Here is a 55,680-nt window from a genome sequence, read left to right as displayed (position 1 = left end):
ACGACCAGCTCGGTCAGCGCCTGCCTGACCGTGGTGCGGGAGGTCTCGAAGCGCACCGCGAGAGTCCGCTCGGGGGGCAGCGCGGTGCCCGGCTGGAGCGACTTCGTGAGCTCGAGCAGGCTCCGCTTCACGTCGTAGTACTTCGGTACGCGAGGGCCTTCGTCTGTCACGCTCTCACCTTCACTTCTGCCACGGCGGTGAGGGCGTGTCGGATCACCGCTAGATCATCGGAACCCAGATCTGCCCTCACGGTCAACCGCGCGCGAGGGCAGCGCGCCGGTGCCCCGGCTCTCTGCTCCGCGCAGACCCGCTCACCTGCCCTGCCGCGCGCCCGTACGGGCAGCTCAGGCTGATGGTGAAGGATATCCACAGCCGTGGGCGGCGTGGCAACCGAGGATCGCGTCCTTCCTGTTCGCGCAGGTGCGCAGTCGTACGGGAGACGTGCCTTTCGTCTCCTGCCCCCGCCGGTGATGTGATGGTTATCACTGGCCGTCCTCTGAGCGCGTACGGCCAGGGCGCCGGTTTGGATGTTCGGCGGGAAACCACGCATGATGCAGTCGTGCCGACTCTCAGCGACCTCGTCGTCCGCCACACCGCGCTCGACGGGGCGGACCTCGACTGGCTGCACTCGCTGGTCTCCGACTGGCAGCTGCTGGCGGACCTGTCGTTCGCCGACCTCATCCTGTGGGCGCCGCTGCTGGGGGAGGACGGCTGGATCGCGATCGCCCAGATGCGGCCCACCACCGGCCCCACCGTCTACCACGACGACGTCGTCGGCAGCGTCGTGGCCAGGGGCGAACGCCCGCTGATCGACACCGCCTGGAGCGAGCGGCGCATCTGCCGCGAGGGCGACCCCGACTGGTCGACGGGCGTCCCGGTGCGGGAGGAGACCATCCCGGTGCGACGGGCCGTCCCCGGCGGCGACGCCCGGTTCCTGGCCGTCATCCAGCGCTCCACCAACCTGTCGTCCGCCCGCACCCCGTCGCGGCTGGAGCTGACCTACCTGCAGAGCGCCTCCGACCTGGCGCAGATGGTGGCGGAGGGCCGCTTCCCGTTCTCCGGCGAGGAGCCCATCCTGGTGCGCTCGCCGCGCGTCGGCGACGGCCTGCTGCGGCTCGACCGGGCCGGCCGGGTCACGTACGCGTCCCCGAACGCGCTGTCGGCCTACCGGCGGCTCGGCCTGCACGCCGACCTGGTGGGCGTCGAGCTGGGCCGGGTCACCGCCACCCTGTGCTACTCCGACGAGCCGATCAACGAAGACCTGATGATCGTGGCCAGCGGGCGGGCCGCCAAGGAGACCGAGGTCGAGTCCGGCGGCACGATCGTGCAGCTGCGCGCGATCCCGCTGATCGTCGGCGGCGGCCGCATCGGCGCGCTGGTGCTCATCCGCGACGTGACCGAGCTGCGGCGGCGCGAGCGCGAGCTGATGACCAAGGACGCCACCATCCGCGAGATCCACCACCGGGTCAAGAACAACCTGCAGACCGTCGCCGCCCTGCTCAGGCTGCAGGCCAGGCGGCTGCAGGTGCCGGAGGGCCGGGAGGCGCTGGAGGAGGCGGTGCGGCGGGTCGGGTCGATCGCGATCGTGCACGAGACTCTCTCGCACGCGCCGGAGGAGTTCGTCGACTTCGACGAGATCGCCGACCGCGTGATCGCGATGGCGGGGGAGGTGTCGGCGCCGGAGGCCGGCGTCACGCCGCGCCGGCTGGGGGCGTTCGGCGTGCTGCCCTCGCTCATCGCCACGCCGCTGGCCATGGCCCTGACCGAGCTGATGCAGAACGCGCTCCAGCACGGCCGGCCCGAGCGGCTGCAGGTGGTGGTGGAGTCGGGCCCTGAGCGGCTGCGCGTCGTCGTCTGGGACGACGGCAGGGGCCTGCCCGAGGGGTTCGACCTCGACAGCTCGACCAGCCTCGGGCTGCAGATCGTCCGCACGCTCGTCGAGGGGGAGCTGTCGGGCAAGCTCTCGGTGAGACCGCGCGAAGGCGGCGGCACGGAAGCGACGCTCTCCATCCCGCTGCCCGCCGGAGACCGTCAGAAAGCCTGAACGCCGCGTCCCCTGGCTATCGGGGACGCGGCGCGGTCCTGGCGGACACGGTGTCGTGCCAGGCTGGTCGGCTCGTCGCGGTTTTCAGGCGGGTTCCTGCCTTCTGCGTCGATGTCGGTCAGGCGGTCGCGCGGGCCCGGGCCCGAGCGGTGCGTCGCTTGAGCGCGCGACGCTCGTCCTCACTGAGGCCACCCCACACACCGGCGTCCTGACCGGACTCCAGCGCCCACTTGAGGCAGGCTTCCACGGCCGAACAGGAACGGCAGACCTCTTTGGCTTCCTCGATCTGCATGAGTGCCGGTCCGGTGTTCCCGATCGGGAAGAACAGCTCGGGGTCCACGTCACGGCAGGCGGCTCGGTGTCGCCAGTCCATGCGTCCACTCCTTAGTAGATGGAGCCTGCGGTCGGCTCCGGTGCGGCTACTACTTTGTGAAGAGTTTCACTAAGGCGTGCGAACAATTCCCCGGCACCTTGTGGTGGAGCCGGGGCTGCCCGCATACGGCGGAGGACCAGGGGTTTTGGCTAAAGGTCCTACGTTCCGACGTCACTATGAGCTTTTCAGCCACGGAGAGTGCACGCAAGAGGGCAATACCCAAGTTTTCCCCGTAATGGCTGTCGTATGCGTCACACCATGACCGAATGTAACCAGCTAGACCAGAACTTGTAACGCGTTCGGTGTAGCACGGAAGGTCACGGCCTCACGTTCCCCCAAATAGTCTCCGTCCAGTTGAAAGGCCACGGGACGGTCCGCGGTGAGCGTGAACTCGGCCTCGTCGTGCAGCTGCACGAGGTGTTTGCCCGACGGAAGGCTGTCACGTTGCGTGAGGATGTGGCGGATCACCGGCAGCAGGGCCATGACGCCCATCCGACGCAGCCCGAGCAGGTCGAGCCCGGTCTCGAAGCCCGCCCACGGGGTGGGCTGGACGGGCCTGCTGCCGAGGTACGTCCACGGCGAGGTGTTGGAGACGATCGCCATGAACACGCCCCTGGCCCTGGGGATGCCGGGGCCGGTCAGCGTCATCGCCGGACGCCGCTTGTCGGTGGCGAGGTAGTGGCGCAGCGCGGTGTTCACATAGCGGGCGGGCGTGGCCTTGCGGCCGGTGCCGCGCAGGCCCTCCACGGCCCTGATGACCTCGGCGTCGTAACCCATGCCCGAGCAGAAGGTGAAATAGCGGCTCTCGCCCTCCCACAGCGCCTGCCCCAGCCCCACGGTGCGCCGGCGGCCCTCGCGCAGCGCCTCCAGCACCGCGCCGGTGGCCTCCACCGGGTTGTTGGGCAGCCCGAGGGCGCGGGCGAACACGTTGGCGCTGCCGCCGGGGATGACGGCGAGCGCGGGGCGGCTCATGCTCGGGTCGTCGCCGAGCGGCTCGGGGGCGCCGTTGACCGGGTTGAGCAGGCCGTTCACGGTCTCGTTGATGGTGCCGTCGCCGCCCAGCACGACCACCAGGTCGTAGCCCTTGGCGCGGGCGGTGGCGGCCAGCGTGGCCGCGTGGCCGCGGTAGGCCGTCTCCTCGACGGCCAGCTCGACGGCCGCGCCGAGCGCGCGGAGGAGCACGTTGCGCGTGCGGGCGTTGGTGGTGGTGGCCTTGGGGTTGACCAGGAGCATCGCGCGCATGAGGCCAGGGTAGCCGCTGATGGATGTCCGGCTTGTCGTGAACATCCTTTTTTAAGGTGGTCGCGCAGGGAAAGTAAGGCGGCCGGGGCGGATAGGGTTCGGGTGTGGCGAAGCGTCCGTGGAGTTTGGTGATGGCAGCCGTGATCGTCGCCCTTGAGGGGCTGGTCGCGCTGGGCCTGGGAGTTTACGCCGCGGTCGGGACCGTGCTCGGCGGGGCGTCCGACCTGACGGCCGCGCTGGCCGAGGCCGCGTTCGGGGTGCTGATCGGCGCCGGGCTGCTCTGGGTGGCCTGGGGCGGGCTGCTGGCCGGCCAGCGCTGGGGGAGGGCCCCCGGCGTGGTGGCCCAGATCTTCCTGTTGCCGGTCGCCGTGACGCTCATCCAGTCAGACCAGCCCGCGCTCGGGATCCCGCTGATCGCGGTCGCCCTCGCCGGGCTGGGCATGTTGCTGGCGCCTCCCACCACTCACGCGTTCTTCGGCGACGACGCCTAGTCGTCGGCCGTCAGGCCCTCGCGGAGCTGGGCGAGGGTGCGGGCGAGCAGCCGCGACACGTGCATCTGCGAGATGCCGAGCTCGGTGGCGATCTGCGACTGGGTCATGTTGCCGAAGAACCGCAGCAACAGGATGCGCTTCTCGCGCGGCGGCAGCCGTTCGAGCAGCGGTTTGAGCGACTCGCGGTATTCGACGCCTTCGAGCGACTCGTCCACGATGCCGAGCGAGTCGGACACCGCGGGGGCGTCGTCGTCGCCGGAGTCGGGCGCGTCGAGGGAGACCGTCGAGTAGGCGTTGGCCGACTCGAGACCCTCCAGCACCTCCTCCTCGGTCATCTTCAGGAAGGCGGCCAGCTCCGCGACCGTGGGGGCGCGCCCCTCGCGCTGCGACAGCTCGCTGATGGCCTTCGTGAGCGAGAGCTTCAGCTCCTGCAGGCGGCGCGGCACCCGGACCGCCCAGCCCTTGTCGCGGAAGTGACGCTTGATCTCGCCGACGATGGTGGGCGTCGCGTACGTGGAGAACTCGACGCCGCGGTTGAGGTCGAAGCGGTCGATGGACTTGATCAGCCCGATGGTGGCGACCTGGGTGAGGTCGTCGAGCCACTCGCCTCGGTTGCGGAAGCGGCGGGCCAGGTATTCGACCAGGGGAAGGTGGAGCTCGACCAACTCGTCCCTGATGCGTTGCCGGCGCGGCTCGTCGGGGCCCAGCTCGGACAGCTCGGCGAACAGCATGCGAGCACGGACCCGGTCGGGCACGGCGTGGTCGCTGGCGGCCATGGCTCCAGTCCTTTCCGTCACGCCGGCCTCGCCGCGCCTCGGCGCTTACGCAGGATGATCGCCATGCGATCGGCCGCGTCGGTCACCGCGTCGACGTCGTCGGCGAGGGCCGTCAGCACCATCCAGGCGAAGTCATCGCGTTTCGGTGCGGAGCTCCCGACGGTCGCCACCTCGACGCGGACCTGCATCTCCTGCCCGGTGAGCTCGAACTCGGCGGTCAGGTCGGTGCCCGGCACCGCCTCGTTGAGCAGCATGGCGCACGCCTCGTCGACCGCGATCCGCAGATCCTCGATCTCGTCCAGCGTGAAATCCAGCCGGGCGGCCAGGCCGGCTGTGGCCGTACGCAACACAGACAGGTAGGCGCTGTCGGCGGGGAGCCTGATGCTCACCACGTCGCGGATGGCGGCCTCACCTGTCGCGCGCGTCTCGGTGTCCTCGGTCACGTTCCTCCTCGCGTATACGACGCTGACTGCAACTTACCGCCAGAAGGAGCTGCTTGGCGGATTCAGACTCGCCCTCAACGGAAAAGGCTCTGCGCGGCCTGAAGGCCGCACAGAGCCTTTAGGCCGGTTTAGGCGGCCTTGGTCTCCCAGAAGATCTTGGAGATCTCGTCGATCTTGCCGAGGAGCTCCTCGCCCTTGGCGACGTCGACGGTGCCCTTGGCCCCGGCGGCGCCGGCCAGCTTGGTGGCGTCCCAGAAGAGCTGGTGGAGCTGGGGGTACTGCTCCAGGTGCGGCGGCTTGAAGTAGTCGGTCCAGAGCACCCAGAGGTGGTGCTTGACCAGCTCCGCGCGCTCCTCCTTGATGGTGATGGCACGGGCGCGGAAGACCGGGTCCTCGTTCGCCGCGTACTTTTCCATGATCGCCTTCACCGACTCCGCCTCGATCCGGGCCTGTGCCGGGTCATAGACGCCGCAGGGCAGGTCGCAGTGCGCGGAAGCGACATGCTTGGGTCGTAGCAGTCGTGCGAGCATCAGAAAGTCCTTCCTAGATGCCGAATGAGCTTGGTCCTCGTACCGACCTTACTCGTCTCCGAACCCCCGGGGAGAAAGGGGTGGCGGCCCATGAGAGTGCGTGTCGAGGGCGACTCGATGCGGCCCGCGCTGCTGCCGGGAGACTGGCTGCTGGTGTGCCGCCGGGTGCCGCCCCGGCCGGGCGACATCGTGGTGGCCCGGCTGCCCGGCGAGCCGGAGCGGCTGATCGTCAAGCGGGCCGCCTGGCACGGCGCCGACGGCTGGTGGCTGGAGAGCGACAACCAGCGCGCGAGCGGCCGCCGCGACAGCTGGGACTTCGGCGCGGTCCCCGAGCTCGTGGGCCGCGTCGTGCTGCGCTACTGGCCGCCGCGGCGGCGCGCCCGGTAGGCCGCGACGTTGGCCCTGCTGGCGCAGCGGGGCGAGCAGTAGCGGCGCGACCGGTTGGACGAGGTGTCGAGGAAGGCGCGGTCGCAGCGCGTCTCCAGGCAGCGGCCGAGCCGGTCGGCGCCCAGCTCCGCCACTACCGAGGCGAGCCCCATCACGGCGGCGGCGCCGGTGTGGCCGGCCAGGTGCAGGTGCCAGCCCCGGCCGTCGTGGTCGGTGAGCTGAGGCCGTACGGGGTAGCGCACGAGCAGGTCGTTGAGCAGGGCCACCAGCCGCTCCTCGGCGCCCGCGGCGTCGAACACCGCGGCCAGCTCGGCCCGCAGCTCCCGCAGGCCGGGCGGCGGTTCCGGGTCGTTGACGAGACGGACCGCCCACTCGGCGTAAGAGGTCAAGTCCATGCGGGAGTATTACATGAAAAGTGCTGGACGCCCGGTCGCGCGGGCGTCCAGCGATCACTCCTCGGGGTGCAGCACGCGTTCCAGGAAGGTGCGGGTCCGCTCGTGCTGCGGATCGCCGATCACCTGGGCGGGCGGGCCGTCCTCGACGATGACGCCGCCGTCCATGAACACCACCCGGTCGGCCACCTGGCGGGCGAACCCCATCTCATGGGTGACCACGAGCATGGTCATGCCCTCCTCGGCCAGCTTGCGCATGACCGCGAGCACGTCGCCGACCAGCTCGGGGTCGAGCGCGGAGGTGGGCTCGTCGAACAGCATGAGGCCGGGGTCCATGGCCAGCGCCCTGGCGATGGCCACCCGCTGCTGCTGCCCGCCGGAGAGCTGGATGGGGAAGGAGTCGCACTTCTCGCCGACGCCGACCTTCTCCAGGTTCTCCCTGGCGATCTTCTCGGCGTCCCGCTTGCCGCGCTTCAGCACCCGCTGCTGGGCGATCATCACGTTCTGCAGCGCCGTCATGTGCGGGAACAGGTTGAACTGCTGGAACACCATGCCGATGCGGCGTCGTACCGCGTCGATGTCGGCGTCGGGGTCGTTCACCTCGACGCCGTCGACGAAGACCTTGCCCCGGGTGGGCTCCTCCAGCAGGTTGACGCAGCGCAGCAGCGTCGACTTGCCGGAGCCCGACGGCCCGATGACGCAGACGACCTGGCCGGGCTCGACGGTCATGTCGATGCCGCGCAGCACCTCGTTCTGGCCGAAGTGCTTGTGCAGGTCCCTGATCTCGATCGCGTGCGTCATCGGCTCGTCCCCTTGCGCTTCTCCAGACGTCCCGCCAGGTAGCCCAGCGGTACCGTGACGATCAGGTACGTCAGGCCGGCGACCAGAATGGGCGTGGCGTTGGCGTGGGTGGACGCCATGTCGTTGCCGAACTTGGTCAGATCGACGTACTGGCCCGAAACGCCCAGGAAGAGCACCAGCGAGGAGTCCTTGAGCAGGGCCACGAACTGGTTGGTGGTCGGCGGGATGACGATCCGGATGGCCTGCGGGACCACCACGGTGAACTGGGCCCTGGTCGCCGACATGCCCAGCGACCTGGCGGCCTCCGTCTGCCCCCGGGGCACCGCCTGCAGGCCCGCCCGGAAGATCTCCGCCTGGTAGGCGGTGCCGACCAGGCCGAGGCCGAGAATGGCCTGGCCGTAGGTGCCGAAGGGCACCGCGAAACCTGGCAGCGCCAGCGGCAGGAAGACGATCATCAGGAAGACCAGCAGGGCGGGCACGCCCCGGAAGATCTCGATGTAGAGCGTCGCCAGCCACCGGTACGGGCCCACCGGGGACAGCCGCATCAGCGCCACGATCAGGCCGAACACGAAGGAGAACAGGAACCCGCCGACCGCGTACACCATCGTGTTGAGCAGCGCGACCGTGAACAGGTCGGGCAGCATCAGCTCGGCGATGTCCAGCCGCGCGAAGTTCTGGGCCAGGCTGGCCCAGTCGGCGTAAAGGGCGAGGGCGACCAAGGCGGCGACCAGGATGGCGTACTGGACGCCGCGGAAGATGCGCTGCCTCTTGCGAGGGCTGAGCCGGCGCTTGGCCGGCTCAGCCGCCTTCGGCTGGTCCGCCATGGATCAGCCCAGCTCGCCGGGCTTCTTGTCGAACCACTTCACGAAGATCTCCTCGTACGTCCCGTTGGACTTGGCCGCGGCGAGCTCCTCGTTGACGGTCTTGACCAGGACCGGGTCGGCGTCCTTCTTCATGCCGAGGCCGTACTGCTCGCCGGTGTCGAGGCTGGCGATCAGCTCGAACTTCTCCGCGATCTCCGGCTTCTTCAGCCAGGTGAGCACCACGGGCAGGTCCTGGACGATCACGTCGGCCTGGCCGGCCTGCAGAGCGAGGAGCTCCTTGGGGGAGTCGGCGTACTCGGTCGGGTCGAACCCGTTCTTCTTGACGTAGTCGAGGCCGGTCGTGCTGGCCTGGGCGCCCAGCTTGAGACCCTTGGCCTTGACGTCCTCCAGGGACGTGGCGCCGGTGCCCTTCTTGGCCAGGAGGGCCTGGGTGGCGTCGAAGTACGGGTCGGAGAACGTGATGTTCGCCTTGCGCTCCTCGGTGATGGTCATGCCGGCGGCGGCCAGGTCGCACTTGTTGGTGGCCATGGCGGCGCCGCTCTTGATCACCGCGAAGTCGATGTCGACGATCTCCTGCTCGACGCCGAGCTTCTTGGCGACGAGGTCCACGATGTCGACGTCGAAGCCGACGATCTTGTCGCCTTCCTTGAACTGGAACGGCTCGTAGGGGACGTTGGTGCAGACCGTCAGCTTGCCGGGCTGCACCAGCTTGGCGCCGCCCGCCGCGTCACCGGCGTCCGCGGAGGCGCTGGCGGAGGTCGTACCGGAACCTCCCGAGTCGCTGCCGCACGCGGACAGGGTCAGGGTGGCGGTCAACGCAAGGGCGCCGGCGGCCATGCCTCGGCGCTTCATGGACCAGAGGGCCATGGGGAGGCCTCCTTGAAGTGGTATGCGGAGAAAGGTTGAGCTTTGTGCAGTTTAGAGCGGGTTTAGCTGCAGTCAGTCATCGGGCTTTTAACGATGCGTCAACGAAGCGGCGTCAGGGGGGCTACCTGATCCCGTCTCAGCATGTGTCACTATGGAGCGACGGGTGACCCCCGTACCCCTCCGAGGCATCGACGAGGGGATCCTGGCGAACCGAGGCCAGGCATCTCCGCCCGTCTGCCCAAGGTCTCTTCCGTCACAACCACTACTGGGGTCGCTGTGTCCATCACATCCGCTCACGAATCCGATCCGGCCTTCGCCCTGCACCGCGGGGGGAAGCTTGAGGTCCGCTCGACCGTTCCGGTGCGCAACGCCGACGATCTGGCGCTCGCCTACACGCCCGGCGTTGCACGCGTCTGCAGCGCCATCGCCGAGACGCCCGCGCTGGCCGACACCTATACCTGGATCTCCAACGTGGTCGCCGTCGTCAGCGACGGCACCGCCGTGCTCGGCCTGGGCGACATCGGACCCGTGGCCGCCATGCCGGTCATGGAGGGCAAGGCGCTGCTGTTCAAGGAGTTCGGCGGCGTCGACGCGGTGCCCATCTGCCTCGCCTGCACCGACGTCGACGAGCTGGTGGAGACCGTGGTGCGGCTGGCGCCCTCGTTCGGGGGCATCAACCTCGAGGACATCAGCGCGCCGCGCTGCTTCGAGGTCGAGAAGCAACTGCGCGAGCGGCTCGACATCCCCGTCTTCCACGACGACCAGCACGGCACGGCGATCGTGGTGCTGGCCGCGCTGCGCAACGCCGCCCGCCTGACCGGCCGCTCGCTGGGCGACCTGCGGGCCGTGGTGGCCGGGGCCGGGGCGTCCGGCGTGGCGGTCAGCCGCATCCTGCTGGAGGCGGGCATCGGCGACATCGCCGTCGCCGACTCCAAGGGCATGATCTACTCCGGCCGCGAAGGGCTCAACCCGGTCAAGGAGGCCCTGGCCCGCGACACCAACCGCGCCAAGCACACCGGGTCCACCGAGGACGCGCTGGCAGGGGCGGACGTGTTCGTCGGCCTGTCCGGCTCGACCGTCGCCGAGCGGGCGGTCGCCGCCATGGCCGACGGCGCCATCGTGTTCGCGCTGTCCAACCCGACGCCCGAGGTCGAGCCCGCCGTCGCCGCCCGCCACGCGGCGGTCGTGGCCACCGGCCGCTCCGACTTCCCCAACCAGATCAACAACGTGCTGGCCTTCCCCGGCGTCTTCCGCGGCGCCCTCGACGTGCGGGCCACCACGATCACCGAGAACATGAAGGTGGCCGCCGCCGACGCGCTCGCGGGCGTGGTGGGCGACGACCTCAGCGCCGACTACGTCATCCCGAGCCCGTTCGACGAGCGGGTCGCCCCCGCGGTCACGGCCGCCGTCGCCGCGCAGGCCAGGGCCGACGGAGTCGCCCGCGCCTGATCGGCTTCTCTCCAGGCAGGAGCCCGCCGGGTCGGCAGCGAGTGAAGGATTCCTCAAACATCCTTTACCCAGCGTGCTATAACAAGAGCCCTCTGTAAGGATGCGGGCGCCGGCTCCTGCCTGGAGGAGAGCGATGAAACGCGAGCCCAATCGACTGCTGCGGCAGCTCATCGTGGAGGCGGGCTTTTCCCACAAGGGTCTGGCCAGGCGCCTCAACGATCTGGGAGCCACGCGTGGCACCCCCGGCCTCAAGTACGACCACAGCTCCGTCCTCCGATGGATCGGTGGCCAGCGGCCGCGGGACCCGGTGCCCGGGCTCCTGACCGAGATCTTCGCACAGCGGCTGGGCAGGCCCGTCACGGCTGATGACCTGGGCATGCCCGCCGCCGCTACGCCCCTCGATCTCGGGCAGGAGTTCACGCACACGTGGCAGGAGGGGGTCGCGACCGTGACGGCGCTGTGGCGGGCCGATGTGGAGAGACGGAGGTTCCTGCTCGATTCGACGTTCGCGATCGGGGCGGGCTCCGTAGGGGCGGTGCGATGGCTCACCTCCCCGCCGGAAGGGCGGCCCAGCGCAGCGGGCGCCCGCAGGGTGGGCAGTGCGGACATCGCCGCCATCCACGAGGTCACCCGTTCGTTCGGGGAGCTCGACAACCGGTTCGGCAGCGGGCGCGTGCGCTCGTCTGTCGTGAGATATCTGGACACCGCGGTGACGCCGCTCCTCAAGGACGGCTCGTACGGCGACAAGACCGGCCGCGAGCTGGCCGCGGCCGCGGCCGAGCTCACCAGGCTGGCCGGCTGGATGGCCTACGACCTGGAGCAGCACGGCCTCGCCCAGCGCTACCTCATCCAGGCGCTGCGCCTGGCCAGGGGCTCCGACGACCACGCCCTGGGCGGCGAGATCCTGGCGGGCATGGCACACCAGGCGATCTACATGGGCCAGCACGCGCACGCGCTCGACCTGGCCCGGGCGGCGCAGCTCTCGGCCCGCCGCGCCGGGGTGGCCACCCTGCTGGCCTCCAGCCACGTGCTGGAGGCGCACGCGCACGCCGGGCTGGGTGACGCCCGCGCCTGCGGCGGGGCGCTGCACGAGGCCGAGCGCGCGTTCGACGTCCGCAAGCCGGCCGGGGAGCCGCCCTGGCTGGGCTACTTCGACGAGGCCTACCTGTCGGCCAAGATCGCTCACTGCTTCCGCGACCTGGGGGAGGGCGAGCGCACCGTACGACAGGCGCGGCGCTCGCTCGACATGGACGGCCGCTTCGTACGCGGCCGCATGTTCAACCTGTCGCTGCTGGCCGCCGGGCTGCTGCAGTGCGGCGAGCTGGAGGAAGCCTGCTCGGTGGCGCTCGGCGCCATGACGCTGGGGAGCGAGCTGCAGTCGGCCCGCTCCCGCACCTACATGGCCGACCTGCGCAGGCGGCTGGAGCCGTACAAGAACGAGGCCCCGGTCCGGGCGCTGAGGGAGCGGACGCGGGAGCTCGCGGGGGTCTGAAGACGAAAGAGCCCGCCGGGCGCACCGGCGGGCTCTTCACGTTCTGACGACTACTGCAGGAGCTCGCCGTTCGGGCCGACGATCGACTTCGTCTGGGCGTAGTTCGCCTTGTTGTAGACGTCCGCCGTCTCGCCGTCGAAGTAGGCCGAGCTGATGTGGTCGACCCGGTCGTTGCCGTCGTTGTCGTAGAACACGCTGGTCACGCCGTTGACGTAGCCGGTGCGCTTGGCGTTGTTCCACTTGATGAGCCACGGGCCGCCGTCGGCGCCCGGGGTCATCGAGCACTTGAGCACCTGGTGGGTCTCCACCTTGAACATGTTCGCCTGGATGGTCTTGGTGCCCGTCTTGCCGTAGCAGTACTTCGGCGTCACGCCGGTGAACGGCTTGTCGCCGTCGGGGTGCGGGGCGGCCGGGTAGCCGAAGACCATCGTCTGCTGGTTCATCGGCTGGTTCCAGGCGAAGCCCTGGCCGCCGACGACGTCACCGAGGCGGCCGGTGTCCTTGGCCACGCCGATGACGAACCGGCCCTCGAAGTACTTGCGGGACGTGCCGGGCTTCACCCAGCGCTGCACGTGGTAGCGCGTGACGGTGTAGTTGCCGACCTTGTCCTTGCCCTTGGTGCCGGGACCCTTGTAGGCCTTCCACTGGGCGTAGGTGACCGCCTCGGTGACCGGCTCGCCGTACTTGGCGCCCTGCGCGCGGCCGACCTTGGCCTTGTTGTACGTCTCCGGGCTGACCTCGACCTTCTCCAGGACAGCGTCCGGGTGGTCGGGGCCGACCAGGTCGGGGTTCGTGTCCTTGCCCTCCGACCAGCACTCGCCGAGGTTGAGCTGGCACTTGCCGAACTCCTCGCGGGTGATCTCGCGCGGCTTGACCCACTTGTCACCGGCCCAGGCCTTGTACTCCTTGGGCGTGACTTCCTTCTCGCCGGCCAGCGCGAAGCCGTTGTGAACGGCCACGAACGCGTAGTCGCCGTCGTAGTCGTCGTAGGTGTCGAGGTCGTAGGTCGTGAAGGCGTAGGCGCCCACGTAGACGCCGAACTTGGCGGTGCCCTGGTAGTAGCCGGGGACGAAGACCCACTTGGCGAAGACGTCCTCGCCGCTCTCGTACACGCAATGGCCGGCGGTGGCTACGAGGTTGCGGTGGCGGGACTGGATCGAGGTGGCCGAGCACCAGCGGTGCTTGCCGGCCTTGTCGACGAAGAAGACCTTGCCGATGGTCTTCGGCAGGTTGACGTTCTTGGTCTTGCCGCCCGAGCCGGTCGTCGCCGGAGCCGTGGCGCCCGGCTTGCCGTCGTCGGGAGTGGTGCCGCCCTTACGAACGATCTTGTCGACCTTCTTGGCGTCCCAGTGGTACTGGGTGGCCTTCTTGAGGGCCGCGCCGTTGGCGTCGAGCCAGAAGAAGGCGGCGCCGTAGGCGTCCTTCGCTTGGGGTGTCAGAGGGTCCTTGACCCAGTGGGGGGCGGCTTGGGCCGGTATAGCCAGAGCGGTAAGGCCCAGGCTGGCGGCTGCGAGGGGGATGAGCAGGCGCTTCACGGGATGGCTCCACACGTATATCTACAAGGGGTGTAAAGACCCTATCGACACTCCTGTCCCTCTGGTCACAAACGAACAGGGATCTTGTCAGAAATGTCATCAGAAATGGCCGAAGGGCCTGGCGCGAGCCAGGCCCTTCGGGTGAAGCAGAAGGAACCGGGGTTTGGACCCCCGACTCCGGGAGATCAACCCGACTTACTTGGGCATCGGGGTGATCTGGCCCGACCAGACGTTCTTCGCGGCGTTGTAGACCGCAGCGGTCTCACCGTCGAAGTACGGGCTGGAGATGTGGTCCCAGCGGTCGTTGCCATCGGCGTCGTACAGCAGGCTGGTGACACCGTTGACGTAGCCGAGACGCTTGGCGTTGCTGTACTTGAAGAGCCACGGGCCACCGTCGTAGCCGCCGGTGACGGCGCACTTCAGCGACACGTGCTCCTCGACCTTGTACTTCGCGGCCTGAGTCGTCTTGGCACCGGTCTTGCCGTAGCACCACTTCGGCGTCTTGCCGGTGTAGGGCTTGCTGCCGTCGGGGTGCTTGCCGTACGGGTACCCGAAGGTACGGACGTACTTGCCGGTCGGCTGGTTCCACGCGAAGCCCTGGCCGCCGACGACGTCGCCGAGGCGACCAGCGTCCTTGACCTCGTGGACCACGATGTAGAACTCAGCCTTGTAGTACTTGGTGGCGGTGCCGGGCTTGTACCACACCTGCACGTAGTAGTGCGTGATGGTGCTGTTGCCCTTGCGGTCGAGCTTGACCTCGCCCGGGCCCTTGTACTTCAGGGCCTCCCGGTAGGTGACGTGCTCGACCTCGGGCTCACCGTACTTACGGAAGTTGCCCTGGCCGGTGCGCGCCTTGTCGTACTCCGCCTTGGAGACCTCGTGCTTGGCCACCTCGGCACCGGGGTAGTCCGGGCCAGAGACCTGGTCCTTCTTGCCCCAGTCACGGAAGTACAGGTTGGCGTTCTTCGGGTCGAGGCGACCCTTCTTGAACTCGTCCTCGCTGACTTCGACCTTCTTGGTGAACTTCTCGCCCTTGTACGCGTCGTACTCGGCCTTGTTCACCTGCTTCGGCTTGTTCAGGGAACCGCCGATGCCGTTGTAGACCGTGACGAACGCGTAGTCGCGGTCGAAGTCCTCGTAGACGTCGAAGTCGTAGTGGGTGAACGCCTGCTTGCCCACGTACACGCCGTAAGGCGTCTTGCCCTCGTAGTAGCCCGGGACGAAGACCCAGCGCGACACAACCTCGGCGTTGCCGGACACGTCGTAGACGCAGTGACCAGCGGTCGCAACCAGGTTGCGGTAGTTCGACTGGATCGAGGTGCCGGAGCACCAGTAGAGGTTGCCGTCGCGACCCTCGAAGAAGACCTTGCCGATGGTCTTCGGCAGGTTCACGTTCTGGGTCTTGGCGACGGACTTCTTCTCCTCGCCGATGGGCGCGGTGGAGCCAGGCTTGCCGTCAGGCGAATAACCGCCCTTGGACACGACCTTCGTGACGTCCTTGCTGTCCCAGTGGTAGGCCGAGGCCTGCTTCAGGGCAGCGTTGTTGGACTTGGTCCAGAAGTCGAGGATCTCGGCGGCCTTGGCCTGGCTGGCCAGAACCTCGTCGTTGATCTTCTTGTCGTTGGCCTGGGCGGTACCGGCCAGGCCGGCAGCCAGGAGACCAGTGGCCAGAACGGCGCCACCGGCCGGAAGGAGGATGCGCTTCAAGGTAACTCCTTGCGCTGTCGTGGAACGCCTCTTGCGTCCCATGCGTCAGTAAAGGGATAGCCAGGAAGATACAGTGTCGATCTTGCTAACAGGAAGCCGCTTTGAATGAAAAAGAGGCGACATGTCGGGCGTGATCGATCTGTGATGTTTGAGAGGCTTCAGCGCAGGAGCCGGGGGAAGGTCACCGGTCGGGTGTTCCCGCAGATCAAGATAATGATGTTGTCAGTGTGGCCGGCGAGATGAGTGCGGCCCTCTCGGGGCGCCTCTCCTGCTGGTGTGACGCACATCACATTGGGTTCATGGCACCATCCGTGTCTCCCGTGCGTCCAAGCGCCCGCACTTTCCGGGCCCGGAACGCCGAAGGGCCCGGCTGGTGTGCCGGGCCCTTCGGGTCTTACAGGTGACGATCCCTCAAGGGGTGACCGTCAGTGGCGTCGCAACTTAGATGATCTTGCCGGACCACACGTTGGCGGCGGCCTTGTAGACCGTGTTGGTCTCGCCGTCGAAGTACGGCGACGAGATGTAGTCGACGCGCTTGTTGCCGTCCTGGTCGTTGAAGGTGCTGGTGACACCGTTCACGTAGCCGAGACGCTTGGCGTTGCTGTACTTGAAGAGCCACGGGCCGCCGTCGGCGCCCTCGGTCATCGCGCACTTGAGCGCGACGTGCTCCTGGATCTTCTTGGCCGCGTCACCCACCAGCTTCTTCGTGGTCTTGCCGTAGCACCACTTCGGAGTAATGCCGGTGTAGTTCTTGTGGCCGTCGGGGTGAGGAGCCGCCGGGTAGCCGAACACGCGCACGTACTTGCCGGTCGGCTGGTTCCACGCGAAGCCCTGGCCGCCGACCACGTCACCGAGGCGGCCCGCGTCCGTGGCGGCGTTCTCGATGATGGTGAAGACGGTCTTGTAGAACTTCGTGTCGGAGCCGGGCTTGTACCACTGCTGCACGAAGAAGTGCGTGATGGTGCTGTTGCCCCTGCGGTCCAGCTTGACGGTGCCGGGGTACTTCTTGGCGTCCTTCTTCTGGTTCTGCAGGTACGTCCACGCCTCCCGGTAGGTGACGTGCTCCTCGACGGGCTCGCCGAACTTGCGTCCGTTGCCCTTGCCCGCGCGAGCAGCCTTGTACCTGTCCTCGGAGACCTCGATCTTGGCGACCTCGGCACCCGGGAAGTCCGGGCCGGTGGGCTCGGCCTTGGAGCCGCGCTTCACCCAGCAGGCCTCAGTGGAGGTGGGGTCGAGCCGGCACGCGCGGAACTCCGCCCGGGTGATCTCGACGTCCTTGGCCTCCTTGAGGCCCTCGTACTTCTCGAACTCGGCCTTGGAGACCTTCTTGGCGGTGCCCCCACCGAGCTTGACGCCGTTGTAGACGGTGACGAACGCGTAGTCGCGGTCGAAGTCCTCGTAGACGTCGAAGTCGTAGTGGGTGAACGCCTGCTTGCCGACGTAGATGCCGAAGGGGGACTTGCCCTGGTAGTAACCGGGGACGAAGACCCACTTGTCCATGACGTCCGAGTTGGCCTTGACGTCGTAGACACAGTGGCCGGCGGTGACGACGAGGTTACGGTACTTCGACTGGATCGAAGTAGCCGAGCACCACTTCTTCTCGCCCTTGCCGTTGACGAAGAACACCTTGCCGATGGTCTTCGGCATGTTGACGTTCTGCACCTTGGCGGACGTCTTCTTCTCTTGGCCGATCGGGGCGGTGGAGCCCGCCTTGGTGTCGGCGCTGTAGCCGCCCTTGCTCTGCAGCTTGGTGACGTCCGTCTTGTCCCAGACGTTGGACTCCTTGGCGGCCTTCAGAGCAGCGCCGTTGTTGTCCGCCCAGAACGAGGCGATGGCCTTGGCCGCGGCGGCGTTCTTCGCCATCGCGTCCGAGGCGACGTCGTTGTTGGCCTGAGCCGTACCGGCCAGACCGGCGGCCAGGAGACCGGTGGCCAGAACGGCACCACCGGCGGGGATGAGGATGCGCTTCAAGGGAACTGCTCCTTGGTCTGTCGTGGGCCGCAACTTGCGCCCCATGCGTCAGTAAAGGGATAGCAAGGAACATAGCGCGGTGATCTCCGCAGGTGGAAGCCGAATCGGAGGGTCCGGCATGGGCCCGGATCGCCGTGACCATTCCGTGACCTGTCAGAGATGGTCGCCGTACGTGATCAGGTCGGTACGTTTTCGCAGGGTATGTAGGGGGTGTGAAGATTGGGACGAAAGTTCCGTTAGTATCGACTCACGGGCTGTAGTCAGGGAAATGTGACTCAGATCACAGGAACCGAATGGAACCCATCCTCCGTCTAAGTAGCCAGTCTCCTGCCAGGGAACGTTCAGGTTCCGGGAAATCCGTGACTGTCTGGGTGATTTGTCCCGTCTAGGGCTTGCGCTGACCCCTCGCCGGTATCGCCACGTTTGGGTGCCTTCGCGGGCACGAAGAAGGGCCCGGCGGTGGCCGGGCCCTTCACGAAGCGGACTGGGTCAGCGGTAGAGCTCGCCGTTGGGGCCGACGATCTTGCCCGACCACACGTTCCTGGCCGCGTTGTACACCGCGGCCGTCTCGCCGTCGAAGTACGGCGAGGTGATGTAGTCGATCCGGTCGTTCCCGTCCTGGTCGGCGAAGGTGCTGGTCACACCGTTGACGTAACCCACCCGCTTGGCGTTGCTGTACTGGGTGAGCCACGGCCCGCCGTCGTAGCCGGGGGTCACGGCGCACTTGAGCCCGATGTGCTCGTTGATCTTCAACCAGGAGGCGCCGACGGCCTTGGCGGTGGTCCTGCCGTAGCAGTGCTTCGGGGTGACGCCGCTGTACGGCCTGCTGCCGTCGGGGTGCGGCGCGGCGGGGTAGCCGAAGGTGCGCACGGTGCGGTTGGCGGGCTGGTTCCAGGCGAAGCCCTGGCCGCCCACGTTGTCGCCGAGCCGGCCGACGTCCCTGGACTTCAGGATGTAGCGCTGGCCGCCCCAGGACCGCTTGGGGCCGCTGAAGCGCTGGTAGTCGCGCCGGTTGACGCGCTCGGCCCCGGTGAACTGGATGCCGTTGTAGACCGTGACGAACGCGTAGTCGCGGTCGTAGTCCTCGTAGACGTCGAAGTCGTAGTGGGTGAAGGCCTGCTTGCCGACGTAGATGCCCCAGGGGGTCTTGCCCTGGTAGTAACCGGGCACGAAGACCCAGTTGTTCAGCAGGGCCTTGTTGCTCTCGGTGTCGTACACGCAGTGGCCGGCGGTGGCGACCAGGTTGCGGTAGTTCGACTGGATGGACGTGGCCGAGCACCAGCGGAACTTGCCGGAGCCGTCGACGAAGAACACCTTGCCGACCGTCTTGGGCAGGTTGACGTTCTGCGAGCCGCCCGCGGCCTTGTTGCCGCTGGTGGGCGCGGCGGTGCCGGGCCTGCCGTCAGGGCTGTAGCCGCCCTTGGAGACGACCTTCCTGACGTCCTTGGAATCCCAGGTGTAGGCGGTGGCGCGACGGAGGGCCGCGCCGTTCGAGGCGAACCAGAAGGACGCGACCGAGGCCGCCTGGCTGGTGTTCCTGGCCATGGGGTCGTTGGCGACGTCGCCGGCGGCCTGCGCGGTGCCGCTGAGGCCGGCGAGCAGCATGCCGGTCGCCACGGTGGCGCCGCCGACGGGGAGGAGGATTCGCTTCAAGGTAACTCCAGGCTTTGCCTTACGCTGGCGCGGCGCCTTGGTGCGCCCCGGATGCCAGCAAACGGACAGCCGGAACCGTACAGCGTCGATCCTGGTCACGCGGGTTCCCGCCGGGCGCGGCCGGCGCGTGGAACGCCGCCGTGACCGTACCGAGATCAATGTCTGGGCTGATCGCCCGGAGTGACCGAGCGGTAACGTGTTAACTAGATCACATTTGCCGGGGTCTTCTGCGCGGCGGCGTGCCGGTAGACGTCTCCGGCGGCGGCCGTGAGGTACGGCGAGGACACCGCGTCGAACTCGCCCTTCGCGTCCCGGTTCCAGGTCAGGCTGTTGACGCCGATGAGGTTGCCCAGGTTGTTGTGCAGGCCAGTGATCCATGGGCCGCCGCTGGCGCCCTTGCTGAAGTTACAGGGGTGGAGCTGCACGCCGTGGTCGAGGTCGAGGCTGGGGGCGACGGCCTTGCGGGTGCCGCCCGCGCAGCTTTTCAGCGTCTGGCCGTTGAAGGGGCGGCTGCCGTCGGGCTGCGGGCCGGCGGGGTAGCCGAAGGCGTGCACCTGGGCGAGCGGCGGCTTCTTGGCCAGCTCCAGGCCGAGCCCGCCGACGTTGTCCTGCAGCCGGCCGACGTCCTTGGCCACGTAGGTGTTGCCCTGCTTGACCCAGGTGAAGCCGCGGTGGACCGTGACGAACGCGTAGTCGAAGTCGTAGTCGTTCTTGCCGGCCCAGTCTTCGTGCATGCTGATCGAGGAGCCCACGTAGATGCCGTGCGGTGTGGTGCCGTCGGCGCCGGGCTCCGGGACGAAGATCCAGGAATCGGCCTCTTTGCCCTGGCGTGCGTCGTAGGCGCAGTGTGCGGCGGTGGCGACCACGCTGTGGTTGCCGGCCGCCACGGCGGCGGCCGAGCACCAGTACTCCTTGGCGCCGAGCCGGAAGAAGACCTTGCCGGTCGTGCTGGCCCGGCCCGTCTTCGGCGCCACGGCGTTGACCGGGCCGGCCGCCTTGCGCAGGGCGATGATCCGCTGGCTGGTCACCGTGCCGCCGCCCGCGGTGCCGGACTTCGGCGCGCCGTTCGAGGTGGGGGCGGCGGGGGTGTAGCTGTCGGCCTTCTTGAGCTTCTCGGGCTTCCAGTAGTCGGCGACCTTCAGGACGTCCGCCTTGGTCTTGGCGAGTGAGACGTGGAAGACGTGGCTCGCCGCGGCGGCGTTCGCGCTCCCGGTGAACGCAGGCAGCATCAGCAGCGCGCCGCTGACGGCGGCGGCTAGCAGGTGCCTGGCCCGGGAGATCATGAAAGTGCCTTTCTGGGGTTGTAACGGTGGATTTTTCCAGATCAACTGGGGCTATTGCAGCTCGGATGGAGATTCGTTATCTGAGCAAGCGTGACTTGCGTCGCATAAGAACCATGTCAAGCGTGCTGGAACGTGCCTATAAACGATCTTCATTGTATGACGTCATCCCAGCTAGACGCCGGATTTGCGAGGCCAATTCGCGATGGTCGACGGTCAAATGGCGGAAGGTCACGTTCGCGCGGAAGATGTTCTTCCCGGCGTGGCGGATTCGGTGATCACTCGGCCCGGCCTCCGGTGCTGGTCGAAACCGTTCCTTATCAACCGAATCTTGTTCTGGTTGGATGGAGGGCATGGATCCACGCACCCCCTGCCTCATCGGCGAGGCCCAGCGCACCGTCCGCGAGCAGCCCGGCCCTGAACCGCTCGACCTGTGGGAGGAGACGGCGCGGGCCGCCGCGGCCCAGGCGCGGCTCCCGGTGGAACGCCTCGAATCGATCCAGATCGTCCACACGGACTCCTGGCAGTACGACACGCCCACCGGCCGGCTCGCCGAGCGGCTCGGCGCCACTCCGGGGCACACCGCGTACTCGAAGGTCAGCGGCACCGCCCCGCAGACGCTCATCGGCGAGGCGGCGGCCCGGATCGCGGCCGGCGAGCTCGACTCCGCGCTGATCACCGGAGCCGAGGCGCTGGCCACCCGCCGGGCGTACCGGCTGGCGGGCGAGCACGCGCCGTGGAGCCATGCCGCCGACCCGAGGCCGCCGTACGCCTGGGAACGGCCGCCGCACCCCAGCGAGCTGGCGCACGAGCTCTTCCTGCCCGTGCACACGTACCCGATCATGGAAACCGCCCGCCGCGCCGCCCTCGGCCACACGATCGAGCAGGAGATGCTCGACCGGGGCCGGATGATGGCGCCGATGACGCGGGTGGCCGCCGCCAACCCGCACGCCTGGCGGCGCACCCCGCGCACCTCCGAAGAGCTGATCGACGGCAACCGGTTCGTCGGCTGGCCGTACAACCGGAGCACCGTGGCCGTGATCGAGGTCGACCAGGCGGCGGCGGTCGTGCTGGCCAGCACCGCGCTCGCCGACCGCCTCGGGGTGCCCGCCGACCAGCGCGTCTACCTGCGCGGCTGGGCCTACGCCGAGGACACGTGGGAGGTGGCCGCCCGGCCCGCGCTCGGCGCCTCGCAGGCCGTCGGGAGGGCCGCCGAGTCCGCGTTCGCCAGGGCCGGGCTCACTCTGGACGACATGCGCGCGCTCGACGTCTACAGCTGCTTCGCCATCGCGCTGCGCCAGGCGTGCGACGCGATCAAGCTCGACCCGATGGACCCGCGCGGCCTCACCGTCACCGGCGGCCTGCCGTACGCGGGCGGCCCGGCCAGCGACTACGTGCTGCACTCCACCGCCACCATGGCCGGCCTGCTGCGCGCCGGCGGCGGCCACGGGCTCGTCACCGGGGTCGGCATGCACCTGACCAAGCACACGTACGCGATCTGGTCCACGGAGCCGGGCGGTGTCCTGGGCGGGCCGGAGCCGGTCTTCACCGCCGAGCCGGTGCCGATCGCGGACTCGTACGAGGGACCGGCGGTCGTGGCGGGATACACGGTCGCCTACGACAAGGACGGCGTGCCGTGGCGGGGCATCCTGGTCGCCGACCTGCCGTCGGGGGCGCGGGCGTACGCGCACGTGACCAGGGAGGAGCTGATGGCGGACGCCGTGTCGCGGGAGCTGGTGGGGCAGCGGGTCGAGCTGACGACGGACGGCAAGGTCAATGTGGCGAGTTGGTGAGGTGGCAAAGATGGTGCAAAGATTGTGATCGCTCGACTACGCTTCGCTATTGACATTTAAATGTCACTGGCGGACGCTGGAGTCATGCGGAGGACCACGGTGCGCATCGACGAGACACTCCTCAACGAGGCGAAGGCGTACGCGGCCAGAAACGGACGCAGTCTCAACTCAGTGATGGAGGACGCCTTGCGTCAACTACTCAACCGTTCCACCGACACGGTGGAGCGCCCCCAGATCAACCTGCCCCTCTCCGGGGCCGAGGACGGGCCGACGCTGACCTGGCACGAGATCCAGGAGATGCTTGAACTGGATGACATCGAGCGTGTGGTGGGGGTGCGGCAGCATGAGGATGCTTGATGTCAACATCCTGGTCAACGCGCAGCGGCGGGACATGGAGCACCACGAGCAGTGCCTCGCCGCCCTCAAGGAGCTCCTCTACGGGGAGGAGTCCTACGCGGTGAGCGACTTCGTCATCAACGGCTTCATCCGCATCGTCACCGACCCGCGCATCCCAGGCTCGACGCCCTTCGAGACGGCCAGACAGTTCGCCGAGAGCGTCCGTGGCCAGCCACACGCGGTGACGATCCACGCCGGGTCCCGGCACTGGGAGATCTTCACCCGGCTGTGCGTCGCATCCGACGCGAAAGGAAAGCTCGTGCCCGACGCGTATCTCGCCGCGCTCGCCATCGAGCACGGATGCGAATTCGTGACCTGTGACCGGGATTTCGCCAAGTTCGAGGGGTTGCGCTGGCGGTCGCCGCTCAACTGAACTGAGGGCAGTACAACTCGCTAGCGAGGTCCGTCGTGGCCGATCAGTTCGATGTCATCGAAGCGGGCGAGCGCGACCGCCGCCGTCCGATCGGGCTGCTGGTCGTGCTCGCGCTCCTGGGCGCGTCCGTCGCCGGCCTGATCCTCAGCCGCGGGCCCGAACCCGCGCCCGAGCGGGAACCGCCCCGCGAGGCCGCCGCCCCCATCCGGTCGCTCACCCGCCTCGACAGCCGCCCCAACCTGCTGCATCCGGAAGCGGACGAGAAGAAGGGCACGGCGCGGATCGAGGTGACGTTCCCCGACGGCGTCCGGGCCACCGTGCGCTACCCCGCCGAGCTCCGCCTCGACCGGCTCGGTTTGCGACCGTTCCAGGGCGTGTGGGTCGACGACGAGTTCCGCCAGCTCACCGCCCCCTACAACGGCGAGCTGGAGATCACCCGAGGGGGCGAGCCGATCAGGTCGTTCGGCGACAACGTGACGCTCTGGCCACGTCAGGCGGGCAGCGGCTCGTTCGGGCAGGTGCTGCTGTTCGCGTTCGGCCCGTGGCGGATGGCCATGTACGACCGCCCGCCCGGGCTGGGGTTCGACCAGCGGCTGGCGGTCGCGAGCGGGGTGCGCGGCCGGGTGACCGGTGACGGCCACCTGGTGCTGTCCGGCGCCGGGCGGGTGCGGCTGGCCGCACCGGGCGACACCGAACGCGGCGAACCGGTGGGCCCGCAGCTCTGGTTCGGCGGCGGCGCGACCGACATGGTGGCGCTCATCCCCACCCCCGGCTGCGAGAAGACGCGCGGCCTGCCCCGGGGCGTCCGGGGGCGCGGACACCCGGTCGCGGACGTGTGCCGTGACGGGATGCGCGTGGTAGCGATGGGCGACGACGCGTTCGTCGGCAAGGCGCTCGACGGCATCCGGATCAGCGTCAAGTAAGGTGCGGCCATGTTCGCCGTTACCGCCACACAGACCGATCCCGACAATCCTCTCGCCGGCCTGACCCTCGGTGAGCGCCCCGAGCCGAAGGTCCCCGACGGCTGGACGACCGTCTCGGTGCGGGCGGCCGCGCTCAACCACCACGACCTGTGGACGCTCAAGGGCGTCGGCATCAGGCAGGACCGGCTGCCGATCGTGCTCGGCTGCGACGCGGCCGGCGTCGACGAGGACGGCAACGAGGTCGTCGTGCACGCGGTGGTCGGCATCGGGGCCGACGAGACGCTCGATCCGAAGCGGTCGCTGCTGTCGGAGGTGTACGACGGCACGTTCGCCGAACGCGTGGCCGTGCCCCGCCGCAACCTCGTGCCCAAGCCGGCCGCGCTCTCCTTCGAGGAGGCCGCCTGCCTGCCCACCGCGTGGCTGACCGCGTACCGGATGCTGTTCGACAAGGCCGGGCTGGAGCCCGGCTCGACCGTGCTCGTGCAGGGGGCCGGCGGCGGCGTCGCCACCGCGCTCATCGCGCTCGGCCGGGCGGGCGGGTTCCGCGTGTGGGCGACCAGCCGCTCCGAGTCCAAGCGGGAACGGGCCCGCGAGCTCGGCGCCGACCAGGTCTTCGAGTCCGGCGCGCGGCTGCCCGAGCGGGTGGACGCCGTGATGGAGACGGTCGGTCAGGCCACCTGGGACCATTCGCTCAAGTCGCTGAGGCCGGGCGGTCGGATCGTGGTCAGCGGCGCCACCAGCGGGGCGGTCCCGCCGGCCGACCTGAACCGGGTCTTCTTTCTGCAGCTCTCGGTGGTCGGCTCCACCATGGGGACCCGCGACCAGCTCCAGCGGCTGGGCGTCTTCCTGGAGCAGACCGGGGTCCGGCCGGTCGTCGACCGGACGATGCCGCTCGCCGAGGCCCGGGACGGGTTCGCGGCCATGCACGAGGGCGACGTCTTCGGCAAGATCGTCTTCACCGCCTGACCTCGGAGGGCGCCTGGTCCCGGGTGGCGGGGGACCAGGCGCCCTCCGGCGGATCATGACCGCAGCGTGTCACGCACCCGGGCGGACGTCTCGTCGAGCGTGCGCCGCAGGTCGTCGAGCTTCTCGCGGGTGATGCTGGACTCCGACGCCTCCTCGCGGACCTTCGCCACGAAGTCGGCGAGCGCCTCGCCCAGCTCGTCGTCCAGCTCCGCCCGGCTCTCCGGCGCGCCGCCGACCGTGCGCCACACCTCGGTCCAGATGCGCCGCCACTCGCCGGCCAGCCGCTCGCTCTCGCCCTGCCAATGCTGGGCGTGCTCGCTCCACTGGCGCTTCTGCTCCTCCTTGAGCCGGGTGAACTCCTGCTTCTGCCGCTCACGCGTACGGCGGACGTCGTCGCCGGTGCCGGTGCGCACGTCCCTGGCCATCCGCGTCAGCTCTTCGCGCAGCGACTTGACGGTGTCGCGGACGTCCTCCTTCACCTCGCGGGCGATGTCGCGTACCGAGGCCGAGATCTCCCGCTCCAGGTCGTCGAGCTCGTCGAGGCGGGCGTTCAGCTCCTCGCGGCCCTTGTCGGTGATGGAGAACACCTTCTTGCCGTCGGCCACCTCGTGCGTGACCAGGCCTTCGGCCTCCAGGCGGGCCAGGCGCGGGTAGATGGTGCCGGGGGAGGGCGAGTAGACGCCGAGGAAACGGTCCTGCAACAGCCGGATGACCTCGTACCCGTGGCGGGGGCTCTCCTCCAGCAGCTTGAGCAGGTAGAGCCGGAGCCGGCCGTGGCCGAAGACGGGACTCATTGCTTCTCCCTCTTGAGCAGCGTGACTTCGCCGGAGACGGTCGTCGCGGAAAGGGAGGCCATGCCGCCGCCCAGCCGCCCCGACATCGACCGGGCGCCGGGGCCGCCGGTCTGCGACACCTCCTCGAAGGCGCTGACCAGGCGGCCGGACGTCGACCTGATCGTGACGTCCGTCGCCGCGTTCTCGGGCAGCCGGACCAGGATGGAGCCGGAGACCGTGTTCAGCGTGACGTAGCCGGTCGGCTTGAGCGCGAGGTCGGCGGTGATGCGGCCGGAGACGGTGTTGGCGCGCAGCCTGCGCGGCAGGCCGTCGGCGACGGTCAGGTCGCCGGAGACGCTCTTGAACGACAGATCGCCCTCCATCGCCCGGCTCTCCACCGCGCCGGAGGCGGTGGTGGCGCTCACCTCACCGCTCACGCCGTCGAGCACGATCTCGCCGGACACGCTCTTGACCTGCGTCGACGCCTCGAACCCGGCCACCACGGCGGACGCCGACACGACTCCGGCGTTGACCGCGCAGCGGCGCGGCACGGTGAGCGTCGCGACGGTCCTGCGCCGGTCGCGGCGCAGCCAGCCGAGCATCCCGTCCCAGGTCAGATCCTTGTACGTGACGCTCAGGCGCCGGGCGTCCTCGTCGTAGGTGACCAGCAGCGGTGAGGCCGAGTCGAACTCGGCCACTTCGAGCGCCGGTGGACCGTCGCTGGCCAGCACGGCGAGCCTGCCCGCCACGATGCGCACGTCGAGGGCGTCAACGTGCCCGAACGTGAGCTGCTCTGGACTCTCGATGGTCCACTGCCGCATGATCCCGCCCTCTCTGGCGACGCATCTTGACAGTGAACACGATATGTCGCGTCCGCCGAAATCTCAAGATGTATCGCGTCTACGGGCGGGCGGGTGTCACTCGTCCTCGTCGTCGAGCCTGGCCAGCCAGGTGGCCAGACGCTCGACCGGTGTCTCGAACTCGGGGTTGAGATCGACGAACTCGCGCAGCCGCTCGCCGAGCCAGAGCAGGGTGACCTCCTCCTCGCCCCGGCGAGCGACCAGCTCCTCGATCCCCCGATCCGTGAAGTACATCGTGCTCCGTCTCCTCGACTCTCCAAGCGACCCGCACGTCCCGGCGGGGAGCGCGGCGAAAGCAGTCGGCCCCCGCCGGGGCGGGGGCCGACTCACGTGATCAGGTCAGCCGTAGACCTGGCGCAGGATCTCCTCCAGCTCCGCGTCGTGGGCGGCGTGCGAGCCGGCCGCGGGCGAGCTGTTGGCCGGACGGGAGACCCGCCGCAGGGGGCGGCCGCCCAGCAGCTGCGGGTCCTCGGCCAGCTTGAGCGACAGGTAGGGCCACGGACCCATGTTGATCGGCTCGTCCTGCACCCAGAGCAGCTCGGCCTGCGGGCCGAACCGGGCCAGCTCGGCGTCGAGCTCCTCCTTCGGGTACGGGTAGAGCCGCTCCACGCGGACCAGCGCCACGTCGTCGCGGCCGTCGGCCTCCCGCTTGGCCAGCAGGTCGTAGTAGACCTTGCCGGAGCACAGGACCACCCTGGTGACCTTGCCCGGGTCGATCAGCGTCTCGCCGATGACCGGCTGGAAGGTGCCCGAGGTGAAGTCGGCGGCCTTCGAGGTGGCCCGCTTGTGGCGCAGCAGCCACTTCGGCGTGAAGATGACCAGCGGCTTGTGCCGGCCCGACTTCACCTGCCAGCGCAGCAGGTGGAAGTGGTTGGCCGGGGTGGTCGGCTGCGCGACCGTCATGTTGTCGAGCGCGCAGACCTGGAGGAACCGCTCGATGCGGGCCGAGGAGTGGTCGGGACCCTGACCCTCGTAGCCGTGCGGCAGCATGAGCACCACGCCCGAGCGCTGGCCCCACTTCTGCTCACCGGACGAGATGAACTCGTCGATGATCGTCTGGGCGCCGTTGACGAAGTCGCCGAACTGCGCCTCCCACAGCACCAGCGCGTCAGGGCGTACGACGCTGTAGCCGTACTCGAAGCCCAGCGCCGCGAACTCGCTCAGCAGCGAGTCGTAGACGTAGAACTTGGTCGTGCCCTGGTTGAACGCCTTGAGCGGGGTGTGCTCGGCGCCGGTCACGCGGTCGACCAGCACGGCGTGGCGCTGGGTGAACGTGCCGCGGCGGGAGTCCTGACCGACGAGGCGGACCGGGTGGCCGTCGATGAGCAGCGCGCCGAACGCCAGCGTCTCGCCCATGCTCCAGTCGATGGAGTCCTGCTCCACCATCTGGCCCCGGCGCTGCAGCACCGGCGCGAGGCGCGGGTGCACCGTGAAGCCCTCGGGCAGGCTGAGCTGGGTGTCGACGATGCGCTTGAGCGTCTCGTCGGTGATCGAGGTCGCCGTGTCGGCGTGGGACCACTTGACCACCTCGGTCGGCGGCACCCGCATCGCCCCCGCCTCCAGCGGCTTCTTCGCCGCCTCGCGGGTCTCGGTGAACGCCTGCTCCAGCTTGGCCTGGTAGTCGCGGAGAGCCGACTCGGCCTCCTCGACCGTGATGTCGCCCCGGCCGATCAGCGCCTCGGTGTAGAGCTTGCGGGTCGAGCGCTTGGCGTCGATGAGGTCGTACATCAGCGGCTGGGTGAAGGCCGGGTTGTCGCCCTCGTTGTGGCCGCGGCGGCGGTAGCAGATGAGGTCGATCACGACGTCCTTGCGGAACGCCCGGCGGTACTCGTAGGCCAGCTCGCCCACGCGGACCACGGCCTCGGGGTCGTCGCCGTTGACGTGGAAGATCGGCGCCTGGATCATCCGCGCCACGTCGGTCGCGTAGACCGAGGAGCGGGACGAGGCGGGCGAGGTGGTGAAGCCGACCTGGTTGTTGACCACGACGTGGACGGTGCCGCCGGTGCGGTAGCCGCGCAGCTGCGACAGGTTGAGCGTCTCGGCCACGACGCCCTGGCCGGCGAAGGCCGCGTCGCCGTGGACGAGCACCGGCAGGACCGTGAAGCCCTCCTCGCCGCGCTCCAGCAGGTCCTGCTTGGCGCGGACGACGCCCTCCAGGACCGGGTCGACCGCCTCCAGGTGGGACGGGTTGGCCACCACCGACGTGGTGATGGTCTTGCCGCTCGGCGCGGTGAACTCGCCGGAGGCGCCCAGGTGGTACTTCACGTCACCGGAGCCGTGGGCGGTGCGGGGGTCGATGTTGCCCTCGAACTCGCCGAAGATCTGCCCGTAGGACTTGCCCACGATGTTGGCCAGCACGTTGAGCCGGCCCCGGTGGGCCATGCCGATGACGACCTCGTCGAGGCCCTCGTCGGCGGCGTCGCTGATCACCGAGTCGAGCAGCGGTATGAGGGACTCGCCGCCCTCCAGCGAGAAGCGCTTCTGGCCGACGTACTTGGTCTGCAGGAAGGTCTCGAACGCCTCGGCGGTGTTGAGCCGGCTCAGGATGTTGAGCTGCTCGTCACGGGCCGGGGAGGCGTGCGGCTTCTCCACCCGCGCCTGGATCCAGGCCCGCTCCTCGGGGTTCTGGATGTGCATGTACTCGATGCCGACGGTGCGGCAGTAGGAGTCGCGGAGCACGCCCAGGATCTCGCGGAGCCGCATCAGCGGGCGGCCGCCGAAACCGCCGGTGGCGAACTCGCGCTCCAGGTCCCACAGGGTGAGCCCGTGGGACTGGATGTCGAGGTCGGGGTGCTTGCGCTGCTTGTATTCCAGCGGGTCGGTCTCGGCCATGAGGTGACCGCGCACGCGGTAGGCGTGGATCAGCTCCAGCACCCGGGCGGACTTGGACACGTCGTCGTCGTGCGAGGCCGAGACGTCCTGCACCCAGCGGACCGGCTCGTACGGGATGCGCAGGGCTTCGAAGATCTCGTCGTAGAAGCCGTTCTCGCCGAGCAGCAGCTGGTGGATCGTGCGCAGGAAGTCGCCCGACTGGGCGCCCTGGATGATCCGGTGGTCGTAGGTGCTGGTCAGCGTGATGACCTTGGAGACGGCCAGGCGGGAGAGCGTCTCGGGGGAGGCGCCCTGGTATTCGGCGGGGTACTCCATCGCGCCCACGCCGATGATGGTGCCCTGGCCGGGCATCAGGCGGGGCACGGAGTGGACGGTGCCGATCGTGCCGGGGTTGGTCAGCGAGATCGAGGTGCCGGCGAAGTCGTCGACGCCGAGCTTGCCGGCGCGCGCCTTGCGGACGATCTCCTCGTAGGCCATCCAGAACTGCCGGAAGTCCATCTCCTCGGCCGCCTTGATCGACGGCACGAGCAGCTGGCGCTCGCCGTTGCTCTTCTGCACGTCGATGGCCAGGCCGAGGTTGACGTGCTCCGGCTTGACCAGCGTGGGCTTGCCGTCGACCTCGGTGTAGGAGTGGTTCATGTCCGGCATGGCCGCCAGCGCCCGGACCACGGCGAAGCCGATCAGGTGGGTGAAGGAGACCTTGCCGCCGCGACCCCGCTTGAGGTGATTGTTGATCACGATGCGGTTGTCGACCATCAGCTTGGCCGGGATGGCCCGGACGCTGGTGGCGGTCGGGATGGCCAGCGAGGCGTCCATGTTGACGGCCGTGCGCGCCGCGGCGCCGCGCAGCTTGACCTCCTCGGCGCCCTTGGGCACCGGGGCAGACGGCTGCTTCGGCTTCACGGCGGCCGGCGCCGCCTTGGGTGGTGCCGCCTTGGGCGGCTCCTTCGCTGGTGCTGCGGGGGCGGGCGCGGGCGCGGTAGCCGTGCCGTTCGCCGCCTCCCTGGCCGGGGTGCGCCCCGGTCCGTAGTCAGGGTTGTAGTCAGCGAAGAAGTTCCACCAGGCCTTGTCTACAGACTCGGGGTCTTGGAGGTACTTCTGGTACAGCTCGTCGACAAGCCATTCATTCTGACCAAAGCTTGCCAGCGGGTTTGTCCGCGACGACTCAGACGACACGGCGGAAATCGCCCTCTTCCGCAGATCGGCGTTGATGATAGAGAACTTGTCCAAGGCTACTCGCCCGGACCGGCACAGCGCGCAGCCTAGGCCGTTGCGCCACGGCTGATCCTCTCAGGGGTGTCCAAAGAGGTCACGCCTCCCTCGTCAGTACAGGCGGTGCTGAAAATATTACCGTTTGGTATCAACATCATTGGATGGTGTTTACTTCCCGCTTGATACAAGCCTGGTGGTGATGCGGACCTCGGGAGTGAGCCGGGTCAGCAGGTCGGCGAGCTCCTCGCCGGCCTCCTTCAGCTCCTCCAGCGTCATCGGCTCCAGCCGCTCCAGCAGGAAGATCGCGTTGGTGGTCTCCTCGGTGAGCCGGGTGCGCACCACCTGGCGCCAGTTCCACCTGCGGCAGGTCACGCCCACGTCGTCGCGCCAGATCACCTCGCCGGGCTCAGGCTGCCCCAGCGCCTCCTCGGACGCCTCGTCGCCGGTCGCCCTGACCAGGCGGGCCGGGCCGGAGTAGCGGTCGAGGTCCTCGCCGCCGATGGGCAGCGCGTGTCTGACGCTGACGGAGTTGTAGGCGTCGACCACCAGGTTGATCTCCGGCAGCGGCAGCCTGCGGGTGAGCGCGTCGACCGACGGGCGGGTGCGCTGCGGCTTGGCGCCGAAGGCGCGGTAGGCGTCCTTCCAGGCGTCGATCTTGGCGTCCTGGACCGGCCGCGCCGCCTCGGCCGCCTCGGCGAGCCAGGCGCGGGACCGGTCGTCGGTGGGCCCGTTGCGCAGGCCGAGGGCCGTCATCGCGAGCACCGTGAAGTCGGGGCGGAGCGCGGCGACCGCGTCGTCCACCCAGATGTCGTCCAGCATCCGCCCAGTCTACCGATCTCGGAAAACCGCAAAATTGCCTTTGCAAAAAACTCTTTGCGGTTTACGCTCGATCGTATGGAAGAGCAGTACACGATCAGTGACCCGCGGGTGCTCAAGGCGGTCGCCCACCCGCTGCGGGTGCGCCTGCTCGGCCTGTTGCGCGGCGACGGGCCGGCCACCGCGAGCGAGCTGGGCCGCAAGGTCGGCGAGAGCTCGGGCTCGACCAGCTACCACCTGCGCGAGCTGTTCAAGTACGGCTTCATCGAGGAGGACGCCGACCAGCGCGACGGCCGCGAGCGCCGCTGGCGCGCCCGCCACCGCTACACCTCGTGGGACGCCGTCGAGCTGTCCGCCAGCGCCGAGGGCCGCGAGGCGCTCAGGATCATCCACCTGCGGCAGGCCGAGATGGTCGGGCGGGTGATGGAGGAGTACGGCCAGGCCGGCTGGTCCGAGGAGTGGGCGGACGTCTCCGGGATGAGCGACCACCTCCTCACGCTGCCGCCCGCCGCGCTCCGCGAGTTCAAGGACCGGGCCGAGGAGCTCCTGCGCGACCTCGTCGCCCGCCACGCCGGCGACCCCGGCGCCAGGAAGGTGCACGTCTGGCTGGGCGCCGTCCCCCGCACGTCCCAGGAGGAGGAGTCATGACCGCCCGTTCCGCGTTACGCCGCTACACGCTCGTCTGCTTCCTGGCCTGGTTGCCGGTCGGGCTGCAGGTCCCCTCGATGGTGCTGCTGATGACCGAGAGAGGTCTCGGCCTGGCGCAGATCGGCCTGGTGGTCACGGTCTTCTCGACGGTCACCGTGGCGCTGGAACTGCCCACCGGCGGCCTGTCCGACGTCGTGGGGCGGCGCGTGATGCTGGCCGTCTCCGCCGTGTTCCTGACAGCGGCGCTCCTGCTGATGAGCGTGTCCACGGCGTTCTGGATGTTCCTGGTCAGCGGGGCGCTCAAGGGCGTCGCCAGGGCCCTGTCCAGCGGTCCCGCCACGTCCTGGTACGTCGACACGCTGCACCGCCTCGAAGGGCGCGACGCCGACCTCAAGCCGGGGCTGTCCCGCGGCGCGGCCATGGAGTCCGTGGCGCTCTGCCTCGGCGTGCTGGCCGGCGGCGCCCTGCCGCTCGTGGTGCCGCCTGAGCTGGTGTTCCCGCTGGCCGCGCCGAGCCTGGTGGGCGCGGTGGCGGCGGCGGTCCTGCTGGCGGTCGTGCTCCTCGCGCTGCCCGAGCCGCCGCATGCCCGCAGGTCGCTCGGCGGCGTGCTGCGCGAGGTGCCCGCCACGGTCGTCTCCGGGGTGCGGCTGGCGGCCGGCGGGCGCGTGCTGCGCCGCCTGATGCTCGCGTCCGCGGCCTCGGGCGTGATGCTGATGTCGATCGAGCTGCTCACCCCGGGCCGTCTGGCCCAGCTGGCGGGCACGGCCGAGCAGGGCAGCACGGCGTACGCGGTCGTCGCCGCGCTGGGATTCGCCGGCAGCGCCGCGGGCAGCGCGCTGGCGCCCCGGGCCGCCCGCCTGGCCGGTGGCTCTGCCAGGGGAGCGATCGCCGGCCTCGTGGCGACCGCGCTCTCCGTCGGCGCGCTGGCCGCGACGGCCGGGCTCGGCGGCGCGGCCGGGCTCCTGACCGCCGGCGCGGCCTACGTCGCGCTGTTCGTCGGCTCCTCGGTGACCGGGCTGCTGTGCCTGGAGATGACCCACAACGCCGTCACGGCCGCCGAGCGCACCACCGTCACCTCCACGTCCTCGCTCTCCCTGCAGTCCGGCGGCATCCTGGCCAACCTGACGCTCGGCACGCTCGCCGTGCAGGCCGGCGTGGCCGCCGCCTGGGGGGTGAGCGCGGCCGTGGTGCTGGCCTCGGCGCTGCTGTTCGTCCGGATGCCGGTCACAGGCTCCAGTCGAGCTCCGGTCCCAGCGGGACGAGCCGGTTCGGGTTGATGGTCGTCTGGGTCATGTAGTAGTGGCGCTTGATGTGGTCGAAGTCCGTGGTCTCGCGGAAGGCCGGGATCGCGTACAACCTCCTCGCGTACGCCCACACCGCCGGATAGTCCGTCAGCCGGCGGACCGAGCACTTGAAGTGCGCGTAGTAGACCGTGTCGAACCTCGCCAGCGTCGTGTAGGCACGCACGTCGCTCTCGGTCAGCCGGTCGAACAGGAACTCCGACCCCGTCAGCCGCTCCTCCAGGAAGTCCAGCGTGGCGAACACCCGGCGCACCGCGTCCTCGTACGCCTCCTGGCTCCTGGCGAAGCCCGCCTCGTAGACCGCGTTGTTGAGGCCGTGGTAGAGGCGGTCGTTCACGGCGTCGATCCCGTCGCGCAGCTCCTTCGGATACAGGTCGGGCGTGCCGCCCCAGCGGGTCTCCAGATCCAGGGTGATCTGCGGGAAGTCGTTGGTGACGATGCGCCGTTCCTTGACGTCCCACACGCACGGCACCGTGTGGCGGCCCTCGAAGCCCGGGTCGGTGGCCAGGTAGAGCTCCGACAGGAACCCGCCGCCCGGCACCCGCCAGCCCCGCTCGTCCCTGATCGGGTCCACGATCGCGACGTCGAGCAGGTCCTGGAGGCCGAGCAGCTCGCGGACGATCAGCACCCGCTGCGCCCACGGGCAGGCGTAGGAGGCGTAGAGCCGGTAGCGGCCCGGCTCGGGCGGCCCCAGCCGGTCGGTGAAGTGGTTGGCCTGCCTGACCCAGCGCCCGTCACGTACCGCGTCCATGACCCCAGTAGAACATGGTTCGGGAAGTACGGGCAGAATCACGGGCATGGCGAAGTTCGTGGTGACCCCCTCCAGCGAGAAGCAGCGTGCGGCATGGACGGGCGGCGGCATCCCCGAGGTCGAGCGGGTCCGGCCCGGTCTCTGGTCGATCCCGGTGCCCATCCCGATCAACCCCCTGCGGTACGTGCTCGTCTACGCGCTGGAGCTGGCCGACGGCGTGGCGATCATCGATGCCGGGTGGGACACCGACGAGGCGTACGAGGCGCTGACGGCCGGGCTCGGCGTGGCCGGCTACACGATCGCGGACGTCAAGGCGGTGCTCGTCACCCACATCCACCCCGACCACTACGGGCTCGCCGGGCGGGTCCGCGAGGCGTCGGGCGCGTGGATCGGGCTGCACCCCGCCGACGCCGGGCTGCTGCGCGAGCGGTACGACGAGGAGTTCATCGACGCGCTCGTCGCCAAGGAGCGCGCGCAGCTCCTGCGGTGCGGCGTGCCCGCCTCGACCGTGGACGAGCTGGCGGGCGCGTCCATGATGATCCGCACCTTCGTCACGATGGCCGCGCCCGACCGGCTCATCGAGGACGGCGACCGGCTCGACCTGTCCGGCTGGGACCTGCGCGCGGTGTGGACCCCGGGGCACTCGCCCGGCCACCTGTGCTTCGCCGAGTCGTCCAGGAAGCTGCTGTTCACCGGCGACCACGTGCTGCCCAGGATCACCTCCGCCGTCGCCGTGCACCCGCAGTCGGCGCCGAACCCGCTGGCCGACTACCTGGACGCGCTGGCCGCCCTGCGCGCGTTCGACGTGGAGGAGGTGCTCCCCGCGCACGAGTACCGGTTCCTGGAGCTGGCCGGGCGGGTCGACTACGTGATGGAGCACCACCGCGAGCGGCTGGCCGAGATCGAGGAGGTCGTCTCCGGCACGGACGGCGTCACCTGCTGGGACGTGGCCACCAAGCTCACCTGGTCGCGGCCCTGGGAGTCGATCCCGTCGTTCATGCGCCGCGCGGCCGGCAACGAGACGCTCGCCCACCTGGTGTGGCTGGAGTCGCGCGGCCGGGCCCGCCGCCTGCCGGGCGAGCCGGAGCTGTGGACCCGAGCTGAGGGCTGACCGCGGGGCGCTGGGTTATCGTGCAGGTAACAGAATGTTGTTCTCCTGTGCTGGAGGTTCGATGCTGCGGTTCGATGACAGGGTCGCGATCATCACGGGGGCCGGGCACGGCCTCGGCCGCTCACACGCGCTGCTGCTGGCCGAGCGCGGCGCCAAGGTGGTCGTCAACGACCTCGGCGGCGCGCTCGACGGCACCGGCGCCTCGACGGGCCCCGCCGCCGAGGTGGCAGAGCTGATCACCAAGAACGGCGGGCAGGCGATAGCCAGCACCGACAACGTCGCCACCCCCGAGGGCGCGCGGGCGATCGTCAAGTCCGCGGTCGACGCCTTCGGCAAGGTCGACATCGTGATCAACAACGCCGGCATCCTGCGGGACAAGTCCCTGGGCAAGATGACGGTCGAGGACTTCGACAACGTGCTCGCCGTGCACGTGCGCGGGTCCTTCCTGGTCAGCCAGGCCGCCTATCCGCACATGAAGGAGGCCGGCTACGGCCGCGTCGTCAACACCTCCAGCCCGGCCGGCCTGTTCGGCAACTTCGGCCAGGCCAACTACTCCACGGCCAAGATGGGCCTGGTCGGGCTGACCAAGACCATCGGCATCGAGGGCGCGCGCAACGGCATCAAGGCCAACGCCATCGCCCCGATCGCGTGGACCCGGATGACCGAGGCGCTGCTGCCCGCGGAGTTCGAGGCCAAGTTCACCCCGGAGCGGATCAGCGCCCTGGTCGCCTACCTGGTGCACGAGTCGTGCGAGGTGAGCGGCGAGGTGTTCAGCGTGGGCGGGGGCCGGGTGGCCCGGGTGTTCGTCGCCGAGGGGCCGGGCTGGAAGACCGACGACCTCACGCCCGAGTCGATCGCCGACCACTGGGACGAGGTCATGGCCGAGCAGCCGTACGTCCAGTCGGCCACGGAGTCCATGCAGCGCATGCTCTGATCGCGGCACGTCAAGGCCGGGCGGGGGGACCCCCGTCCGGTCTTCGTCATGTCCGGCCAATCAGACTTTGTTCGATGAACGGCGTAAGTATGGGGAGTTATGTCACCTCGCCCTCTTGAATTGCGCGTTGTGTGATCTTATTGTCGCGGCATGACCCTCGCCCCGGGCTCGCCCGGTGACGTCCTGACGCTCATCAGCGCAGGCTCAGCCACGACCCGTTCCGATCTCGCCCGGCTCACCGGCCTGGCCCGCTCCACGATCTCGCAACGGGTGGACGCGCTGATCGAACGCGGGCTGGTCGAGGAGACCGAGAGCGGCGAGTCCACCGGCGGACGGCCGCCGCGCCAGCTCCGCCTGCACGCCGAGGAGCACGCGTTCGCCGGCGTCGACCTGGGCGCCACCCACTGCCGGATCGCGCTCATGGACATGACCGGCGACCTGCTCGCCCAGTGCGAGGACTCACTGCTCATCGGCGAAGGCCCGGAGAAGGTCCTGGCCCACGTCGACGGGCGGATCGACCGGCTGCTCGCCGAGGCGGGCCGGCCCAGGGCGGCGCTGCGGGTGATCGGCATGGGTGTGCCTGGGCCGGTCGAGTTCGCCACCGGCCGGCCCAACAACCCGCCGATCATGCCCGGCTGGAACGACTACCCGATCCCCGACTACTTCCCCGGCGTCGACGTCCTGGTCGACAACGACGTGAACGTGATGGCGCTCGGCGAGCACCGCAACGCCTTCCCGGCGGCCCGCCACCTGCTGTTCGTCAAGGTCGGCACCGGCATCGGCTGCGGCATCGTGGCCGAGGGCACGCTCCACAGGGGCGCCCAGGGCTCGGCCGGCGACATCGGCCACATCCGTGTCAGCGGCCACGAGGAGTCCGGCTGCCGGTGCGGCAACAGCGCCTGCCTGGAGGCCGTGGCGGGCGGCGCGGCGGTGGCGCGCCGGCTCACCGAGCTCGGCGTCCCCGCCGAGACGGGCGCCGACGTCGTCGCCCTCGTCCAGGCCGGCAACACCCAGGCGCTGCGGCTGGTCCGCGAGGCCGGACGGCTCATCGGCGAGGTGCTCGCCAGCCTGGTCAACTTCTTCAACCCCGAGGCCATCGTCATCGGCGGCGCGCTCTCCCGCGTCCACGAGCACCTGCTCGCGGGCATCAGGGAGACGATCTACCGCCGCTCGCTGCCGCTGGCCACCCACCATCTGTCGATCGTGCCGAGTCGCATGGGAGTCGACGCCGCGGTCATGGGCGCCGGAATCCTGGCGATCGAGCACTACCTGTCCCCGGACAACATCAACAAGATCGTCAACGCCTGAAAGGGAGCCCCATGCTCGTCATGAGGGGCATCGTCAAGCAGTTCCCCGGCGTGCGCGCGCTCGACGGCGTGGACCTCGACGTGCGGGCGGGAGAGGTGCACTGCCTGCTCGGCCAGAACGGCGCCGGCAAGTCCACGCTCATCAAGGTCATGGCGGGCGTGCACCAACCGGACGAGGGCACGGTCGAGTTCAACGGTCAGCGGGTCCGCCCGTCCGGCCCCAACGACGCGATCAAGCTCGGCTTCGCCACCATCTACCAGGAGCTCGACCTGGTCGACGGGCTCAGCGTGACCGACAACATCTTCCTCGGCCACGAGCACGCCAGGCTCGGCTTCGTCAACCGGGCCGCCGGCAACCGGGCCGCCCGCCAGGTGCTCGAACGCCTCGGCCACCCCGAGATCCGCCCCACCACCGAGGTGGGCCGGCTGTCCCCGGCCGCCAAGCAGGTCGTGTCCATGGCCAGGGCACTGTCCCACGACGCCCGGCTGATCATCATGGACGAGCCGTCGGCCGCGCTCGCCCACGACGAGGTGGCCAACCTCTTCCGCATCATCCGCGAGCTGACGAGCCAGGGCGTGGCCGTGGTCTACATCTCCCACCGGCTGGAGGAGATCCGCGAGATCGGCGACCGCGTCACCGTGCTGAAGGACGGCCGCACCGTCGCGGTGGGGCTGCCCGCCCGCGACACCCCCACCTCCCAGATCGTCTCGCTGATGACCGGCAGGAACGTCGAGTACGTGTTCCCGCCGCGGCCGGAGGCGCCCGCCGGCGGGCCGCCCGGCGAGGAGGTGCTGCGGGTCGAGGGGCTCACCTCCCCGGGCGCGTTCCGCGACGTGTCCTTCGCGGTGCGCGCCGGCGAGATCGTCGGGCTGGCCGGCCTGGTCGGCTCCGGGCGCTCGGAGATCCTCGAAGCCGTGTACGGGGCGCGCCCGTCCTCCGGCCGGGTGGTGCTCTCCGGCAAGCAGGTACGGAAGAGCGTCGTCGGCAACGTGCGCCGGGGCATGGGCCTGGCCCCCGAGGAACGCAAGGCCCAGGCGCTGCTGCTGGACCAGAGCGTCACGGCCAACATCACCCTGGGCAGCCTGCCCGGGTTCGCGAAGTTCGGCTGGCTGGACCGTACCCGGGAGAGGGCGGAGGCCGAGCGGCTGGCCAAGGCGCTCGACATCCGCCCGCCCGACCCGGAGCGGCCCGTCAAGACGCTGTCGGGCGGCAACCAGCAGAAGGCGGTGCTCGCCCGCTGGCTGCTCGGCAGCCGCAAGCTGCTCCTGCTCGACGAGCCGACCCGGGGCGTCGACGTGGGCGCCAGGGCGGAGCTGTACGCGGTCATCCGCGACCTGGCCGACCGCGGCATCGGCGTGCTGCTGGTCTCCAGTGAGGTGCCTGAGGTGCTGGGCCTCGCCGACCGCGTGCTGGTGCTGCGCGAAGGGTCGGTCATCCACGAGGGCGACGCCCGCGAGCTCGACGAGCACCTCGTACTCGACATGATCATGAACGGGAGGGCGGCCTGATGAGCGACCCCACGAAACCACGGTCGGACACCGGGCCGCCAGGCATCGCGCTGCCTGGGCGGGCGGGCGGCAACCCGCTCGGCAGGCTGACCGAGGCCGGCCACATGGGCCTGCTGGTGGCGATCGCGCTGCTCGTCGTCGTCGGCCTGGTGACCAAGCCGGCCGCGTTCGCCACCACCTCGAACCTGGTCAGCATCCTGTCGCTGGCCGCCACCATCGGCGTCATCACCGTCGGGGCCACGTTCGTCATCATCGGCGGCGGCATCGACCTGTCGGTGGGCGCGATCATGGCGCTGGCCTCGGTGTGGGCGACGACGGTGGCCACCCAGGAGTTCGGCCCGGTCGTCATGGCGATCTGCGCCATCCTGGTCGGCACCGGGACCGGGCTGGTCAACGGGCTGCTCATCGCCTACGGGCGGCTGGTGCCGTTCATCGCCACCCTGGCCATGCTGGTCGCCGCCCGCGGGCTCGCCCAGCGCATGTCCGACCGCAAGACGCAGCTCATCCAGCCGGAGAACTCCGCCATCGTCGAGCTGTCGACCACGCGGGTGCTCGGCGTCCCGCTGCTGGTCTACATCTTCGCGCTGGTCGTGGCGCTCGGCTGGGTGCTGCTCAACCGCACCACGTTCGGCCGCCGCACCTACGCCGTCGGCGGCAACCCCGAGGCGGCCCGGCTCGCCGGCATCGACGTGCGCCGGCACACCATGCTGCTCTACGCGCTGTCGGGGCTGTGCTGCGGCATCGCCGCGGTCCTCATCATGGCCCGCACCACCACGGGCTCGTCCACCCACGGCGACCTGTACGAGCTGGACGCGATCGCCGCCGTCATCATCGGCGGCACCCTGCTCACCGGCGGCCGGGGCACGATCATCGGATCGATCCTCGGCCTGCTCATCTTCACGCTCATCACGAACCTGTTCATCCTCAACGGGCTCAACACCAGTGACCAACTGATCGCCAAGGGCCTGATCATCGTCGTCGCCGTCCTCCTCCAGCGGCGGAACTTGAAGGAGAGAGCACCATGAGTGAAAACGTCGCGCGCCGGGGTTTCCTGATCGGCGGGCTCGGCGGAGCCGCGCTGCTGGCGGCCGGCTGCACCAGCAACGAGCCGTCCGCCGCGCCGACCTCGGCCGCCCCCGCGCCCACCCAGGCGGCCGGCGGCAACGACGAGCCCGGCACCAAGGTGACCATCGGCTTCTCCGCCCCCGCCGCCGACCACGGCTGGATCGCGGCCATCGCCAAGAACGCCGAAGCCACCGCCGGGCAGTTCTCGGACGTCGAGTTCCAGCCCGTCGAGCCCACCAACGACATCAACCAGCAGATCTCCGCGGTCGAGTCGCTCATCGCCGCGAAGGTGAACGCGCTGGTCATCCTGCCCAACGACGGCCAGCAGCTGAACCAGATCGCGCTGCGGGCCACCGAGGCCGGCATCCCCGTGGTCAACCTGGACCGGATCTTCCCCGACAAGCTCGCCTACCGCACCTGGATCGGCGGAGACAACTACGGCATGGGCGTGGCCGCCGGCCACTACATCGGCACCGCGCTCAAGGAGAAGAACGTCTCGAACCCGGTCATCGTCGAGATCCAGGGCATCGCCACCCTCCCGCTGACCCAGGACCGCAGCAAGGGCTTCGCCGACGCGCTCAAGACGTACGGCTTCGAGGTCACCGCCCAGCAGGACGCGCAGTTCACCGTCGAGACCGGCAACGAGGTCGCCACCTCGCTGCTGCAGGCCCACAGCAAGATCGACGCGCTCTGGAACCACGACGACGACCAGGGCGTCGGCGTGCTCGCCGCCATCAGCGAGGCCGGCCGGGACGAGTTCATCATGGTCGGCGGGGCCGGCTCGGCCAACGCCATGCGGGCGATCAAGGAGGACAACACGGTCCTGAAGGCCACCGTCACCTACAGCCCGACCATGGCCTCCTCCGCGATCAAGCTCGCCCGCCTGATCGCCCAAGGGAAGGGCATGAGTGATCTCGTGGAGAACCAGGTTCCCCAGTCGATCACGCTGGCATCCGAGACCATTACCAAGGAGAACGTCGAGCAGTATCTGCCACTCGGCTTCGAATCCTGATCGGGGGTTGCATGTCAGACAGAACCGTCGGCGTCGGCATGATCGGCTATGCCTTCATGGGCCGCGTCCATTCCCAGGCCTGGCGCAACGTCGCCGCCTTCTTCGACCTGCCCGTCACGCCCCGCATGCGGGTCATCGCGGGCCGGTCGAAGGACGCCACAGAGGCGGCGGCCGAGCGGCTGGGCTGGGACGAGGCGGTGACCGACTGGCGGGAGGTGGTCGGGCGGGCGGACGTCGACGTGGTCGACATCTGCACGCCCGGCGACACACACGCCGAGATCGCCATCGCCGCACTCCGCGCCGGCAAGCACGTCATCTGTGAGAAGCCGCTCGCCAACACCGTGCCCGAGGCCGAGGCCATGGCGGCGGCCGCCGCCTCGGCCACGGGCAAGAGCATGGTGGCGTTCAACTACCGGCGGGTGCCCGCCATCGCGCTGGCCCGCCGCCTGGTGGAGGAGGGCCGGCTCGGCGAGATCCGCCACGTGCGCGCCCAGTACCTCCAGGACTGGATCGTCGACCCGGACTTCCCGCTGGTGTGGCGGCTGCGGAAGGACAAGGCCGGCTCGGGCGCGCTCGGCGACATCGGCGCGCACATCATCGACGCCGCCCAGTTCATCGCCGGCCAGCACCTCGTCGGGGTGTCCGCGCTGACCGAGACGTTCATCAAGGAGCGGCCGCTGGCCGAAGGCTCGGCGGGCCTGGCCGCCAGCGGCGGCTCCGGCAGGGGAGCCGTCACGGTCGACGACGCCGCCCTGTTCGTCGGGCGGCTGTCCGGCGGGGCGCTCGGCTCGTTCGAGGCCACCCGGTTCGCCACCGGCCGCAAGAACGCGCTGCGGATCGAGCTCAACGGCTCGCTCGGCAGCCTCGCCTTCGACTTCGAGGCGATGAACGAGCTGTGGGTCAGCGACGGCGGGCGCGGCTTCGAGCGCATCCTCGTCACCGAACCCGACCATCCGTACGTGGGCGCGTGGTGGCCGCCCGGCCACGGCCTCGGCTACGAGCACACGTTCACCCACGAGATCAAGGACTTCCTGGAGGCCATCGGCCAGGGCGCCGATCCCACGCCGTCGTTCGCCGACGGGCTGCGTGTCCAGCGCGTGCTCGCCGCCGTCGAGCGCAGCGCGGCCGACGGCAGCCGCTACACCACCGTGGAGGACTGATGAGACCCGTCACGCTGTTCACCGGCCAGTGGGCCGACCTGCCGTTCGAGGAGGTGTGCCGGCTCGCCGCCGAATGGGGCTACGACGGTCTGGAGATCGCCTGCTCGGGCGACCACTTCGACGTCGCCCAGGCCGTCTCCGACCCGTCGTACGTCGAGCAGAAGCGCGCCCAGCTCGACAAGCACGGCCTGAAGGTGTGGACCATCTCTCACCACCTCGTGGGCCAGGCCGTCTGCGACCACCCGATCGACGCGCGGCACAAGGCGATCCTGCCCGCCCGCATCTGGGGGAACGGCGACCCCGAGTCGGTGCGTCAGGCCGCCGCCGAGGAGATGAAGAACACCGCCAGGGCCGCCGCCCTGCTCGGCGTCGACACCGTCGTCGGCTTCACCGGCTCGTCCATCTGGCACACCGTCGCGATGTTCCCGCCCGTGCCCGCCTCCATGGTGGACGCCGGCTACCAGGACTTCGCCGACCGGTGGAACCCGATCATGGACGTGTTCGACGAGGTCGGCGTGCGGTTCGCGCTGGAGGTGCACCCGAGCGAGATCGCCTACGACTACCACACCACCGTGCGCACCCTGGAGGCCATCGGCCACCGGCCCGCGTTCGGGCTCAACTGGGACCCGTCCCACATGGTGTGGCAGGACCTCGACCCGGTGGCGTTCATCCTCGACTTCGCCGACCGCATCTACCACGTCGACTGCAAGGACACCCGCGTCCGCGTCGGCGACGGCCGCCGCGGCCGCCTGTCGTCGCACCTGCCGTGGGCGGACATGCGGCGCGGCTGGGACTTCGTCTCCACCGGCCGCGGCGACGTGCCGTGGGAAGACTGCTTCCGCGCGCTGAACTCCATCGGGTACGAGGGACCGATCTCGATCGAGTGGGAGGACGCCGGGATGGACCGGCTCGACGGGGCCAGGGAGGCGCTGTCGTACATCCGCACCATGAACTCGATCACCCCGCCGACGGCGGCCTTCGACGCGGCCTTCAGCAACGGCTGACCATCGGGCGAGGGCCTCGGACCCGAGGCCCTCGCCCGACGCTGACCGTCAGTGAAGAATTGGAAACCCTCAGTGTTTGACACGAGGGGCGTTAGCGGACAAACAAGGGCATGAGAAGAATCGCATCCATGCTCCTGGCCGCCGCATGCGCGACGTCCGTCGTCGTCCTGCCCGCCGCGGCGACGGCCCAGGCGGAGGGCGTCGACGTGGACCGGAGTGACACCCCTCCGGCGGACTGGCTCGACCAGCTGCGCCAGGCGACGGCGAAGTACAAGGACCCGAAGGTCGCCGAGCAGGACGGGTACGAAAGGGCCGACGATTGCTGGGAGTTCCCGTACACGCTGCCCGGCGGTGAGCGGCTCGGCGGCATGGGCTACCACTACGCCAACACGCGGCTCATCGAGGACCCGAAGATCGAGCTGATGCGTCCGGAGATCCTCGTGTACGTGCCCGACGGCCACGGCGGGCGGGAGCTGGGGGCGGTCGAGTACTTCCAGCGCGACAGGGACCAGCGCATCGCGACCGTCGACGACCGGCCCACGCTGCTCGGGCACGAGTTCCAGGGGCCGATGGGGCCGCACGTGGACGGCATGCCCATCCACTACGACCTGCACCTCTGGATCTTCAAGGAGAACCCGAAGGGCATGTTCGAGCAGTGGAACCCGAGCGTGAAGTGCCCGGCCGGCGCGACCCACGGCCATGGCTGAGACGCCCTGTGGCCGCCGGTGCCCTGGGCGTGGACGATCCACCCGGGGCGCCGGCGACCGGAACCGCGATCAGTCCATGATGACGATCTGGCGCAGCACCTCGCCGCTCTTCAGCGCGGCCACCGCGTCGTTGAGGTCGGCGAGCTTGATGCGGGAGCTGATCAGCGACTCCAGGTCGAGCTGCCCGGCCTTGTAGAGCTTGGCGAAGTACGGGAAGTCATGGCGGACGTCCGCTTCCCCGTACAGGCTCGACAGCAGGTTCTTGCCCTCGAACAGCAGGCTGAAGGCGGAGATCGAGACCATGTCGTCGGCCGCGCCCGCGCCGACCACGATCACGTCGCCCCCCGCGCGGGTGATCTGCCAGGCCGACTGGATGGTGGCCGACTTGCCGACGACCTCGAAGCCGTAGTCGAAGCCGGCGCCGCCGGTGAGCTCGGCCAGCGCGCCAGGCACGCCCTCGGGGGTGACCGCGTGGGTGGCGCCGACCTTCTTGGCCAGCTCGTGCTTGGACTCCAGCGGGTCGATGGCGAGGATCGTGCGGGCGCCGGAGATGCGCGCGCCCTGGATCACCGACAGGCCGACGCCGCCGCAGCCGATCACCGCGACCGTCGAGCCGGGGCGCACCCTGGCGGTGTTGATCGCGGCGCCCACGCCGGTGGTGATGCCGCAGCCGATGAGCGCCGCCGCCTCCCACGACACCTCGGGGTCGATCTTCACGACGCCCACCGACGGGACCACGATCTCCTCGGCCCAGGTGCCGCAGCCGGCCATGCCGAAGGCGGTGGTGCCGCCGCCGAAGCGGAAGTTGCCCTTGGTGAACGACTCGATGATGTACTTCATGCACAGGAAGGGCTGGCCGCCCAGGCACAGGTCGCACTCCTGGCAGGCCGGCCGCCAGCTGATCACCACGTGGTCGCCCGGCTGGACCGAGCCGACGTGCTCGCCGACCTCCACCACCTCGCCCGCGCCCTCATGGCCGGGGATCAGCGGCACGGGTTGCGGCAGCACGCCGGTCATGGCCGACAGGTCGGAATGGCAGACGCCCGTCGCCTTGATCCGTACGCGGACGTCACCCGGCCCGACGGGGGCCAGCGTGATGTCGTCGCGGATGTCCAGCTTGTCGTCGCCTACGGCGTGCAGGAGAGCTGCGCGCATGGTTTCCTCCTCCGGCTAATCCTCAAGGGAGAGGGCGGCTTTGGGGCAGGACCGCACCGCGTGGCGGACGCGGTCGAGCATCTCGGGGGGTGGTTCGGGGAGCAGGATGTGGAGCTGGTCGTCGTCATCCAGCTCGAAGACCTCGGGCGCGAGGCCCACGCAGACGGCGTTGGCCTCGCAGACCAGCTCGTCGACACTGACTTTCACGTGATTCTCCGGTGATCCCATGAGACCACTTTGGCAGGCTCGACCACGTACGCGAGCCGCTTGCGCCCGGTGTGCTCCACGTAGGGACGCAGTTGCTCGTCAGCCACGCCGGGAGTCATCCGGCGCGCCACCCGCATGCCGGTGTCAAGCACGTCCTCGGGGCTGTCCAGCGGCGTGACCCGCCCGTACACCAGCACCCCGCGCAGCTCGCTGTAGTCGTCGCCCAGCTCGACCAGGCAGCTCACCCGCGGATCGCGGGCCAGGTTGAGCGCCTTCTGCGACTTGGCGTACGTCCAGAACGTGATCCTGCCCTTGTCGTCCAGGCCGTAGAACATGGTCACGAGGTGGGGCGTGCCGTCGGCGTTGATGGTGGCCAGCTGGAGCTTACGTCCCGCTTCCAGGAACGCGGCGACCTCTTCCCCGGACATGGAGATGCGAGCGCGCTGATTCACGCTGCCAAGTAGAACAGGTTGCATAATGGCGGGCAAGGGGTGGCCCGAATAATATTCGGTGCCGTTAGGGTGCTGGGCATGACGATGCCGCCCGCGCTGCTCTACGCAGCTGAGCACGCCAAGGGTTTCATGCCCGCGCAGGAGGGCCTGGCCCTGTACGAGGCGGCTCGGACATACGGGTCCCGCGGGCCGATCTGCGAGATCGGCACCTACTGCGGCAAGTCGGCGATCTACCTCGGCGCCGCCGCCCGCGAGGCCGGCTCCGTGGTCGTCACCGTCGACCACCACCGCGGCTCCGAGGAGATCCAGCCCGGCTGGGCGCACCACGACCCGACGCTGGTCGACCTGCGCTTCGGCAAGATGGACTCACTGCCGACGTTCCGCGCCACGATCGCGGCCGCCGGGCTGGAGGACGAGGTGATCGCGATCGTCGGGCACTCGGACCGGGTGGCGAAGCTCTGGACGACGCCGCTCGGCATGCTGTTCATCGACGGCGGCCACTCCGAGGAGCCGGTGACCCGCGACTACGAGGGCTGGGCGCCGCACGTCATGCCCGGCGGGGCGCTGGTCTTCCACGACATCTACCCCGACCCCGCCGACGGCGGCCAGGCGCCCTACCGGGTCTACCTGCGGGCGCTGGAGTCCGGGGCGTTCGCCGAGGTGGGCGTGACGGGCTCGCTGCGCGTCCTGGAGCGCGTCGCCGACGGCATCTAGCGCGCCGGGTCAGGCCGGCTGGTGGCGGCGCAGCCAGAGGCGGCGGGTGTGCGCCTGCCAGGCGAGGAACTCCTCGTGGCCGCACGGGTCGTCCGCGAGGGTCAGCAGCGCCCGGTCGGCCCAGGCGACGGCCTCCTCGGCCGTGCCGCCCGCCAGGATCGGCGCCGCCTGCGCCACGTGGTCCGGCAGCGGCCCCGCCTGTGCCCTGGCCGCCGCGGCGAACGCGCAGCCCTGCGCCAGATGGGAGCGGAAGCCGTCGCCGCCCGCGTGCTCGGTCAGCCACCACAGCTCGTCGGCCTCCGCGCCGCCGGTGTAGGCGGCCGCGAAGCCCACGCCGCTCCACAGCGCCGCCCGCCGCGCCACCGGATAGGCGGCGATCCTGGCCGCCACGTCGTCGGGCGAGGCGCAGTCGTGATACCAGAGCAGCCGCCCCAGCCCCTGGTCGAACAGCGCGCAGTGGGCCCGCGACAGCAGGTCGGGCATGGCCCGCTCGCCCACCATCCGATCGGCCCGCGCCATGCTCCACTGGAACCCGAACCCGTCGAGCGCCAGCCAGCGCAGCAGCGGGTGGGCCCGCCGGGCGGCGCGCACCGGCCGCATCCGCAGCATGGCGTAGCCGCGGCCGGCGCCCAGGTGGACGGCGAACGCGTGGTGCGCGGCGGGGCCGGCCAGTAGCTCGCGAAGGCGCCGGCCCCGGGTCAGGGTGACCAGATCGAGCACCGCGCACGCGGCCCCCGCCCCTTCGTAGGCGAAGGCCAGCTGATCACGGGAGATGTCCTCGATCCGTTCGACATTCCGTGAGACGACCGCGTTGAACCCGGTGAGGTAGGAGCTCTCCGCGCGTTCGATGACGGCCCTGGAGGCCGGCCGCGTGAGCCGGAACCTCCGCCTGCTCAGGTCCGATTCGCTCGGATCCCTCGACAGCAGCCGCCGCCATCCTCGGGCCGGGCTCGCCACCGGCTCGCTTCCGGCGTGCTCCAAGAACGATGTCGTGCCCGTGTCGCCCACGCTTCCCCCGAAGACGCCTCGTACGGTCGCTCCCGAAGCTAGTAACCGCATTGGGCGCTTTCACGGAGCCGCACGGGCCTCGCGCGCAAAGACGCGGCAAAACCGCTTGCGCGTCACGCCCGCGCGGGCGTACAGCCGCACAGCTCCGGGCGGCCGGTGAGGCCGGACGGCGCGGCGGTGTCGCGGAAGATCCCGCCCCCGCCGGTGAGCCCCTGCAGGGCGTCCGCGGCCAGGATCACGGCCGCGGCCGTGTAGCCGGAACGCTCGTACGGGAAGTGCTTGCGGTTGGCGAACTGCCAGCCCGTCCAGTACGAGCCGTCCTCGTGCCGCAGGTGCTGCATGTCGGCGAAGAGCGCGACCGCGCGGTCACGGTCGCCCAGCGCGTCCAGGGCCAGCGCCAGCTCGCACGTCTCCGCGCCGGTCACCCACGGCTGGTCCGACACGCAGCGGATGCCGAGCCCGGGGACCACGAACGTGCCCCACTCCCGCTCCAGCAGCTCGAAGGCGGCCTGGCCGCGCACCGCGCCGCCGAGCACCGGGTAGTACCAGTCCATCGAGTAGCGGCTCTTGTCGGCGAACGCCTCCGGGTGCGCGGCGAGCACGTGCGCCAGCCGGTCGGCGGCCAGCTCCCAGTGCGGCTGCGGGTCGCCCAGGCGGTCGGCCAGCAGCACCCCGCAGCGCAGCCCCTGGTGGATGGAGGCGCAGCCGGTCAGCAGCGCGTAGGTGGCCGGCCGGCCGTGCGCGTCGCGCTCCCAGACGATCTCGCCGCGCTCGGTCTGCAGCCCCGCCACGTAGTCGAGCGCCGCCTTGGCCATCGGCCAGCGCTCCTCGGCGAAGGCCCGCTCGCCGGTCACCAGCCAGTGGTGCCAGAGCCCGACCGCGACGTAGGCGGCGTGGTTGGACTCGCCGCCGCGCTCCACCGCGGCGTCGCCGACCACCTTCATCGGCCAGGAGCCGTCCTCGCGCTGGTGCGCCGCCAGCCAGGCGTAGCCCCGCCCGACCGGCTCGCGCAGCCCGGCGACGGCCATGGCCATCAGGCACTCGATGTGGTTCCACGCGTCGACGTGCCCCTCGGGCCAGGGCACGCCCCCGTCGTCCTGCTGGATGGCCGCGATGCTCTCGGCCGTCTGTACGACCTGCTCGCGCGAGATCACGCCTCGGGCTTCCGCACGTAGAGCACGACGCTCTTGCCGATGATCGGGTTCAGCAGAGCCTCGGCGATCCTGGTGGCGGGCGGGCGCTTCATGATGTCCCACACGAGCAGCTCGTGGTACGCCTTCGCCAGCGGGTTGTCGTCGTTGTTGACGCCGACGGCGCACTTGATCCACCAGTAGGGGGCGTGCAGGCCGTGGGCGTGGTGGTGCGGGCCGATGACGAACCCGGTGGACTTCAGCTTGGCCGACAGCTCGGCCAGCGTGTAGATGCGCACGTGCCCGCCTGGGGCCGTGTGGTAGTCCTCGTCCAGCGCCCAGCAGATGCGCTCGGGCAGGAAGCTCGGCACCGTGATCGCGGCCGTGCCGCCGGGCCTCAGCACCCGGAAGATCTCCCGCATCGCCGTCATGTCGTCCGGGATGTGCTCCAGCACCTCGGCGGCGATCACGCGGTCGAAGCTCGCGTCCTCGAACGGCATGTCGAGCGCGGTGCCCTGGACGGTCTCGCCGGTGCCCCCGCCGGGCACCTCGCCCGCCTTGTCCATCGCCGCGAACATCGCCGCCACGCTGTCCAGCTCGGTCTGGTCCATGTCGAAGGCGACCACGTTCGCGCCGCGGCGCAGCACCTCGAAGGCGTGCCGGCCACCGCCGCACCCCAGGTCGAGCACGCGCACCCCAGGGCCCACGGGCAGCCGGTCGAAGTCGACGGTCAGCACGAGAAACGTTCTCCTGTCTTCGGACGGGGCGATCAGCGGGACCGGCGGGCGGCGATGGCCTCCCGGTAGGCCTCGACGGTCTTCTTGGCGACCACGTGCCAGGTGTAGCGCTCCATGACCCGGTCGTAGCCGGCCCGGCCCACCCGCTCGCGCTCCTCCGGCGAGTCGTGCAGCCGGCGCAGCACCGCGGCCAGCTCCTCGGCGTCGCCCGGCGACACCTGGACCGCGGCGTCGCCCACGACCTCGGGCAGCGCCCCCGTACGGCTGGCCACCAGCGGCGTGCCGCAGGCCATGTGCTCGACGGCGGGCAGCGAGAACCCTTCGTACAGCGAGGGGACGACGGAGATCTCCGAGGTGGCGATCAGCTCGCCCAGCTCGTCGTCGGAGATCCCGTGCACGAACCGGACCCGGTCCTGCAGCGACAGCTCCTGCACGAGCTGCTCGGTGGGCCCGCCGGGGGTCGGCCGGCTCACCACGGTGAGGTTGACGTCGCGCTCGGTGGCCAGCTTGGCGACGGCCCGCAGCAGCGTGGCGACCCCTTTCATCGGGGAGTCGGCGCTGGCCACGGCCACGATCGAGCCTTTGCGGCGGGGCTTGTCCGGGCGCGGGTGGAAGTAGCGGGTGTCGACGCCGAGCGGGATCAGGCGCATGTTGGCCTGTGGCACGTTGAAGTCGCGGTGGATGTCGGCCAGCGACGACTCGCTGACCGTCAGGATCGGGTTCAGCCGGGGGGCCACCTTGGCCTGCATCTTCACGAACCCGTACCAGCGGCGCATGGTCAGCTTCTTGACGCCCTGGGCGGCCTCCAGCTCGATGCGCCGGTCCACGCTGATCGGGTGGTGGATGGTGCCGACCACCGGGAACAGCTTCTGGATGCCGAGCAGGCCGTAGCCGAGGGTCTGGTTGTCCTGCACCACGTCGAAGTCGCCGACGCGCTTCTTCAGCTCGCGGTGGGCGCGCAGGGTGAAGGTGAGCGGCTCGGGGAAGCCCGCGGTCCACATGGTGCCGACCTCCAGGAGGTCGATCCAGTCGCGGTACTCGCCGAGTCTGGGGGTGCGGAACGGGTCCTCGTCGCGGTAGAGGTCGAGGCTGGGCACCTTCCGCAGGATGACGCCCTCGTCGAGCTCGGGGTACGGCTGGCCGGAGAACACCTCGACGTGGTGGCCGAGCGCGACCAGTTCGCGGCTCAGGTGGCGGAGGTAGACGCCCTGGCCGCCGCAGGTGGGCTTGCTGCGGTAGGACAGCAGCGCGATCCGCAGCGAGTCCGTGCTCACGGACACCCCTTTCTCCGCCGGTAGGCCCGGAACGCGGGCGTGTACCGTGAAAGATGACCTTAGTCCGAGAAGGCTACCATTCGGTAGGTCATCTGGAATGGTTCACAGTCACACGGACAAGCCGTGCGAACTGCGGCATTAGCCTGACCGAGCGTTGTTCGGTGGAACGTGTTCTAGATAGTATTCCCCGGGTAGGCGAGAGTTGGAGGACCCTTGGCCAGGCGCGCTCTGATCACCGGCATCACCGGCCAGGACGGTTCCTATCTGGCGGAGCACCTGCTCGATCAGGGCTACGAGGTGTGGGGGCTGGCCCGCGGCCAGGCCAACCCGCGCGTGTCGCGCATCCGCAAGCTTCTGGCCGACGTCCACCTCGTCAGGGGCGACCTGCTCGACCAGGGCTCGCTGATCTCCGCGGTGGAACGCGTTCAGCCGGACGAGGTCTACAACCTCGGCGCGATCTCGTTCGTGCCGATGTCGTGGGAGCAGGCCGAGCTGACGGCCGAGGTCACCGGGATGGGCGTGCTGCGCGTCCTGGAGGCCATCCGGGTGTGCTCCGGCGTCTCACGCGGCGGGCGCCCGTCGGGCGGGCAGATCCGCTTCTACCAGGCCTCCTCCTCGGAGATGTTCGGCCAGGTCGGCGAGACCCCGCAGAACGAGAGCACCGGTTTCCACCCGCGCTCGCCGTACGGGGTCGCCAAGACGTACGGGCACTTCCTCACGCAGAACTACCGCGAGTCGTACGGGATGTTCGCGGTCTCCGGCATCCTGTTCAACCACGAGTCGCCCCGGCGCGGGGCCGAGTTCGTCACCCGCAAGGTCTCGCTCGGGGTGGCCCGCATCAAGCTCGGCCTGGCCGGCGAGCTGCGGCTGGGCAACCTGGAGGCGCGGCGCGACTGGGGGTTCGCCGGCGACTACGTGCGCGCCATGCACCTCATGCTCCAGGCCGATAAGCCCGAGGACTACGTGATAGGCACCGGGCGGATGAAGTCCGTCAGGGAGCTGGCCGAGGCCGCGTTCGCGGCGGCGGGGCTCGACTGGGAGCGGTACGTGGTCACCGACCAGGCGCTGCACCGGCCCGCCGAGGTCGACCTGCTGTGCGCGGACCCGAAGAAGGCCAGGGTGCAGCTCGGCTGGGAGCCGACGGTGTCGTTCGACGAGCTGGTGGCGCTGATGGTCGAGTCGGACCTGCGGCTGCTGACCGACGGCGGCGACCCCGACCAGGAGTCCTCCTGGCCGTGACGGGTCACAAGGCGGCGGCGCGGTAGGCGGCGGGGGTGAGCCCGAAGCAGCGGCCGAACCAGCGCGTCAGATGGCTCTGGTCGGCGAACCCGGTGAGCGCCGCCACCTCGCCGATCGGGGTCCCGCCCGCGATCAGCCGCCGCGCCTCCCGCAGCCTGAGCAGGCGCTGGTAGTCGCTGGGCGCCATCCCGTAGGCGGCGCGGAACGCCCGGTAGACGGCGAACCTGCTGGCGCCCGCCTCCCTGGCCAGGTCGTCGGCCGTCACGTCGTCGAGCGGGCGGTCACGCAGCACCGCCCTGACCCTGGCCGCCACCCCGCCGGAGCCGCCCGCCACGGTGACCGGCCCGGTGGCCGCGCGCCGTACCAGCGCCCTGACCGTGTCGGCGAGCAGCTCGTCGCGGCGCAGCGCGGGCGCGCCCCCGAGCAGGGCCGCGTGCAGCGCGCGCAGGGCGGCGGCGAGCGCCGGGTCGTGCACCACCGGCTCCGCGAACAGCGGCAGGCCCGTGCGGCGGCCCGCCAGGTCGTCGAGCACCTCCGACATCAGGCCGGGGCCGAGATGGACGATGCGGTAGGTGAAGCCGAGCGCGTCGGTGGGCCGGCCGTCGTGCGGGTCGTCGGGGTTGAAGGCCATGACCATGCCCGGGGTGCTCGTGTGCGCCGACCCCCGGCAGGTGAACGACTGCGCGCCGTCCTCGGTCATGCCGAACGAGTAGGTCTCGTGGCTGTGCCGGTGGTAGACGTGGCGCGCGAAGTGGGCGTGCATGGCCTCGATCGGCCGGTCGGGAGACCTCCAGTAGCGGGACCATTCACGTGCCACGCCTCCGATTCTATTGACAAACAGTGTTTTTACGTAAAGGATGATTTTTGCGATGAGAGAAGTCCTGTATCTGGAAGAGATCGAGCAGGCCGAGGCGCTGCTCAAGCCGCAGCGCGTCGAGGTGCTGCGGCAGCTCGCCGAGCCGCGCACCTGCAGCGAGGTCGCGGCCCGGCTCGGTCAGACCCCGCAGCGGGTCTACTACCACGTCAAGCGGCTGGTGGACGCGGGGCTGGTCGACCAGGTGGCCGAGCGCAAGGTGCGCGGCATCAGCGAGGGCATCTACCAGGCCGGCGCCCGCTCCTACTGGCTGTCGCCGCGCCTCGTGGGCCGCATCGGGCTGACCAGGGCACGCGACGAGCTCAGCCTCGGTTACCTGCTCGACCTCATGGAGGAGGTCCAGGCCGACATCGCCGCGCTCGACCGGACCGCCCCGGAGTTGCCGTCCATCGGCCTGTCCGGCGAGATCCGCGTACGGCCGGAGCAGCGGCAGGAGTTCCTCGACGACCTGCAGACCGTGATGCGGGACCTGTTCACACGCTATGGGGGAGCCGAAGGCGACGCCTTCAAGCTCGCCCTCGCCTGTTACCCCAAGGGAGAGAGCCCATGATCATTCGTGCCCGCGTGCAGGCCCCGGTCAAGGAGGTCCGGCACGCCCTCACCGACCCCGCCGCGCTGCGCGTCTGGCTCGCCGAGCACGCCGAGGTGGAGCTGCCCGACCGCTACGCCTTCTGGGGCCGCCACACCCCCGAGGGCGACGCGCCGCACCAGCGGCTGCTGCACGCCGACGACCGTACGGTCCGGTTCGCCTGGACGCTGGACGGCGTCGAGACGACCACCGAGCTCCGGCTGGAGGAGGAGGGGCCCGAGACCACGATCGTCACGGTCGAGCAGAGCCATTTCAGCATGGAGGAGGCGCTGGCGGAGAGCTCGATCAGGGGAGTGCTGCAGACGTTCTGGTGCCTGGCGCTGACCAACCTGGCCGAGCACTTCGAGGGCCGCGAGCTCACCCCGAAGATCGACTTCACCGCCACCGGCGACCTGCGCGCCTCGGTCCTGGTCGACGCGTCCCCGGAGCAGGTGTTCCACTCGCTGATCGACTCCGAGTCGGCCACCCGCTGGTTCGGCTACCCGATCGAGATCGAGCCGCACGTCGGCGGGCGGTTCGCGATGGGCGGGATCGAGAACAACCCCCACCCGGCCAAGATCCTTGAGCTGGAGACCGACCGCAAGGTCAGCGTCGACTGGGGCGCCACCGGCGTCGGCACCTGGGAGCTGGAGGGCACCGGCGGCAAGACCCGGCTCACCATGATCCAGAGCGGCTTCGACCGCCCGCCCTTCGCCGCCTGGGGAGGCAACCTCGCCGGGCTGGCCGAGCTGCGCCGCTACCACGAGGTGCCCGGCTGGCAGCCGGTGCTGGCCGGATAGCCGCACCAGCGTTCAAGACCCCGAGGGGGCGGTGACGGCAGCCTGGACGCCATGCGTTTCGACACGAAGATCGGCATCGTGGTCCGCGACGACCTGGCCACCTGGCAGAAACTGAACGTCACCGCCTTCCTCGCGAGCGCCGTGGCCGGCGGCGAGCCGGAGACGATCGGGGAGCCGTACGAGGACGGGTCGGGCAACGCGTACCTGCCGATGTTCCGCCAGCCGGTGCTCGTCTACACGGCCGGCTCGCTCGCCTCGGTCCGTGAGAAGGCCGTGGCGCGGGGGTTGCGGGTGGCGGTCTACATCGAGGAGATGTTCAAGACGGGCCACGACGACGCCAACCGGGCCGCCGTGCGCGCGGTGGCGGCGCCGGATCTGCAGCTCGTCGGCCTGGCGGTGTACGGTCCCAAGAACGCCGTGGACAAAACCCTCAAGGGCCTCCACCTGCACCCGTAACCTCTGGGGATGACGCCCGGCCGTCCACAGAACCCCGCTCGGCCGCACCGCCTCGATTCCTCTCGCGCATGCTCGACCTATGACCGTCCGCGACGTCGGGTCCGGCTCCGACCGCCCGCATGCTGAGCCCGTGGCCGTCCCGGATGCCGGGTGCGCCGCCGACCGCCCGCGATCTTCGGGCTCCGGATCCCGCGTCCCCTCCGGTGCGCCGGGGGACAGCGATTCTCCTCCTCCCCTGCTTGACGACCTCGTGGGGGAGAGCCCGGCGCGGGCGCTCAAGCGGGAGAAGACCATGCTGCTCGTCCGGGCGCGGCGGGTCACGCGGGCGCTGCCCCATGCGGTGGTGTGCCGGGCGACGGCGGCGCGGGTGTGGGGTGTGGAGGTCCTTCACAGCCCTGGTGCCGGGCAGCCGCTGGAGCTGATCATCCCCGAAGGGCTGGAGATCCCCGGCTGCGTCACTCACGCCGGGGTCCTGCCCGCCGCCGACGTCACGCTCCACCACGGGATCCGCGTCACCACCCCGGCCCGCACGGCCTTCGACTGCGCCCACTGGCTACCCAGGGCCGAGGCGGTGGTGGTGCTTGACCAGCTCCTCCGCCGGGGCGTCGACCTCGGCCCGCTGTGGCACCGCACCCTTTCCGGCCGCGCCCGGGACGTGCTCACCCTCGCCGACCGGCGGGCCGCGTCCCCGAGGGAGAGCCTGCTGAGGATGATGCTCGCCGACTGCGGGCTGCCCAGACCCGCTCCGCAGCTCCGCGTCACTCTCCCCGGAGACCGCCACGCCTGCCTGGACCTCGGATGGGAGGCCTACAAGGTGGCGGTCGAGTACGACGGCCGCGAGCATCACACCACCCCCGCCGACCGCCGCCATGACGAGTCGCGCCGGGAGGAGCTGCGCGGCCTCGGCTGGCGGATCGTCGTCGCGGGCCCCGACGTCATCCCCGGCCGGGCCGCCGACCTCCTGGAGGCCGTGGCCAATGCCCTGATCGAGCGCGGGTGGCAGCCGGGCCCCGAGGGCATGGTGCGGATCCTCGCCCGCATCCGCGCCACCCGCCGCCCCCGCACCTCCCGCCGCGGCAGGTCGTACGGGTAGAACCCCCTTTACGTGGCGCGTTCGGGGTCATCCACGGAGAACGGTGACCTGGCGGCCGGACGGGGTGGTCGCCTCCTCGAAGGCGCCTCGGTCCTTCCACGGCGGGGCCTCGGGGCGCCGGTCGAAGATCACCAGGACGCCGGTGGTGAGGCTGAGCCGGTCCAGATATCCGTCGAGCTGGGCCAGCCCTTCGGTCAGCGGGTCGTCCTTGCCTGCTCGCCAGACCTTGAGCTCCATCGCCTCGCGCTGCACCAGGCGTTCGC

57 protein-coding genes (1 of these 57 only partly in view) are annotated in these 55,680 nt (G+C 70.0%); 27 read left to right on the top strand and 30 right to left on the bottom strand.

The features are described from left to right. A protein-coding gene (locus tag KME79_RS33340; RefSeq protein ID WP_148029342.1) for a GntR family transcriptional regulator crosses the window boundary here: on the bottom strand, positions 1–170 show its beginning. It extends 550 nt beyond the left edge of the window; the window shows 170 of its 720 coding nt (coding positions 1–170); its start codon is at positions 168–170; the stop codon falls past the left edge of the window. Between the two features lie 389 nt (positions 171–559). Between KME79_RS33340 and KME79_RS33335 the strand changes: the two genes are divergently transcribed. Then, positions 560–2,044, top strand: coding sequence for a PAS domain-containing sensor histidine kinase (locus KME79_RS33335; protein WP_148029343.1), 1,485 nt, complete (start codon positions 560–562; stop codon positions 2,042–2,044). Positions 2,045–2,162: 118 nt separating this feature from the next. Here KME79_RS33335 and KME79_RS33330 read toward each other — a convergent pair whose 3' ends face one another. Then, positions 2,163–2,417: a WhiB family transcriptional regulator gene (locus tag KME79_RS33330; RefSeq protein WP_148029344.1), complete on the bottom strand. Its 255-nt coding sequence runs from the start codon at positions 2,415–2,417 to the stop codon at positions 2,163–2,165. 276 nt (positions 2,418–2,693) lie between these two features. Continuing rightward, positions 2,694–3,659, bottom strand: coding sequence for a diacylglycerol/lipid kinase family protein (locus KME79_RS33325; RefSeq protein ID WP_219548964.1), 966 nt, complete (start codon positions 3,657–3,659; stop codon positions 2,694–2,696). Positions 3,660–3,790: 131 nt separating this feature from the next. On the opposite strand from KME79_RS33325, the gene KME79_RS33320 reads away from it, so the two are divergent. Further along, on the top strand, positions 3,791–4,150 hold the full coding sequence (locus KME79_RS33320; RefSeq protein ID WP_246640839.1) for a hypothetical protein: 360 nt from the start codon (positions 3,791–3,793) through the stop codon (positions 4,148–4,150). Here KME79_RS33320 and KME79_RS33315 read toward each other — a convergent pair. The 3 genes from KME79_RS33315 to sodN all read right to left on the bottom strand — a co-directional run bounded on the left by KME79_RS33315 (position 4,147) and on the right by sodN (position 5,899). Then, positions 4,147–4,926, bottom strand: coding sequence for an RNA polymerase sigma factor SigF (locus KME79_RS33315; RefSeq protein ID WP_187280956.1), 780 nt, complete (start codon positions 4,924–4,926; stop codon positions 4,147–4,149). The genes KME79_RS33320 and KME79_RS33315 overlap by 4 nt on opposite strands. Positions 4,927–4,943: 17 nt before the next feature. Then, positions 4,944–5,369, bottom strand: coding sequence for an ATP-binding protein (locus tag KME79_RS33310; RefSeq protein ID WP_148029347.1), 426 nt, complete (start codon positions 5,367–5,369; stop codon positions 4,944–4,946). Positions 5,370–5,497: 128 nt separating this feature from the next. Next, entirely contained in the window at positions 5,498–5,899 is a 402-nt protein-coding gene (gene sodN, locus KME79_RS33305) for a superoxide dismutase, Ni (protein ID WP_148029348.1), read from the bottom strand. A 90-nt stretch (positions 5,900–5,989) separates the two neighbouring features. Here sodN and KME79_RS33300 point away from each other — a divergent pair, with 90 nt between their 5' ends. Next, entirely contained in the window at positions 5,990–6,286 is a 297-nt protein-coding gene (locus KME79_RS33300; protein WP_148029349.1) for a S24 family peptidase, read from the top strand. Here the strand turns inward: KME79_RS33300 and KME79_RS33295 are convergent. Genes KME79_RS33295 through KME79_RS33280 form a run of 4 tightly spaced genes read right to left on the bottom strand, consistent with a single transcriptional unit; the run spans position 6,256 to position 9,170 of the window. Then, complete coding sequence (locus KME79_RS33295; RefSeq protein ID WP_148029350.1) at positions 6,256–6,681, bottom strand: CGNR zinc finger domain-containing protein; 426 nt, start codon at positions 6,679–6,681, stop codon at positions 6,256–6,258. The two genes, KME79_RS33300 and KME79_RS33295, sit on opposite strands and share 31 nt — an antisense overlap. Positions 6,682–6,735: 54 nt before the next feature. Further along, complete coding sequence (locus KME79_RS33290; protein WP_219548960.1) at positions 6,736–7,479, bottom strand: amino acid ABC transporter ATP-binding protein; 744 nt, start codon at positions 7,477–7,479, stop codon at positions 6,736–6,738. Continuing rightward, complete coding sequence (locus tag KME79_RS33285; RefSeq protein ID WP_219548958.1) at positions 7,476–8,303, bottom strand: amino acid ABC transporter permease; 828 nt, start codon at positions 8,301–8,303, stop codon at positions 7,476–7,478. The genes KME79_RS33290 and KME79_RS33285 overlap by 4 nt, the downstream gene beginning before the upstream one ends. Before the next feature lie 3 nt (positions 8,304–8,306). Then, positions 8,307–9,170: an ABC transporter substrate-binding protein gene (locus KME79_RS33280; RefSeq protein ID WP_219548956.1), complete on the bottom strand. Its 864-nt coding sequence runs from the start codon at positions 9,168–9,170 to the stop codon at positions 8,307–8,309. Between the two features lie 276 nt (positions 9,171–9,446). Between KME79_RS33280 and KME79_RS33275 the strand changes: the two genes are divergently transcribed. Then, entirely contained in the window at positions 9,447–10,619 is a 1,173-nt protein-coding gene (locus KME79_RS33275) for an NAD(P)-dependent malic enzyme (protein WP_308249150.1), read from the top strand. A 133-nt stretch (positions 10,620–10,752) separates the two neighbouring features. After that, on the top strand, positions 10,753–12,111 hold the full coding sequence (locus KME79_RS33270; protein ID WP_219548952.1) for an NsdA family TPR-like regulatory protein: 1,359 nt from the start codon (positions 10,753–10,755) through the stop codon (positions 12,109–12,111). A 50-nt stretch (positions 12,112–12,161) separates the two neighbouring features. Here the strand turns inward: KME79_RS33270 and KME79_RS33265 are convergent, their stop codons facing one another. From KME79_RS33265 to KME79_RS33245, 5 genes are all read right to left on the bottom strand, one after another. Beyond that, the gene (locus KME79_RS33265; protein ID WP_219548950.1) at positions 12,162–13,646 is read right to left on the bottom strand and encodes a trypsin-like serine peptidase; all 1,485 of its coding nucleotides are present in this window, start codon (positions 13,644–13,646) and stop codon (positions 12,162–12,164) included. A gap of 195 nt (positions 13,647–13,841) precedes the next feature. Continuing rightward, a complete protein-coding gene (locus KME79_RS33260) occupies positions 13,842–15,353 on the bottom strand; it encodes a trypsin-like serine peptidase (RefSeq protein ID WP_219548948.1) in 1,512 nt (503 codons plus the stop codon). A 441-nt stretch (positions 15,354–15,794) separates the two neighbouring features. Next, on the bottom strand, positions 15,795–17,324 hold the full coding sequence (locus tag KME79_RS33255) for a trypsin-like serine peptidase (protein ID WP_219548946.1): 1,530 nt from the start codon (positions 17,322–17,324) through the stop codon (positions 15,795–15,797). 489 nt (positions 17,325–17,813) lie between these two features. Beyond that, a complete protein-coding gene (locus KME79_RS33250) occupies positions 17,814–18,977 on the bottom strand; it encodes a trypsin-like serine peptidase (protein ID WP_219548944.1) in 1,164 nt (387 codons plus the stop codon). A gap of 203 nt (positions 18,978–19,180) precedes the next feature. Continuing rightward, positions 19,181–20,260: a trypsin-like serine peptidase gene (locus tag KME79_RS33245; RefSeq protein ID WP_219548942.1), complete on the bottom strand. Its 1,080-nt coding sequence runs from the start codon at positions 20,258–20,260 to the stop codon at positions 19,181–19,183. A gap of 350 nt (positions 20,261–20,610) precedes the next feature. Between KME79_RS33245 and KME79_RS33240 the strand changes: the two genes are divergently transcribed. The 5 genes from KME79_RS33240 to KME79_RS33220 all read left to right on the top strand — a co-directional run bounded on the left by KME79_RS33240 (position 20,611) and on the right by KME79_RS33220 (position 24,708). Further along, positions 20,611–22,050, top strand: a complete 1,440-nt coding sequence (locus KME79_RS33240; RefSeq protein ID WP_219548940.1) for a TLP1 C-terminal extension domain-containing protein — start codon at positions 20,611–20,613, stop codon at positions 22,048–22,050. 99 nt (positions 22,051–22,149) lie between these two features. Further along, positions 22,150–22,407, top strand: coding sequence for a hypothetical protein (locus tag KME79_RS33235; protein WP_219548937.1), 258 nt, complete (start codon positions 22,150–22,152; stop codon positions 22,405–22,407). Beyond that, on the top strand, positions 22,394–22,819 hold the full coding sequence (locus KME79_RS33230; protein ID WP_148029363.1) for a type II toxin-antitoxin system VapC family toxin: 426 nt from the start codon (positions 22,394–22,396) through the stop codon (positions 22,817–22,819). Before KME79_RS33235 ends, KME79_RS33230 begins: the two co-directional genes overlap by 14 nt. A gap of 35 nt (positions 22,820–22,854) precedes the next feature. Continuing rightward, positions 22,855–23,742 carry a hypothetical protein gene (locus KME79_RS33225; protein WP_219548932.1) on the top strand — a complete coding sequence of 296 codons (888 nt, stop codon included), beginning with the start codon at positions 22,855–22,857 and terminating at the stop codon, positions 23,740–23,742. A gap of 9 nt (positions 23,743–23,751) precedes the next feature. Further along, positions 23,752–24,708, top strand: a complete 957-nt coding sequence (locus KME79_RS33220; RefSeq protein WP_219548928.1) for a zinc-binding dehydrogenase — start codon at positions 23,752–23,754, stop codon at positions 24,706–24,708. A gap of 53 nt (positions 24,709–24,761) precedes the next feature. On the opposite strand, the gene KME79_RS33215 is transcribed toward KME79_RS33220, so the two are convergent. The 5 genes from KME79_RS33215 to KME79_RS33195 all read right to left on the bottom strand — a co-directional run bounded on the left by KME79_RS33215 (position 24,762) and on the right by KME79_RS33195 (position 31,204). After that, complete coding sequence (locus KME79_RS33215; protein ID WP_148029366.1) at positions 24,762–25,502, bottom strand: PadR family transcriptional regulator; 741 nt, start codon at positions 25,500–25,502, stop codon at positions 24,762–24,764. Beyond that, positions 25,499–26,302 carry a DUF4097 family beta strand repeat-containing protein gene (locus KME79_RS33210; RefSeq protein ID WP_219548924.1) on the bottom strand — a complete coding sequence of 268 codons (804 nt, stop codon included), beginning with the start codon at positions 26,300–26,302 and terminating at the stop codon, positions 25,499–25,501. Before KME79_RS33210 ends, KME79_RS33215 begins: the two co-directional genes overlap by 4 nt. A 96-nt stretch (positions 26,303–26,398) precedes the next feature. Then, a complete protein-coding gene (locus tag KME79_RS33205; protein WP_187280957.1) occupies positions 26,399–26,575 on the bottom strand; it encodes a DUF6104 family protein in 177 nt (58 codons plus the stop codon). Positions 26,576–26,680: 105 nt separating this feature from the next. Next, entirely contained in the window at positions 26,681–30,349 is a 3,669-nt protein-coding gene (locus tag KME79_RS33200) for a multifunctional oxoglutarate decarboxylase/oxoglutarate dehydrogenase thiamine pyrophosphate-binding subunit/dihydrolipoyllysine-residue succinyltransferase subunit (RefSeq protein ID WP_219548922.1), read from the bottom strand. A 204-nt stretch (positions 30,350–30,553) separates the two neighbouring features. Then, a complete protein-coding gene (locus KME79_RS33195; RefSeq protein WP_219548919.1) occupies positions 30,554–31,204 on the bottom strand; it encodes a B3/B4 domain-containing protein in 651 nt (216 codons plus the stop codon). A 75-nt stretch (positions 31,205–31,279) separates the two neighbouring features. On the opposite strand from KME79_RS33195, the gene KME79_RS33190 reads away from it, so the two are divergent. Next, complete coding sequence (locus KME79_RS33190; RefSeq protein WP_148029370.1) at positions 31,280–31,849, top strand: winged helix-turn-helix domain-containing protein; 570 nt, start codon at positions 31,280–31,282, stop codon at positions 31,847–31,849. Further along, complete coding sequence (locus tag KME79_RS33185; protein WP_219548914.1) at positions 31,846–33,126, top strand: MFS transporter; 1,281 nt, start codon at positions 31,846–31,848, stop codon at positions 33,124–33,126. Before KME79_RS33190 ends, KME79_RS33185 begins: the two co-directional genes overlap by 4 nt. Here the strand turns inward: KME79_RS33185 and KME79_RS33180 are convergent. Beyond that, the gene (locus tag KME79_RS33180) at positions 33,074–33,901 is read right to left on the bottom strand and encodes a glutathione S-transferase family protein (protein ID WP_148029372.1); all 828 of its coding nucleotides are present in this window, start codon (positions 33,899–33,901) and stop codon (positions 33,074–33,076) included. The genes KME79_RS33185 and KME79_RS33180 overlap by 53 nt on opposite strands. Before the next feature lie 46 nt (positions 33,902–33,947). On the opposite strand from KME79_RS33180, the gene KME79_RS33175 reads away from it, so the two are divergent. The 9 genes from KME79_RS33175 (at position 33,948) to KME79_RS33135 (ending at position 43,710) form a co-directional block, all read left to right on the top strand. Then, positions 33,948–35,012, top strand: coding sequence for an MBL fold metallo-hydrolase (locus KME79_RS33175; RefSeq protein ID WP_219548909.1), 1,065 nt, complete (start codon positions 33,948–33,950; stop codon positions 35,010–35,012). 61 nt (positions 35,013–35,073) lie between these two features. After that, a complete protein-coding gene (locus tag KME79_RS33170) occupies positions 35,074–35,946 on the top strand; it encodes an SDR family oxidoreductase (protein ID WP_148029374.1) in 873 nt (290 codons plus the stop codon). A 150-nt stretch (positions 35,947–36,096) separates the two neighbouring features. Then, complete coding sequence (locus KME79_RS33165) at positions 36,097–37,254, top strand: ROK family transcriptional regulator (RefSeq protein WP_219548903.1); 1,158 nt, start codon at positions 36,097–36,099, stop codon at positions 37,252–37,254. A gap of 11 nt (positions 37,255–37,265) precedes the next feature. Then, on the top strand, positions 37,266–38,762 hold the full coding sequence (locus KME79_RS33160; protein ID WP_219548897.1) for a sugar ABC transporter ATP-binding protein: 1,497 nt from the start codon (positions 37,266–37,268) through the stop codon (positions 38,760–38,762). Further along, positions 38,762–39,787 carry an ABC transporter permease gene (locus KME79_RS33155; protein WP_246640838.1) on the top strand — a complete coding sequence of 342 codons (1,026 nt, stop codon included), beginning with the start codon at positions 38,762–38,764 and terminating at the stop codon, positions 39,785–39,787. Before KME79_RS33160 ends, KME79_RS33155 begins: the two co-directional genes overlap by 1 nt. Next, entirely contained in the window at positions 39,784–40,839 is a 1,056-nt protein-coding gene (locus tag KME79_RS33150; RefSeq protein WP_219548891.1) for a substrate-binding domain-containing protein, read from the top strand. Before KME79_RS33155 ends, KME79_RS33150 begins: the two co-directional genes overlap by 4 nt. Before the next feature lie 11 nt (positions 40,840–40,850). Further along, positions 40,851–41,999: a Gfo/Idh/MocA family protein gene (locus KME79_RS33145; RefSeq protein ID WP_187280958.1), complete on the top strand. Its 1,149-nt coding sequence runs from the start codon at positions 40,851–40,853 to the stop codon at positions 41,997–41,999. Next, the gene (locus KME79_RS33140) at positions 41,996–43,003 is read left to right on the top strand and encodes a sugar phosphate isomerase/epimerase family protein (RefSeq protein WP_219548988.1); all 1,008 of its coding nucleotides are present in this window, start codon (positions 41,996–41,998) and stop codon (positions 43,001–43,003) included. The genes KME79_RS33145 and KME79_RS33140 overlap by 4 nt, the downstream gene beginning before the upstream one ends. A gap of 110 nt (positions 43,004–43,113) precedes the next feature. Further along, complete coding sequence (locus KME79_RS33135; RefSeq protein WP_148029379.1) at positions 43,114–43,710, top strand: hypothetical protein; 597 nt, start codon at positions 43,114–43,116, stop codon at positions 43,708–43,710. Between the two features lie 69 nt (positions 43,711–43,779). Here KME79_RS33135 and KME79_RS33130 read toward each other — a convergent pair whose 3' ends face one another. Genes KME79_RS33130 through KME79_RS33120 form a run of 3 tightly spaced genes read right to left on the bottom strand, consistent with a single transcriptional unit; the run spans position 43,780 to position 45,524 of the window. Continuing rightward, positions 43,780–44,865, bottom strand: a complete 1,086-nt coding sequence (locus KME79_RS33130; protein WP_148029380.1) for a Zn-dependent alcohol dehydrogenase — start codon at positions 44,863–44,865, stop codon at positions 43,780–43,782. 15 nt (positions 44,866–44,880) lie between these two features. Continuing rightward, entirely contained in the window at positions 44,881–45,072 is a 192-nt protein-coding gene (locus KME79_RS33125) for a ferredoxin (RefSeq protein ID WP_219548887.1), read from the bottom strand. Further along, positions 45,069–45,524, bottom strand: coding sequence for a pyridoxamine 5'-phosphate oxidase family protein (locus KME79_RS33120; RefSeq protein ID WP_219548883.1), 456 nt, complete (start codon positions 45,522–45,524; stop codon positions 45,069–45,071). Before KME79_RS33120 ends, KME79_RS33125 begins: the two co-directional genes overlap by 4 nt. 78 nt (positions 45,525–45,602) lie before the next feature. On the opposite strand from KME79_RS33120, the gene KME79_RS33115 reads away from it, so the two are divergent. After that, positions 45,603–46,238, top strand: coding sequence for a class I SAM-dependent methyltransferase (locus tag KME79_RS33115; RefSeq protein ID WP_219548878.1), 636 nt, complete (start codon positions 45,603–45,605; stop codon positions 46,236–46,238). Between the two features lie 9 nt (positions 46,239–46,247). Here the strand turns inward: KME79_RS33115 and KME79_RS33110 are convergent, their stop codons facing one another. The 4 genes from KME79_RS33110 to KME79_RS33095 all read right to left on the bottom strand — a co-directional run bounded on the left by KME79_RS33110 (position 46,248) and on the right by KME79_RS33095 (position 50,387). Beyond that, entirely contained in the window at positions 46,248–47,219 is a 972-nt protein-coding gene (locus KME79_RS33110; protein WP_219548873.1) for a DUF1702 family protein, read from the bottom strand. A gap of 140 nt (positions 47,220–47,359) precedes the next feature. Continuing rightward, positions 47,360–48,400: a prenyltransferase gene (locus tag KME79_RS33105; protein ID WP_219548868.1), complete on the bottom strand. Its 1,041-nt coding sequence runs from the start codon at positions 48,398–48,400 to the stop codon at positions 47,360–47,362. Next, positions 48,397–49,113 (bottom strand): class I SAM-dependent methyltransferase, encoded by a 717-nt coding sequence (locus KME79_RS33100; RefSeq protein WP_148029385.1) that lies wholly within the window; start codon positions 49,111–49,113, stop codon positions 48,397–48,399. The genes KME79_RS33105 and KME79_RS33100 overlap by 4 nt, the downstream gene beginning before the upstream one ends. A gap of 32 nt (positions 49,114–49,145) precedes the next feature. After that, the gene (locus KME79_RS33095) at positions 49,146–50,387 is read right to left on the bottom strand and encodes a glycosyltransferase family 4 protein (protein ID WP_372452505.1); all 1,242 of its coding nucleotides are present in this window, start codon (positions 50,385–50,387) and stop codon (positions 49,146–49,148) included. 213 nt (positions 50,388–50,600) lie between these two features. Here KME79_RS33095 and KME79_RS33090 point away from each other — a divergent pair, with 213 nt between their 5' ends. Beyond that, positions 50,601–51,626, top strand: a complete 1,026-nt coding sequence (locus tag KME79_RS33090) for a GDP-mannose 4,6-dehydratase (RefSeq protein WP_219548865.1) — start codon at positions 50,601–50,603, stop codon at positions 51,624–51,626. 4 nt (positions 51,627–51,630) lie between these two features. On the opposite strand, the gene KME79_RS33085 is transcribed toward KME79_RS33090, so the two are convergent. Then, a complete protein-coding gene (locus KME79_RS33085; RefSeq protein ID WP_308249148.1) occupies positions 51,631–52,443 on the bottom strand; it encodes an AraC family transcriptional regulator in 813 nt (270 codons plus the stop codon). Between the two features lie 52 nt (positions 52,444–52,495). Between KME79_RS33085 and KME79_RS33080 the strand changes: the two genes are divergently transcribed. From KME79_RS33080 to KME79_RS33065, 4 genes are all read left to right on the top strand, one after another. Beyond that, positions 52,496–53,050 (top strand): winged helix-turn-helix domain-containing protein, encoded by a 555-nt coding sequence (locus KME79_RS33080; RefSeq protein WP_219548864.1) that lies wholly within the window; start codon positions 52,496–52,498, stop codon positions 53,048–53,050. Beyond that, a complete protein-coding gene (locus tag KME79_RS33075; RefSeq protein ID WP_219548863.1) occupies positions 53,047–53,868 on the top strand; it encodes an SRPBCC family protein in 822 nt (273 codons plus the stop codon). Before KME79_RS33080 ends, KME79_RS33075 begins: the two co-directional genes overlap by 4 nt. Positions 53,869–53,919: 51 nt before the next feature. Further along, positions 53,920–54,324, top strand: coding sequence for a DUF2000 family protein (locus KME79_RS33070; RefSeq protein ID WP_219548862.1), 405 nt, complete (start codon positions 53,920–53,922; stop codon positions 54,322–54,324). Positions 54,325–54,574: 250 nt separating this feature from the next. Next, positions 54,575–55,417, top strand: a complete 843-nt coding sequence (locus tag KME79_RS33065) for a type IV toxin-antitoxin system AbiEi family antitoxin (protein ID WP_219548861.1) — start codon at positions 54,575–54,577, stop codon at positions 55,415–55,417. A 27-nt stretch (positions 55,418–55,444) separates the two neighbouring features. Here KME79_RS33065 and KME79_RS33060 read toward each other — a convergent pair. Beyond that, a partial coding sequence (locus KME79_RS33060) for a hypothetical protein (protein WP_219548860.1) occupies positions 55,445–55,680 on the bottom strand: 236 nt, incomplete at its 5' end.

Origin of the sequence: Nonomuraea harbinensis (genome assembly GCF_019396385.1) — a bacterium.
Classification (GTDB): domain Bacteria; phylum Actinomycetota; class Actinomycetes; order Streptosporangiales; family Streptosporangiaceae; genus Nonomuraea; species Nonomuraea ferruginea.
This window is presented reverse-complemented; position numbering and strand designations above follow the sequence as displayed.

Coding starts and splice junctions, on each gene's coding strand:
- KME79_RS33300 (WP_148029349.1), top strand. CDS start 5,990: ATGAGAGTGCGTGTCGAGGGCGACTCGATGCGGCCCGCGCTGCTGCCG.
- KME79_RS33190 (WP_148029370.1), top strand. CDS start 31,280: ATGGAAGAGCAGTACACGATCAGTGACCCGCGGGTGCTCAAGGCGGTC.
- KME79_RS33150 (WP_219548891.1), top strand. CDS start 39,784: ATGAGTGAAAACGTCGCGCGCCGGGGTTTCCTGATCGGCGGGCTCGGC.
- KME79_RS33330 (WP_148029344.1), bottom strand. CDS start 2,417: ATGGACTGGCGACACCGAGCCGCCTGCCGTGACGTGGACCCCGAGCTG.
- KME79_RS33070 (WP_219548862.1), top strand. CDS start 53,920: ATGCGTTTCGACACGAAGATCGGCATCGTGGTCCGCGACGACCTGGCC.
- KME79_RS33280 (WP_219548956.1), bottom strand. CDS start 9,170: ATGGCCCTCTGGTCCATGAAGCGCCGAGGCATGGCCGCCGGCGCCCTT.
- KME79_RS33075 (WP_219548863.1), top strand. CDS start 53,047: ATGATCATTCGTGCCCGCGTGCAGGCCCCGGTCAAGGAGGTCCGGCAC.
- KME79_RS33240 (WP_219548940.1), top strand. CDS start 20,611: ATGGATCCACGCACCCCCTGCCTCATCGGCGAGGCCCAGCGCACCGTC.
- KME79_RS33270 (WP_219548952.1), top strand. CDS start 10,753: ATGAAACGCGAGCCCAATCGACTGCTGCGGCAGCTCATCGTGGAGGCG.
- KME79_RS33215 (WP_148029366.1), bottom strand. CDS start 25,502: ATGAGTCCCGTCTTCGGCCACGGCCGGCTCCGGCTCTACCTGCTCAAG.
- KME79_RS33160 (WP_219548897.1), top strand. CDS start 37,266: ATGCTCGTCATGAGGGGCATCGTCAAGCAGTTCCCCGGCGTGCGCGCG.
- KME79_RS33245 (WP_219548942.1), bottom strand. CDS start 20,260: ATGATCTCCCGGGCCAGGCACCTGCTAGCCGCCGCCGTCAGCGGCGCG.
- KME79_RS33315 (WP_187280956.1), bottom strand. CDS start 4,926: ATGGCCGCCAGCGACCACGCCGTGCCCGACCGGGTCCGTGCTCGCATG.
- KME79_RS33285 (WP_219548958.1), bottom strand. CDS start 8,303: ATGGCGGACCAGCCGAAGGCGGCTGAGCCGGCCAAGCGCCGGCTCAGC.
- KME79_RS33320 (WP_246640839.1), top strand. CDS start 3,791: ATGGCAGCCGTGATCGTCGCCCTTGAGGGGCTGGTCGCGCTGGGCCTG.
- KME79_RS33220 (WP_219548928.1), top strand. CDS start 23,752: ATGTTCGCCGTTACCGCCACACAGACCGATCCCGACAATCCTCTCGCC.
- KME79_RS33325 (WP_219548964.1), bottom strand. CDS start 3,659: ATGCGCGCGATGCTCCTGGTCAACCCCAAGGCCACCACCACCAACGCC.
- KME79_RS33165 (WP_219548903.1), top strand. CDS start 36,097: ATGACCCTCGCCCCGGGCTCGCCCGGTGACGTCCTGACGCTCATCAGC.
- KME79_RS33210 (WP_219548924.1), bottom strand. CDS start 26,302: ATGCGGCAGTGGACCATCGAGAGTCCAGAGCAGCTCACGTTCGGGCAC.
- KME79_RS33295 (WP_148029350.1), bottom strand. CDS start 6,681: ATGGACTTGACCTCTTACGCCGAGTGGGCGGTCCGTCTCGTCAACGAC.
- KME79_RS33185 (WP_219548914.1), top strand. CDS start 31,846: ATGACCGCCCGTTCCGCGTTACGCCGCTACACGCTCGTCTGCTTCCTG.
- KME79_RS33290 (WP_219548960.1), bottom strand. CDS start 7,479: ATGACGCACGCGATCGAGATCAGGGACCTGCACAAGCACTTCGGCCAG.
- KME79_RS33115 (WP_219548878.1), top strand. CDS start 45,603: ATGACGATGCCGCCCGCGCTGCTCTACGCAGCTGAGCACGCCAAGGGT.
- KME79_RS33230 (WP_148029363.1), top strand. CDS start 22,394: ATGAGGATGCTTGATGTCAACATCCTGGTCAACGCGCAGCGGCGGGAC.
- KME79_RS33195 (WP_219548919.1), bottom strand. CDS start 31,204: ATGCTGGACGACATCTGGGTGGACGACGCGGTCGCCGCGCTCCGCCCC.
- KME79_RS33130 (WP_148029380.1), bottom strand. CDS start 44,865: ATGCGCGCAGCTCTCCTGCACGCCGTAGGCGACGACAAGCTGGACATC.
- KME79_RS33205 (WP_187280957.1), bottom strand. CDS start 26,575: ATGTACTTCACGGATCGGGGGATCGAGGAGCTGGTCGCTCGCCGGGGC.
- KME79_RS33135 (WP_148029379.1), top strand. CDS start 43,114: ATGAGAAGAATCGCATCCATGCTCCTGGCCGCCGCATGCGCGACGTCC.
- KME79_RS33180 (WP_148029372.1), bottom strand. CDS start 33,901: ATGGACGCGGTACGTGACGGGCGCTGGGTCAGGCAGGCCAACCACTTC.
- KME79_RS33155 (WP_246640838.1), top strand. CDS start 38,762: ATGAGCGACCCCACGAAACCACGGTCGGACACCGGGCCGCCAGGCATC.
- KME79_RS33175 (WP_219548909.1), top strand. CDS start 33,948: ATGGCGAAGTTCGTGGTGACCCCCTCCAGCGAGAAGCAGCGTGCGGCA.
- KME79_RS33170 (WP_148029374.1), top strand. CDS start 35,074: ATGCTGCGGTTCGATGACAGGGTCGCGATCATCACGGGGGCCGGGCAC.
- KME79_RS33145 (WP_187280958.1), top strand. CDS start 40,851: ATGTCAGACAGAACCGTCGGCGTCGGCATGATCGGCTATGCCTTCATG.
- sodN (WP_148029348.1), bottom strand. CDS start 5,899: ATGCTCGCACGACTGCTACGACCCAAGCATGTCGCTTCCGCGCACTGC.
- KME79_RS33080 (WP_219548864.1), top strand. CDS start 52,496: ATGAGAGAAGTCCTGTATCTGGAAGAGATCGAGCAGGCCGAGGCGCTG.